Here is a 55,980-nt window from a genome sequence, read left to right as displayed (position 1 = left end):
CGCTCAAGCTCTGCTATCACTTCGGCGCGCTTTTCGAAATAGACGGATTGCTCCATCAACGCTTCTCCTCGTTCTATGTAAATACCTTCCCTCAACGCTTCAGCGTCTGTGTACCATTTGGGGATGAGCTTCCCTGTCTGCGTATCTCGCTGCACGAGTAGCAAAAATTCCTCATCATCAATCATCTCTACTATTTGTGGAGCATCAATGGGCTCAAACTTTGATCGCACACCAAAGCGTTCATAGTTCTTGCCAACCCAAACCTTATAGTCACGCTCTGCCTTCGCTGCAGCATCAGCAGCTTTGTCCCTAATAACGCCGTTAACGCCACCATTCTCCTTCAACCACTGCGCCATACCAACAGCGCCACTGACACCAACACCGTTATCCACTGCAGCAATGAGTGCTTTCGCGTACGCATACCCCTTTTTTGCCTTCGCACCAAAGACTGACTTAGTAATCAATGATGCAAGCGTAGTACTGCTGTTCCACTTGAACCCACACATTCCTTTGAACGCTGACTCAAAGCGCTCATCCTTGCGCAGGAAATAATAGAAGTCTAAGCAACCTTCCAGCAGCGTGTACAGCAGCGTATCGGCATAGCGCTGCTGCTTGTCCCACTCTGCATGCTTGCTCTGCAGCTCGTTCAGCGTCTCCTGCACCTTAGTCGTCAAAATTTCGTTACTCATCTTCATAGCTCGTACCTCTTTACGTCTGTGTTAACGCCGCTTTCCTTAAGCGACGTGTACAGATTACGAGAGAAGCGCTAGGCTGGAACCAGCCGAAAACCAATCTGAATGGTTTCTGACTGCACGGAGCGCAGACAGCGATGACGGACTTGCGGCACTTCATCTCATACGCACCTCGCTTTGGCTCTTATGCCAATCCCGTACGCAGCAAGGTTGAGCAAAGCCCCTACTACTGGTGGTGGTATGCGCTCACGCGCAACACCACATATAGTGATCTGTGTGAAGCTGGTGGTGATTTCAGTCTGTTAGCAGACTCTCAAACAGAAACTGAGCAGAAGGATGACGCTCAACGAGCGTCTACAAGCACGGATTCTCCACAAGCGCACTCAGGCATGCTGAAGGTGTACGAGGACTTTGGAGACGTGCGCTACGACGGCGACAGATACCGAGCGTTCTGCGACTGGTGGCGCAATCGTGTTAACACGAACGAGCAGCGGGGTGCGTACCTGTTCGCTGAGCCGTTGCGTGGAACGTGGACACGCGTGCTCTCAGACGAGGACGACTTGCAGAGTGCATGGGAGGACGAGGCGCAGATAGTGATTGCGCTGCCCGTCTACCAAACACGCCACCACGCTCACAAGAGCCTCACACGCATCGTTCGCAAGCACATCGCAGAACAAAAAGGACGTGCTGTCAGTGATCCACGTTCAAGCAAGGCGCGCTATCACCTCAACACTGCCGTGCAGCCGCGTGCCCTCAAGCTCGCTTTTGACATATGGGACTTGCGCAACGACTGCGCAGTGGACCCAATCCCTCAGCGTATACCTAAGACACTCCCAGACAACGTTCGCATCGCACGTGCTGTTGGCTTGAAGTACAACGCGCGCGATAAGGATGGAGCGACGAAAGGGGACGAGCATAGGAATCTCAGTACACAGGTGGCACGCTACTTACGAACAGCACGCAGTATGATTGAGAATGCTGCTGTAGGAACCTTTCCATAAAGAGGAACACAACATGGCAACGATTGAAGAGCTCGAACAGCAGAAGGCAGAGATTGAGAAGCAGATTAAGGAAGCTTCAAAGAATCAGAAGCAAGAGGACTTGAAGCTTGTTAAACGGCTCTGTAAGCGACACGGGTTCACTTACAATGCGCTGAAGAACTATCTCAGCGAAGGAAGGAAGAGGTCAACATGATGCGCCGAGCAATACTCATGAGCGCAATGTTAATCTTTTTATCGGCTTGCACTGCAAAAATGCCCGAAGATGCTGGCGTTAAAATCTACGATACATTCTATATCCCTCAATATGCGCAACCAGAACCAAATGACGCGACACTTAAGTACTATTTGCAAAAGGTGCTTTACGACACGGCGGGGTTTGGGAGGCTATCTGCCGAAGCAGCCGAAAATCCCCGTCAGCTTGTTAGAGACGTCGGGGAGAATCAGTTCCTCAATGAACAGATGAAGAACACTGGCATAATAAGCTATCTTTACTACGATAATGGCGTGATAAAGTATGATGCATTAAGCAATGAAAACCGATTTGGTTACTTGATTGATGATGACACGCCGTTATGGACTCATTCTATCGGTAAAAGCTGGACTTCCTACCTGTTAGGACACGCTATATGTAGGGGAGAAATCGACGACGTCTATTCGCGTATCGACGACTGGCCTCTTATTGACGGCACTCTATACGAAGATCAGCGTCTCATAGATTTGATAAATATGCGCGCAGGCGATCAATTCGTCGTCACCGAAGCAGATGGCCTGATTGAATCAGGGAGATGGTTCAACGTTCACCCACTAAGTTCGTTTGCTCAACTTGAACTAGCTGGCACTTCTCCTGCAAGTAGGGAGTATAACTACAACGGATTAGTGACAAACGTAGTTCTTAACTACGTCTTGTACAAAGTAGAAGACGAAGAAACGTTTCTCAACGATGTGTTTACAACAAATGCGCGGATTGAAAACCCCCTATTCTTTTTGACGCAAAGGAGCATCCCGCTTGAGCTTGGGCCCGTTCGCTACAGCGCACGTGCGTCTCGTTATGACTTTCTTCGAGTTGGGATCGCTATGTTGGACGACTGGAACAATAATGGTTGCATGAATAATTACTTCAGAACACTGTTGGATGAAAGTAAGCGGAAAGGCTTCGCCAGCCGACAACATCCCCACAAAAACGAATCTGCTCTGAGATACGGGGGTTTCTACCATACACATTACGTAGGGATGCGAAATCGAAACGTACTCGGTATGGACGGCTACGGCGGTCAATCTCAACTTATAGACTTCGACAATAACCGCATAGTAAGCGTGAACACGATTCACACTAACTACGACTGGGGTGAGCTTGTATATCGTGCGATCAAACACGGCGACATACAAAAAGAGTGACCATCCACCAACGCTGACCATACAGTAAGCGTGTTGATACAATACTGGGAGATGCAACATGACTGTTCTCAACACGCTTACCTACACCAAATACTCTGTTCCTAACAACAGTGACCCTGTCACCAAGCGTCGCAACAAGCTGCTTCAAAAGATTGACGAGCAGATTCTGTTAGCGACAGACGACACATACACACCAACCAAACGTGTCACCACGACTGACGCAGCAGGCAGCATTAGAACGATTGATAAGCCCAAGCGAGTTAAGCGTTGGTGGAGCGTGCAGACTGATGGCAAAGTGCTGCTAACGGTGCGCTATGGTGCGCGTGCGATTGAGTTTCAGAAAGGCAAGGATGCGATTGAAGTAGAGAGCGTTGAAGCGCTGCCAGCGATGCTAAGAACGGTTAGGCATGCTGTTGCTGATGGTGAGTTAGACGAGCTATTGGCGAAGTATGCGCAGTATGGACGTACAGTAAGGAAGAGGTAGTAGTGTGAAGGCGCTTGCTCAAATCTTAGCTTTTGGATTGCTTATAGCTCTTGGTATCAGTGCCGTGAACGCTGATGATGACACGAGCAACAGGTACGATATGCAAGCAATCGAACATACGAACATTATTGGCGTATGGGTTATAGATAACGACTCACAGACGATAAGACTCTGCAGAGCTGTGGCTCCTACAGAAGAGGATAAAGCAGCATTTGTGTGCAGTAAGAAACGGCTGGATGACGAGTGAGGATGAACGTTCAGCATCAACAGCGTATCGCGTCACTGAACATCGCTATCAACAAGTTCACAGAGCACGAAGCTGTTGAGCATGAGTTCCTAGTAGCGCACTGGCATGAGGTAGAGAGCGTGCTTTGGAACACACGTCTGCAGCTGAAAGATGGTGACGACGTAGAGAGAGTTACACGCGCCACTGCCAACAGCGCTGTACAGCACGGCATGCTTCATCACACGCTGGTGGAGCATGCTGTGTTGTAGACGCTGAAAGAGTTAAGCTGAAAGGAATGTGAGAGCGAGCGCGGCAGATGTGGCACACTCACGTTCGTGTTGACACGATTGGCTCCTAAATTTGTAGCACACAATTTCGCACACCATGCAGAAGGCTTTGCAAGCTGTTGATTTCGTTTTTCTTATATTGCTAACGGCTTCTGAAAATCGTCGTGTCGGGAGTTCGATTCTCTCCCTGGCCACCACTCCTCTTGAATCCCATGATGCAGTCGCTTTTCCCCATCCTTGGCATCTTTGCCGTCTTTTCACCCGCATTGATGCTGCCGGGGCCGGACTTTGTCGCGGTGGTCCGCAACACCGTGGCCCGTGGGACGCGCGCAGGCGTGCTGACCGCGGTCGGCGTAAGCCTGGGGATCACCTTCTATGCCGCATTGAGCGCGCTGGGGCTGTCGGCACTCACCAACCGCATCGAGTGGTTCGAGGTGGTGGTGCGGGCCGGCGGATCGCTGTTTCTGGGCTATCTCGGCATACGTCTGGTGCTGACACGCCTGCCGGTACGCCACATCGAGCAGGAAGCGGTGCGGGTACCCGCCGGTCCCCGCAACCCGATTCTGCTGGGGCTGCTGATCAACCTGACCAACCCCAAGGCGATCGTCTTTTTTGCAAGCATCTTCGGCAGCGCCATCAGCCCCACGACACCGACGCTGGTGATCGGGGTGCTGATCAGCGTGATTGGTGTCTGCGCGCTGGTCTGGTTTTCCACCGTCAGCCTGCTGACCGCCTCCACCGGCATGCTGGTGCGGCTCGAGGATCACCAGCACTGGATCGAGCGGCTGGCCGGCGTGGCCTTTCTGGGGTTTTCGGCCAAGATCGTCTACGACCTGTTGCTGGCCTAGAACGGATCAGGGCCCCAGCTCCTTGACCGCTTCCATGGCCACGTAGGTACTGGTGGAAGCCACATACGGGAGGCTGGAAATCGATTCGGCAAGCACCCGCCGATAGCTCGAGATCCCGGGCGTGCGCACCTTGAGCAGATAGTCGAACCCACCGGCGATGAGGTGGCATTCCTCGATCTCGGGGATATCGCGGGCGGCGGCATTGAAGTCGCGCAGCGCGGTCTCGCGGGTATCCGACAGGCGCACCTCGACGAACGCCACATGCGCCGCGCCGATGCCGATGGGGTCGAGGATGGCCCGATAGCCGCGAATCACCTGGCTTTTCTCAAGGCGCTGCAGGCGCGCCTGGGTGGGCGTCTTGGAGCGGCCGATACGGCGGGCGAGCTCGGCCACGCTGATGCGGCCGTTCACGGAGAGCACCCGGAGGATGGCGCGGTCCAGACGATCGAGGGAAAGGGTTTTGCCCGGTTCATCCGTCATTTAAAAGGCCTCCAGAACAATTCGTTTGACCTTCTGATCCGTCTTTTTCAGGCCAATCTATCATTTTTTCTCGTTTATGGTGATTGGCATGGATATTCGAATCAGTGCCCTCGATAGCAATCGTCCCGTCGAACTGCCGGCGGCCCTCACCCATGGCATGCGGCGCTCGGAGATCACCACGCTGCAGCGGCTCGTCGACCGGGCGGCGCTGTCCCCGGCCCAGCGCCGCGCCATCGTCGCGGATGCCGCCGGCCTGGTGCGCGAAATCCGCCAGAGCGCCCGTCCCGGGCTGATGGAGGTGTTTCTCGCCGAGTATGGCCTGTCCACCGACGAGGGCATCGCGCTCATGTGCCTGGCCGAGGCCCTGCTGCGGGTGCCGGATGCGCCCAGCATTGATGCCCTGATTGAGGACAAGATCCGCCCGTCCGACTGGGGCCAGCACATGGGGCATTCCAGCTCCAGCCTGGTGAACGCCTCGACCTGGGCGCTGATGCTGACCGGCCGGATCCTCGACGATCCCGGCAAGGGCGTCACCCGCAACCTGCGCAGTGCCGTCAAGCGCCTTGGCGAGCCGGTGATCCGGACCGCGGTCGGGCGCGCCATGCGCGAAATGGGCCGGCAGTTCGTGCTGGGCGAGTCCATCCAGGCGGCCCTCAAGCGAGCGCGCGGGCAGGAGAAAAAGGGCTTCACCTACTCCTACGACATGCTGGGCGAGGCCGCCCGCACCGCGACGGACGCCGAGCATTATTTCGAGGCCTACCGCGACGCCATCCTGCGCATCAGCGCCGCCGCGCGCCATGACAGTGCCCGCGACAATCCGGGCATCTCGGTCAAGCTCTCGGCGCTGCACCCGCGCTACGAGCTGGCCCAGCGCGACCGTGTACTCACCGAGTTGGTGCCGCGGGTCACCGCCCTCGCCCGGCTCGCCGCCGACAAAGGCCTCGGGTTCAACATCGACGCCGAGGAGTCGGATCGGCTCAACCTCTCGCTGGAGGTGGCCGAGGCCATCCTGCAGGACCCCGGCACCGCCGGCTGGGACGGCTTTGGCATGGTCATTCAGGCCTATGGCCAGCGCGCCGCCGACACGGTGGACTGGCTCTATGCGCTGGCCGGACGACTCGATCGACGGATGACGCTGCGTCTGGTCAAGGGCGCCTACTGGGATACCGAGATCAAGCGCGCCCAGGCGCTGGGCGTGGATGGTTTTCCGGTATTCACCCGCAAGGCCGGGAGCGACGTCAGCTATCTGGCCGTATCGCGCCAGCTGCTGGGAATGACCGACCGGCTCTACCCCCAGTTCGCGACGCACAATGCCCATTCAGTCGCGGCGATCATGGCGATGGCCGGGGAGCAGGCCGTACCCGCCGAGGCCTTCGAGTTTCAGCGCCTGCACGGCATGGGCGAGCGCCTGCACGACATCGTCATGCAGCGTCACGGCACCCGCTGCCGCATCTATGCGCCGGTGGGCGAGCACCGCGACCTGCTGGCCTACCTGGTGCGGCGGTTGCTGGAAAACGGCGCGAACTCCTCATTCGTCAATCAGATCGTTGACGAGAACGTCCCGCCGGAGACCGTGGTCGCCTGTCCGTTCGAAGCGCTCGACGATGTTGTCCACCCGGTCAACCCCAAGCTTGCCAACGGCCCGGAACTGTTCCAGCCGGTGCGCCGCAACGCCCGGGGGTTCGATCTGGGGGACATCGCCGATCTGGACTGCATCGAGGGCGCCCGGCGGCCTTACCACGCCCGCCGTTTTGAGGCCCGACCACTGCTCGCCGATAGGGCAGCCGCCGAGGGAGCTGAGGGGCACGACCACCCCAATCCCGCCGATCCCGCCGACATTGTCGGCACGGTCTACGACGCCAGCCCCGGTGACGTCGAACGCGCCATTGAAGCCGCCCGGCCGTGGCCGGCTTCACCACGTGAGCGGGGCAACATCCTCGAGCGGGCCGCCGAGCTCTATGAACGCGACTTTGGCGAAATCCTGGCCATCGTCGCCCGCGAGGCCGGCAAGAACCTGCTCGACGCCGTTGGCGAGCTGCGTGAGGCCATCGACTTTCTCTACTACTATGCCCGCCAGTCCCGGCAGCTCGAGCCCGAGCCGCGGGGGCGGTTCGCCTGCATTTCACCGTGGAACTTCCCGCTGGCCATATTCACCGGTCAGATCGCCGGCGCCCTCGCCGCCGGGAATGCGGTGCTCGCCAAGCCCGCCGAGCAGTCCCCACTGACCGCGGCCAAGGGGGTGGCGCTGCTCCATGAAGCCGGTGTGCCCGTCTCGGCCCTGCAGTTTCTGCCCGGTGACGGGGCCCGCGTGGGGGCGGCCCTCACCGCTGATTCGCGGATCGACGGCGTCGCCTTCACCGGCGGGACCGAAACGGCACAGGCCATCCATCGCAGCATGCATGGCAACCTCGACCCGGGGGCGCCCCTGATCGCCGAGACTGGCGGCCTGAATGCCATGATCATCGATTCCACGGCGCTGCACGAGCAGGCGGTGCGCGATGTGATCGCCAGTGCCTTCCAGTCGGCCGGTCAGCGCTGCTCGGCGCTGCGCTGCCTGTATGTACAGGAGGATGTCCGCGACGATTTCATGCGCATGCTGCTGGGTGCGATGGATGAACTGCGCCTGGGCAATCCCTGGCAGCTGTCCACCGACGTGGGGCCGGTGATCGACGCCGAGGCGGCCACCGCGATCAATGATTATGTCGCCGCAGCGCGTCGTCAGGGGCGGCTGATCAAGCAGGTCGAAGCCCCCGAGAGCGGCCATTTCGTTGGCCCGGCGGTCATCGAGGTTGATGGCATCGACGACCTCGAGCGCGAGGTCTTTGGCCCCGTGCTGCATGTCGCCGGCTATCACGCCGAAGACCTCGACGCGGTGATCGATGCCATCAACGCTCGTGGCTACGGACTGACCTTCGGGGTGCACACCCGCATCGAGGACCGCGTCCAGCACATCGTCGACCGCGTCCATGCCGGTAACCTGTACGTCAACCGCAACCAGATCGGCGCGATTGTCGCCAGTCAGCCCTTCGGCGGCGAGGGGCTTTCAGGGACCGGGCCCAAGGCCGGCGGCCCCGATTACGTGCCCCGCTTCGCCCGCGGGACGCCGCCACCGGCCATCGGCCAGCCCGGCGCCGAGCCGGCGGATATCGGCGCCATCCAGGAGACGCTCGAGGCCAGTGCTGATGCCCCCATGCCCGCCCAGGGCATGGACATGCCGGGCCCCACCGGCGAGTCCAACCGCCTCTATCATGTTCCCCGGGCCCCGGTGCTCTGCCTGGGGCCCGGGGTCGAGGCCGCCGCCGAGCAGCGTCGCCAGGTGGAGGCGCTGGGCGGCGTGGCCATCGAGGTGCCCGGGGCACTGCCAGCCAGTGCGCTGGCGACACTGACCGGCTTTTCGGCGGCGATCTGGTGGGGCGACACCCCCGCCGGGCAGTCGTATGCCCGCGCCCTCGCGCAGCGCGACGGCGTGATACTGCCGCTGATCACCGGCCGCCCGGACCGTGCCCACGTCAATCACGAACGCCACGTCTGCGTCGACGTCACCGCTTCCGGTGGCAATGCCCAGCTGCTCGCCAAGGTGCAGTAACCCGCGGCGACTGCACGCCGCTTTACTTCCCGCAGGCGGGCTCCCAGAATGCGGCGCTTTTTATCCATGGGGGGGAAAGCGCCAATGGCCAGAACGCCGGATCACTACGGGACAGGCACAAACAATCAACGCATCTTTGGTGACCCCTGGGTCTTCGGGATCAGCGCAGGGTTCATACTGCTGTTTGTCGGCCTGTCCATCCTTGATGTCGATCTGGTCAGTCAGCTGGTGGGCGGCGGCTTTGCCTGGACGGCCAAGTACCTGGGCTCATACTTCCAGCTGCTGCTGCTGCTGACCTTCGTCATTGCCATCGCGGTGGCCATCTCGCCGGCCGGCGGCGCGGTCATGGGCGATCTCGACACCCCCGAGATGAGCACCTTCCGCTGGGTGGCCATCATCATGTGCACCCTGCTGGCCGGTGGTGGCGTGTTCTTCGCCGCCGGTGAACCGGTCTACCACTTCATCGCCCAGACGCCGCCGGCCTTTGACACCGAGACCGGCACGGTCGAGGCCATCCGCGGCGCCCTCGCCCAGTCATTCATGCACTGGGGCTTTCTTGCCTGGGCGGTGCTGGGCGGGCTGACCAGTCTGGTGCTGGTGCACGCGCACTACGTCAAGGGGCAGCCCCTGCAGCCCCGCACCCTGCTCTATCCGGTGTTCGGCGACCGGGTCATGCGCGGCGCCTTTGGCGGCGTCGTCGATGCGGTGTGCGTGATCTCGGTGGTGGCGGGCACCGTCGGCCCCATCGGCTTTCTGGCCACCCAGGTCGCCTTTGGCGGCAGCGTGCTGTTCGGCCTGCCCGATGGCTACGGCACCCAGCTGGCGGTGCTGGTGGTGCTCGGCGGGATCTATGTGACCTCGGCGATCACCGGCATCCATCGCGGCATCCAGATGCTCAGCCGCTTCAACGTCTACCTGGCACTGGCCATTGGCGCGGTCATCCTGGTGTTCGGGCCCACGCTGTTCCTGGTCGACGCCTATACCCAGGGCATGGGGGCGTATCTGGGCAACTTCCTCGCCATGGCCACCATGACCACCCAGACCGCGCCGGACTGGTGGATGAAGTGGTGGACGGTGTTCTTCTTTGCCTGGTTCATCGGTTATGGGCCGCTGATGGCGCTGTTCGTGGCGCGGATCTCGCGCGGGCGCACCGTCCGCGAAATGATCCTCGCGGTCTGCGTGGCCGCTCCGGTCGCCACCACGGTCTGGTTCACGCTGCTGGGCGGCTCGGGCATCTTCTACCAGCTGAACGGCAGCATCGATCTTGCCGAAGCGCTGACCAACTTCCGCTTTGATGTCGCCACGCTCACCGTCGCCCAGGCCCTGCCACTGGGCTCGGTGATGGCCGCCGCGATCCTGCTGCTGACCACCATCTTCGTGGCCACGACCGGCGACTCAATGAGCTACACCATCTCCATGGTCGCCACCGGGCACGACCGTCCCGAGACAGGCGTTCGCGCTTTCTGGGGGATCGCCCTGGCGGTGATGGCCGCGATCCTGCTCTACATGGGTGCCGGGCAGATCTCGGCACTGCAGCAGTTCATCGTGGTGACCGCCATCCCGGTGTCGCTGGTGCTGCTGCCATCGCTGTGGACCGGGCCGAAGGCGGCCTATGCCATGGCGCGGGCCCAGGGCCTGGTACGCTGAGGTCCGGCCCCGGGCAGGGCCCGATCAGGGCTCGACCGGCTCGAGCAGCGCCCGGTCATCCTCACTGGGTCGATTGACCCGGGGGGAAACTGGCCACGCCTCAAGCGCCTCGGGGTCGAGGCGCTGGACGGCCCGGCGGATATCCGCCCGCGCGGTCAGCTGCGGATCAAGCCAGCTCGCCCAGCACCCGGGGTCCAGCACCAGGGGCATGCGCGGGTGAACCGAACGGGCGATGCCGCGCGCCGGCTCGGTGATGATGGCGCAGGAGCGGCCTGCCTCGGTGCGGTCCTCCGGGGCCTCGGTCCAGATGCCGGCATAGGCGATCAGCGGGGCATCCGCGGCGGTGAAATACCAGGGTTGCTTGCCGGCGTCGGTGGCCTGCCACTCAAACCAGCCGTTGGCCGGGATCAGACAGCGCCGATGGGCAAACGCATCACGAAAGTACGGCGACGTGGCCACGGTCTCGGCCCGGGCATTGATGGGGGACGGCGCATCACTGCCCGCCCAGTGCGGGTGAAAGCCCCAGTGGTCAAGCGCCAGCCGCGGTGCCGTCGAGGCCGGGTCGGAATGGGCGGTCAGGATCGGCCGGCCGGGGGTGATGTTGTAACCACCGGCCGGCGCATCGGATTCTTCGAGCCCGTCGCCGGCGCCCATGGCCCGGGCCACGGCATCGGCGCTGACGTGGCGGTCAAAGCGTCCGCACATGGCGCAGGCCGTCGCTGTAGTGGCTAGATATCGATGCAGATCTTGCCAAAGTGGGCACCGCTTTCCTCGTGCTGGAAGGCCTCGACCAGCCGATCCAGCGGAAAATGCCGATCAATGACCGGCTGGATGCCGGTGGCTTCCATGGCCTCGACCAGATCCTGCTGATCGCGCCGGCTGCCGACGAGCACGGCCTGCAGACGCTGCTGACGCAACAGCGCCTGAATCAGCGGGAAGTCGCCGTTCACGCCGGTGAGCACACCGATCAGCGAGATGTGCCCGCCCACGGCGGCGGCTTTCATCGACTGCTGCAGCGTGCCCGGGCCGCCCACTTCAACGACATGATCGACACCGCGGCCCTCGGTCAGCGCACGGACCTCGTCGCCCCACTCGGGGGTGTCGCGGTAGTTGATCACCGCCTCGGCGCCCATCGCCCGCAGCCGTTCGAGCTTGTCGTCGCTCGAGGAGGTGGCGATCACCCGGGCGCCGGCCGCCACGGCCATCTGCAGGGCATAGATCGACACCCCGCCGGTGCCCAGGGTCAGCACGGTCTGACCGGGCTTGAGGTTGCCGTTGACGAACAGCGCCCGCCAGGCGGTGACACCCGCCGTGGTCAGCGTCGCCGCCTCGGCATGGCTCCAGCCCGCCGGGATGCGGGTAAAGGCGTTGGCGGAACGGGTCACGGATTCCCGTGCGTAGCCATCAATGCCATCGCCGGGTGTCCCGCCAAAGCCCTCATCGGTGGCATCACCGTCCACCCAGTCCGGGAAGAACGTGCTGACCACCGCATCCCCCACGGCAAAATCGTCGACCCCCTCGCCCACGGCGGTTACGTCACCGGCGCCATCGGAAAGTGGGATACGCGACTCGTGCCGGGGGGCCATCGGCCCTTTAACGACCCCGTAGTCATGGTAGTTCAGGGAACTGGCGCGCAGTCGGACGGTGATTTCGCCGGCGGCGGGTGCCGGCGGGTCGGCCCGGTTGTCGAGGCTGACCTGATCGAAGCCACCGCCAGCGGCGATTGTCAGTGTCCGGTTCCCCATAGCTTTCTCCTCAGCGTGAATGTCTGACTGTTCTAGAGCGTCATGCTGAGCACGCTGGCGGATCGACGCAACCATTCACGCCCCGACAGGCCTAATCCGGGGGAACACGCAGCTGGGACTCGCATTCGCGGCGCACCTCGGCAAACGCCTCGGCGACCCGCTCCGTGGGAAACAGCCGTACCAGACGTCGGTCATCCGCCCGGCGTGATTTGATCAGCCAGCCATCCGCCACCAACTGCGACAGGTTGTAGCGAACTCCCGTCACCGAATAAGGCAGCGTCGCAAGCAGCTGCTTCACACTCAGCGGCGTTTGCGCGTTGCTGGCGCGGGTCACCGCCACCAGAATGTCGAGCGCAATGAGGGAGGCACCGTAGGGGAGCGCCGGCGAGATCGACTCCCTGAGCTTTGCGGTCAGGTCCGCGTCGGCAAGCATTGTCTGCCGTTCCATGGCAATCCCTTGTGTCTCCGTACGATGTTGAAGCTAGTCATGCCATCCCCCCGTCGCAATTAAATTCAACTACTAAATTAAACCCCTTCCTCGCACTGGCCTCGAGCCACCGACAGAATGTGGACCTGCATCAGATCAGCGGCGCTTTCACCGTCCGCGTTGGCGAGCGCCTCGATGATGCGGGCGTGCTCGTCGATGGCGTTGGCCATGACCGGGTGGTCCAGGCCATAAGTGCTGCGCGCGGAGATGGCGCCGTGCATCACCGTCTCCAGCGAGCGCTGCAGGCGGCGACTCCCAGCCGCGGCCATGATGGTCTGGTGAAACTCGAGATTAAGATCACTCAGCCAGTCATGGGGCGGCGAAGCACGCTGCAGCAGGGTGAACTCCTGCTCCACGATGGCCCGCAGGCGCGTGAGCTGGGTCGCGCGGATGCGAACCGCCGCGCGCCGGGCGGCGTACGCCTCGAGCAGGGCGCGGATTTCGAAAACCTCGTGACTGTCCTCGCGGGTCCACTCGATCACCCGCGCGCCGCGGTAGGGGATGTTCTCCACCCAGCCATCGGCGGCCAGCCGTGAAAGGGCCGCCTGCACCGGCGCCGGCGAGGTCCCCAGCTCATCGGCAATCATCTGCTGTTTGAGGAAGTCCCCGCCGCGAAAGCCGCCCTCGAGAATGCGCTGGCGGATGGCAAGGCAGATCTGATCGGTCACCGTGTCCATGAAGTCCTGATGTCAGCTCAACGATGCGACTCCATTGGATATTGCGCCGTGGGCCGGCGTGTTGCAATGCTGGCGGTTTCAGCCCGGACCTGCTCGAGGAAACCCGCCAGCCGCGGCCACTGCGCGGCCAGCTCGTCGCTGAGGTCATGCCCGCCCTCGAGCCATACCTGCCGGGTCGTTTCCGGCGGTCCTGCCCGGGCCAGTGCCTCGGCATCGGCCGGGGGGATCACCGTATCGCCCCGGCCATGGGCGATCAGCACCGGAATGTCCAGTCCGCGGATGACCGTCACCGGTGCGATGGTGTCAAAGCGATGACCGATCACCGCCTCGATATAGCGAAGCACCAGCCAGCCCAACGGCATATAGGGGATATGCCGGGCGGCCAGCCAGCGCTGCATCACGCGCGTCGGATGGACAAACCCGGACAGACTGATCACCGCATCAATGTCGTCGCACCACGAGGCCGCCAGCAGCGTCGCCGCCGCGCCCACCGAGTGCCCGGCCACCACCAACGGACCCTCGTCACCGGTGGCATGGCGTCGCAGCCAGCTCACGGCCGCGACGATATCCTCGGCAAAGCGCGGCATCGATGAAAAGGTATCGTCATCGCTGTTGCCATGATTGCGGACGTCGAAGACCAGCACCTGCCAGCCCGCCTGCTGCAGCGGTCGCGCGAGGGCCAGCATGAACACTCGGTTGACGCCCCAGCCGTGACAGATCACGACGCGGCCGACGCGCGGATCCCCCGCCAGCAACCAGCCTGACAGCCAGCGACCGCGGCGGGTGCGGAACCGCACACTGTCGGCGACGACGCCATAGTCCGCCGGCGTCCCCCTTACCGGCCGGCGGGGCGCCGCGAGACTGTGGCGCAGCCAGACCGCACCACCCGCGAGCAGCGCAGCCACCACGGCCACCGCCGTAATCAGGCCGATCATCTCGACAGGCACAGGCGACGCATGGGCCACTGACTGGGGGAGAGCGGTCGCGCGTGTTCGGACGCGGGCATATCGGGCTGTTCTGGCGGATGGGTGATTAATGTATCAATATTCGGCGAAGCGGCAGTGGCCCAAGCGGCGCGCCTGAGCGCTACGACGCCGGACGCCGCACCACTGCGGTACAATGATCGCGTTGAATGATCAGGCCGCATTGAGGGTCTGACGATCCACAAGCAATGGCGGAGCAGGCTCATGTTGATATCACGGCGTTTTCCGACTCTCGGGTTGCTCATCACTCTTGCCGCGCTGGTGGCTGGCTGCGCCTCGGTCAGCGGGAGTGGCGAATACAACCGCAGCTACGACTTCTCCGGCCTCGAGCGCACGGCGGTCGTCTCAGTGGATGGGATCGGCGGCCAGGCGGCCCGCGACCAGGTGGCCAGCATGTTCAATCAGGCCCTGCTGGGCCGCGGCTACAGCCCCATCGAGCGCAGTCAGATCAAGGAAGTGCTCAGCGAACAGGACTTCTCCCGCTCGGCCGTGACCAGCGCGTCCGGGGCCGCGCGCGCCGGTGAGATCCTCAACGTTGACAGCGTGGTGCTGGTCAATGTGCCCGAGTTCGGCGACGACATGAGCATGAGCGCCCAGATGGTCGATGTGCAGAACGGCACGATCCTGTGGTCGGCCTCCGGCAGCGCTCGCAGCGGTGCCGGTATGACGCGCCGTGCCGGCCAGATTCTGGGCGCCATCGGCGGCGGCATCATTGGCGCCGAGGTGGGTGATGACAGCGGCACCGGCGCCATCATTGGCGGTGTCGGCGGCGCCGTTGGCGGCGGCATCGCCGGTGACGCCCTGTCAAAGCAGCGTCAGGAGCAGACCGCCGTGCTCGTTGATCAGTTGACACAGAGCCTGCCCGAGCGGGGCCAGGGAGGATCCTGATGAGTGAGGAACTGCCGGCGGCGGCTGGAGCCGCGTGAATAGACCGCGCCTATCGATTGGGCCGGAGCGCTGCATTTTCCCCCGCGCGTGATCCGGCCTATTATTGATGTTTCAGCTTCAATGCAGGGTCGATCGACATGCCGATGTACAGCTCCAAACCCAACGCCCGCCACGATGATGTCCCGCGTCTGGGGATTCTGGTCACCAACCTGGGTACACCGGATGCGCCCACCACCCCGGCGCTGCGCCGGTATCTGGCCGAGTTCCTGGGCGATCCGCGGGTGGTGGAGATCAACCGGGTGCTCTGGTGGCTGCTGTTGCACGGGGTCATCCTGCGCACCCGTCCGAAAAAATCCGCGGCCGCCTACGCAGAAGTCTGGGAAGAGGGCGGCTCGCCGCTGCTGACCATTGGCAAGGATCAGGTCGCCGGCATCGACGAGCGGCTGCAGGAGCGCCTGGATGGTCCGGTGTCGGTAAAGCTCGCCATGCGCTATGGCAACCCCTCGATCCGTGAAGGCCTGCAGGCCCTGCGCGACGAGGGTGCGGAGCGCATCCTGGTGCTGCCGCTCTACCCGCATTACTCGGCCACGACGGTCGGCTCGACCTACGATGCCGTGTTTGACGAATTGAAGAAGTGGCGGCGGATCCCCGAGCTGCGGCTGATCGGCCAGTATCACGATGATCCGGCCTATATCCAGGCGCTGGTGAACACCATCCGCGAGCATCGCGAAACCAACGGCAAGCCCGAGAAGATGCTGTTCTCGTTCCACGGCATGCCGCGACGTTATCTGCTCAATGGCGACAACTATCACTGCCAGTGTCAGAAGACGGCGCGCCTGGTCGCGGAACAGCTCGGTCTGGCGGATGACGAGTGGCAGGTGACCTTCCAGTCACTGTTCGGTCGTGAGGTCTGGCTGCAGCCCTACACCGACGCGACGGTGAAGTCGCTGGCGGAGTCAGGCATGAAAACGCTCGATGTGATCTGCCCCGGGTTCTCCGCCGACTGCCTCGAGACACTCGAGGAGATCGAGGGCGAGAACGCGGAGATCTTCGAGGACAATGGCGGCGAGCACCTGCGCTACATCCGTGCACTCAACGCACGCGATGACCACCTCGACATGCTGACCGATCTGGTGGTGGACCACATTCAGGGTTGGCCCGAGGCTGATCCGGCGATCAAGCGCAGCCGTCGGGATCCGCAGAAGACCCTGGAGCGGGCGCGCGCCATGGGCAGCAGTCAGTGGATGGATGAATAGCGCTGATCACGGTCTTTGCCACCGGTCTGGCGGTGGGCCTCGGGCTCATCGTCGCGATCGGGGCGCAGAACGCGTTCGTTCTGAGGCAGGGCCTGCTCGGCCGGCACGTGTTTGCGGTATGCCTGACCTGTGCCGCCTCCGACGCCATCCTGATCACCGCCGGCGTCACCAGTTTTGGCCAGATCACAGCCTGGCTGCCCTGGCTGGAGCCGGCGATGCGGGCGGCCGGCGCGCTCTTCCTGACAGTCTACGGCGCCCGAAGCCTGCTGGCGGCGCTGCGCTCGACGGGTGGCCTGCAGCCTGAAGCCGGCGCGGTTGCCGGGCGCGGCAACGCATCGACGCTTGCGAGCACCCTGCTTGCCTGTCTGGCCATCACCTGGCTCAACCCCCACGTCTATCTGGATACCGTGGTCATGCTCGGCACGGTGGCGTCACAGTACGAAGAAGGCCGATGGGCGTTCGCCAGCGGTGCGGTCTCCGGCTCGTTCCTGTTCTTTTTCGCACTCGGCTACGGCGCGCGCCGCCTGCAGCCGCTATTCGCTCGCCCCATCGCCTGGCGACTGATGGAGGCCTCCATCGGGGTGGTGATGTGGTTGATCGCGGCACACCTGGTGTTGCGGGGGTAGGCGGTTTGGTGGCAGGCGGTTTGGGACAGGCACGAAGCCCGTCCCGAAATCAGTGTTTACTCGCCGATGACCAGCGAGCGGTCGCCGTCGAGGGTCCACTCGTGGAGTGAGCCATCATAGAGCGCCACATCGGGGCGGTCCGCGATCTCCGAGACGCCGAACCATGCCAGCGACGAGACATGCCCCGAGTTGCAGTAGTTGATGATCGGCCCGTCAGTCCCCGGCAGCATTGAGGCGACGATTTCCCGGGCAGCCTCCGGCGAGCGCCAGTAGACGATGCCGTCGCGTGGCGCCACGAATTGGGTGAACGGAAGCGGCCGCGCCCCGGGCAGATGACCGCTACCGTCCACGTAGTCCTTGCTCATCTGACCGGTGAACTGCACCAGTGGACGGTTATCGACCAGCTGAGCTGACGAGTCGCCATCGATCACGGCCGTGACGTCTTGGGTCGTCGCCAGCAGATCCTCGCGCGGGGCTCCGGCGGTGTAATTGCCGTTGGCAGCCGATCCCGGCGACTCGGCGACTTCGCCGCCGGCGGCATCCCAGGCGGCGGCACCACCGTCAAGGATCGCGACGTTGTCGTGACCGAAATATTTCAGCTGCCAGTAGAAGCGCGAGGCCACGGTGGCATCGCCATACACGGTATCGCCGGCCGGAGCGATGACAATGGTGTCGTCATTGTCCACACCCAGGCCCTGCATGACCGTTTCGAACGCTTCAGCGGAGGGCGCCAGATAGCGGATGGTGTCCTTCATCCCCGGTCGCTCCGAGAGGAACTCCGACATTCCGACGAATGGCGCACCGTCCACAAAACCGGTGGCGTCGTAGTTGGACGGACGCCGCGATACGTTGATCAGCGTAACCTCGTCCTGATGAGCCAGTGCCCAGTCGGCGCCGACCACCGGCCCGGGCAGGTCGACCGACCCCGCGTCCTGCGCCATCGCGGCACCGGGCAGGGCAACGGCGACGCCAAGGGCCGTTGCATGGAATGATTGACGGATCGTCATCATCGTCACCTCTTCAATCGTTAAAACGTGAATTCGCGAACCGAGGGATCCGCCACCAAGGCACCGATCGCCGGCGGCTGAGCAACGCCCACGCCATCGATCAGATCGGCCTCGGTGTACTCGCGGTTGGGCAGATAGATCGCGCAGACATCAACCTGGACGCCGTTATTCACCAGCCGCTGGATCATCTGCGCCGGGCTGGCGTCGGGGCCGCGCAGGGTCTCCGACTCATCCACCTCCGAGCTCACGGCCAGATCGCCCGCTTCGTCGCAGAGAAGGACCTGAGGAACAGCGCCGTTTTTCTGCGCCTGCATGGTCAGGATGAGGGCCATGGCCTGTGTCTCATCCTCGTCACTGGTGAGGATGGACAGCATGTCCGGCCCACTCTGGGCGAGCGCCGAGGCGGAAAAAACCGTCAGCACGAAGCCGGCGAGGAGTTGTCGAAAAGTATTCATGGAAGGGCTCCTGATCGGGTTCTGGTCAGTGAAAGGGGAACGATTCACGCCTTGCGGGCGCAGGTATTGAGGCCCAGCAGGCTGTAGGCCGGGCAGGTGCTGAACACGGCCGTCGCGAGCGGGACCAGGCCGATCCAGCCCCAGGCCATGCCTGAGTTGAAAACCGCCAGCGCGATCAGCGCCAGCCCGACGATGGCGCGCAGGGCGCGGTCGACTGTTCCGATGTTCTGTTTCAGCATTGCGGGTCTCCTTACAGTATTCGACTGCATCAGGTTTAATGACCCGGACAGTAGGCGCGTGATGGCGGCCTGCAATCAGTGATCAAGTCACACACCACGGGTGGGCAGCACAGTGAAAGATTTCGACGAGACCGCAATCGCCGACAATCGGCTGTTCGATGCGCTGGATGAAACCACCTGCAGGCGGGTGCTCGAGGGCGGCAGACGCATGACGATGCCCGCCGGCACGCCGGTCTTCGCCCCGGGCGACGAATGCCAGGGGCTGCCACTGGTCATCGAGGGTGAAATCCGGGTGCAGATGATCGGCGCATCGGGGAACGAAATCGTGCTCTATCGCATCGAAGGGGGTGAAATGTGTCCCCTGTCGCTGGGCTGTCTCCTTTCCCGGAACAGCCACCAGTCGGAAGCGATTGTGGAGAAGGACAGCGAGGTGCTAGTCCTGTCGCCGGCATTGACGACCGAGCTGATGGACCAAGCCGTGTGCTTCCGCCAGGCGATACTCGAGAGTTATGGCCAACGTCTGCAGTCGCTCATGCTGGTGATCGAGGAAGTGGCTTTCCGGCGTCTCGATGAGCGGCTCGCCGAAAAACTTGTCGAACGTCAATTTCAGGGGCAACTGGCCGTCACCCATCAGGATCTTGCGGTAGAATTGGGGACGGCTCGGGAAGTCGTCAGCCGGCTGCTCAAGGAGTTCGAACGTCGCGGTCTCGTTCGGCTCGAGCGCGGTTGCATCACGATCAGCGATCGCGACGCGCTTGATCGGGTCCGCGGTGATACTGCGAAGGACAGGACCGCATGAATAAGACGCGGAGGGCCGCGTTTTAAGTTGGCAAGCCAGAGGCAAGCGTCATGGAATTTGATCCCGTACTGATATCGCGACTGCAGTTCGCCTTCGTGGTGTCGTTCCACGCCATCTTCCCGGTGTTCACCATCGGACTGGCGTCCTACATCGCCCTGCTCGAGGGGCTGCATTTCAAGACCGGCAACCCGCTCTGGGCGCAGCTCTCGCGGTTCTGGACCAAGGTCTTCGCCGTGGCGTTTGGCATGGGCGTGGTCTCCGGGATCGTGATGTCGTTCCAGTTCGGGACCAACTGGAGCAACTTCGCGCAGGCATCAGCCAACTTCCTCGGGCCGATTCTCAGCTACGAGGTGGTCACCGCGTTCTTCCTCGAAGCCGCCTTCCTCGGTGTGCTGCTGTTCGGTCGCGACAAAGTGCCGCGGGGCACGCATCTGTTCGCCGCCTGCATGGTGGCGCTAGGTACCTTCGTGTCGGCGTTCTGGATCCTGGTCGCCAATAGCTGGATGCACACACCGGCGGGCGCCGAGTTCCGGGACGGTATCCTCCACGTGACGAGCTGGACGGAAGCGATCTTCAACCCGTCGTTCCCGTATCGGTTCACGCACATGGCCGTTGCCAGCTTCCTCACCGGCAGCTTCGTGGTGGCGGGTGTCAGCGCCTGGTATCTGCTCAAGGGTCACAGGGTCGAGGCCAACAAAAAGGCCCTGTCCATGTGTCTGTGGATGATCCTGTTCCTGGCGCCGGCCCAGGCCGTCATCGGCGACTTCCATGGGCTGAATACGCTCGAGTATCAGCCGACCAAGCTGGCGGCCATGGAGGGCAACTGGGAGACCCAGTCGAATGTGCCGCTGCTGCTCTTTGCGCTGCCCAGCAAGGAAGCGCAGGGCAACCTGTTCGAGGTGGGCATCCCCAGCCTTGCCAGCATCATCCTGACCCATCATGCCGATGGCGTTGTGCCGGGTATCAACGAGGCGTCACCGGCGGAGCAGCCACCGGTGTCGATCGTGTTCTGGTCGTTCCGCGCCATGGTGGGCATCGGCTTTCTGATGATCGCCATCGGCCTCTGGGGACTGGTGTTGCGGATGCGGCGTCAGCTCTACGAGCCGGGTCTGTTCCATCGCACCCTGCCGTTCATGATCGCCGCGCCCTTCATTGCCGTGGTGGCCGGCTGGGTGACCACCGAGTCGGGCCGCGCGCCGTGGCTGGTGTATGGCATGTTGAGCTTTGCCGAGGGCGTCACGCCGTCACTCAGTGGCTGGATGGCCGTGGTGAGCCTGATCGGGTACATGGCCGTCTACGCGGTCGTCTACGCGGCGGGCGGATACTACCTCTGGCAGGTGGTGAAAGGCGGAATGGATGGCTCCGAGCCGGGTAGCGATGAGGCCGGCGCCCATCCCAAGCGTCCGCTCTCCGGTGGCGGCCCCATCGGCGACGCCGCGCCCGCTGCGCCGCTGAAGGGAGACTGGACATGATCGACTTCACCATGATCTGGGCGGCGATCATCGCCTTTGGCGTGATTATGTATGTGCTCATGGACGGTTTCGACCTGGGCGTGGGGATCCTCTACCCCCTCGCCCCGGACGAGGAATCCCGCGACATTATGATGAACACCGTTGCACCATTCTGGGACGGCAACGAGACCTGGCTGGTGCTGGGTGGCGCCGGTCTGCTGGGTGCCTTCCCGCTGGTCTACTCGGTGCTGCTCCCGGCCCTGTACTTGGGGGTGTTCCTGCTGCTTGCCGGTTTGATTTTCCGCGGGGTGGCGTTCGAATTCCGGTTCAAGGCCAGTCGTGAGCGCAAGCACTTCTGGAGTGTCGCCTTTGCGGGTGGGTCGGCCGTCGCCGCACTGGCGCAGGGCATCGTCGTCGGGTCCTACATCCAAGGTTACCAGACCGAGAACATGGTCTACACCGGCGGGGCCTTCGACTGGCTGACGCCGTTCACGCTGCTGACCGGCGTCGGACTGCTGATCGGTTATGCGCTGCTCGGCAGCACATGGATCATCATGAAAACCGAAGGCCCGGTTCAGGAGTGGGCGTATCGCATCGCCCCCAAGCTGCTTGCCGGCGTGCTGGGCATCTTCCTGATCATCAGCTTCTGGACGCCACTGGTCGACGAATTCGTCCGCCAGCGCTGGATGGACACGCTGTCGCTCATCTGGCTGCTACCCGCGGGTGCGCTGGGCTGTGCCTATCTGGTGATGCGGGCGATCCGGCGACGCGACGAGGGCATCCCGTTCGTCGCCACCATGGGGCTGTTCGTATTCACCTATCTGGGTCTGCTCGCGAGTAAGTGGCCCTATGTGGTGCCGCCGGACTACACCCTCTATGACGCGGCCTCGGCACCCGAGTCGCAGGCGTTCCTGCTGGTGGGCGTGCTGTTTGTCATTCCGGTCGTGCTCGCCTACACCGCCTGGACCTACTGGGTGTTCCGCGGCAAGGTGCGTGCCGGTGAGGGCTACCACTAGCGAATGACACCCAGGGAATGGCTGGCCCGGCAGCGCCGCGAGGTGTCCGGGCCACTCCGGTTGGCCGCGGTATACGGGATCGCCGAGGGCGGACTGATCATCGCGCAGGCCGGGCTGATCGCCTGGCTGGTCCAACAGGTGGTCATTCACGAGCGCCCCCTCGGCGATTTCCTGCCTGCCGGCCTGATCCTGATTGGCGTTGTCGGTCTGCGACCGTTGTTTGCCTCACTCCGGGCCGGGGCCGGTATCTCGGCGGCCGCCCGGGTGCGGGCAGTGGTCCGTCGCCGCCTCATCCACCATGTGGAATCCCTGGGTCCCGCCGGGCTGGCGGACATCAGCAGCGGAGAGCTCAGCAGCCAGCTGACTGATCAGGTGGACGCCCTGGAGGGCTACTTCGCCCGCTATGTTCCGCAGATGACCATTGCGGTGATCGTTCCCGCGGCCATTGTGGCGGCGGCGTACACCCAGGACTGGATCGCCGCCAGTTTTCTGCTGCTGTCGGCGCCGCTGATCCCGCTTTTCATGGCACTGGTCGGCATGGGCGCCGAGCGTCTCAACCGTGACCAGTTCCTGGCGCTCGGCCGTCTATCCGGTCAGTTTCTCGACCGGGTGCGGGGACTGACGACGCTGCGGTTGTTCGGCCGCACCGAGGACGCCGCCGCCGGCATTGTCTCGGGATCGGATGAGTACCGGCAGCGGAGCATGCGCGTGCTGCGCGTCGCCTTCCTCTCCTCGGCGGTGCTCGAGTTCTTCGCCTCGGTGGCCATCGCCGTCGTCGCGATCTACATCGGCTTTGGACTGCTCGGCTACATCGAATACGGCCCGTCCACGCAGCTCACGCTTTTCAGTGGCCTGTTCATCCTCTTGCTCGCCCCGGAATTCTTCCAGCCCCTGCGAACGCTCGCGCAGCACTACCACGACCGCGCCACCGCCCTCGGCGCCGCCGAGCTCCTCAACGAGCTCGAAGCCCGGCCGGTGGGCGCGGAAAAGTTTGGGACGGAAAAGTTTGGGACAGGCACGTTGCGGGAGGGCACAAAGTTCGGGGAGGAAAAGTTTGGGACAGGCACGTTGCAGATGACCGATCTGCGCCTGGATCGGGTGGGGCGTGGGACCATTCTGCGGGTCGATTCCTTTCGCGCGGACGCCGGCGCGCGGGTCCTGATCGAAGGCCCCTCCGGTACGGGCAAGACCTCGCTGCTGCTCGCCATCGCCGGCCTCCTGCCGGTGGCTGAGGGTACAGTCGAGCGGCGGTTTTCGGACTCGCGGATCGGCTGGCTGGGTTCGCCGCCCTTCCTGGCCAACACGAGTATCCGCGCCAATATCCGTTTTGGTGACCCCGCCGCCGATGACTCAGCCATCCTCGATGCCGCCTATCAGGCCGGAGTCATGGAATTCACCGACCGCCTCGACCAGGGGTTGGATACGATTGTTGGCGAACGAGGCCTCTCGCTATCAGGGGGACAGGCACAACGTGTTGCGCTAGCCCGCGCCCTGGTCTCACCGGCACCGATGATACTGCTCGACGAACCGACCAACGCGCTGGACGCGACAACGGAAAGCTACGTGCTGAAGGCAATCAACACGCTCGCGGCCGAGGGCCGTGTGGTCGTGATCAGCAGTCATGACGCAGCGCTGCGGGGAGTCGCTGACCAGCGCTACCGCATCAACGATCAGCAGCTCGAGATGATTGGCAATGGATGAGCTAAAGCCTTATCTGCGGATGCTGAAACACTACAGGGGCCGGCTGATCCTTGGCGCGGTCCTGATGTTCGTGACGAGTGCGTCAGGGATTGGGCTGCTGGCCCTGTCCGGCTGGTTCATCACGGCGACCGCCATTACCGGGGCACTGATTGCGGCCGGTGTCGCGGCCACGCTCGAAATCTATATCCCCGGAGGCGGCATCCGGACTTTCGCGGTTTCCAGAACCGTCGCACGCTATTTTGAGCGAATCTTCAACCACGACACGGTACTCCAGCTTTTGCGTGACCTGCGTGGGCGTGTTTTCACCCAGCTGAGTCGTCTCAATCCGGCGGAAATGGCGCGCCTGCGAAGCGGCGAACTGCTCAACCGCCTGACCACGGATATTGATCGCCTCGACGGACTGTACCTGCGCGGCCTTTCACCGCCGGTTGTGGCGCTGCTTGCGATTCTGCTCGTCGGTGCTCTGCTTGCAATCGGCGCGCCCTGGCTCGGCGGGCTCGTAATTGTGGTTCTCACGACGATGGCCGGCGGGGCCCTCTGGATGGCCTGGCACACCGGCCAGCAGCTCACCCGGGATCTGGCGGCATCATCCGCCGCGCTTCGTGCAAGTGCCATGGATCACGTCACGGGACTCTCGGAGCTGACCGCCTTCGGCAGCCTGGAGCATCACCGGCAGGCCGTAATGCAAGCCGACGACCAGGCCCGCCGGCGCGATGAACGGATTGCCAAACGCATGGCCTACGGCGAATCGATCCTCAACAGCGGCATCCATCTAACCGCCGTGCTGGTGCTACTCATCGCCCTGCATCTTTTCCAGACCGGTCAGACCAGCGGACCCGTTGCCGTCATGATGCCCCTCGCCGTACTGGCGCTGCTCGAACCGCTCGGCGTCCTCCCCGCCGCCGGCCTCCAGCTCGCCCGCGCCCGCGCCTCCGCGCAACGGCTGAGTCACGGGGTGAGTAATGGGACAGGCACAAAACAGACGTCAGGCGCCGGCTCCGAAACCACGGTTCAACCGGCTGGAGCACACCCGCGCACCGAGGGCCTCAGCCACGCGCCGCCTGTGAGCATCAACGCCGTGTCGCTCGTGCGCGGGGCGGGTGCCCGCGTCCTCGATAATCTCAACCTGGATGTATCGCCCGCGGAGACCATCGGGATTATTGGCGTATCCGGCTGTGGCAAATCCAGCATCGCCGCCATGATTGCCGGTCAGATTAACATAGATAGCGGCACGGTCGAGGTTGATGGAACCTCGATCGAAACATTTGATCTTGACGCCCTGTATCCGGATATCGCCTACCTCACCCAGCAGACCGACCTTTTCAGTGGCTCATTCGCCGGCAACCTCCGCATCGCCAACCAGCATGCCGACGAGTCGATGATGTGGGCAGCCTTGCAAAGTGTTCAGCTGGATGAATTCGTGGCATCAACGGATCAGGGCTTACACACCTGGGTGGGCGAGTCCGGCATGGAGCTATCAGCGGGACAGGCACGACGTCTTGCACTGGCTCGCCTTTTCATGCGCAATCCTCAACTCGTCATCCTTGATGAGCCGTTGACCGGCCTGGACGAGCAGACGGCGGAGGCTGTCTCAGCGAGACTCTCCGACTGGCTGTCAGCGCGGTCCGCCATCGTCCTCGGACACGGTCCGGAATCTCTGCCCCGTGTCGATCGACGGCTATTGCTGCGCGCGGGCGCGCTATCTGAAGAAAACTAGACAATAGAGGCCCCCATGACCCACCGCATCGCACTGATTCCTGGCGACGGGATTGGCGCCGAGGTAATGCCAAGCGCGCTACGCTGTCTCGAGGCGCTCTCCCGCCGTCCCGGGCTGAACTTCGAATTCACCGACTTCCCCTACTCCTGCGAGTACTACGCGCGGCATGGGGTGATGATGCCCGCGGATGGGATCGAGCAGCTTCGGCCTCACGACGCGATCCTGCTGGGCGCGGTGGGCTATCCGGGTGTACCCGATCATATCTCGCTCTGGGGGCTTCTCCTGCCCATCCGGCGCGAGTTCGGGCAGTACGTCAACCTGCGTCCCGTGCGACTGCTCCGAGGTCTCACCTCAGCGCTGCGCGATCGCGGCCCCGAGGACATCAACTACCTTGTGGTCCGCGAGAATAACGAGGGTGAGTACTCGGACATCGGCGGGCGCATGTATGACGGGCTTCCTGAGGCCATGGCCATCCAGGCCAATGTCATCACCCGCAAGGGTAGCGAGCGGATCCTCAATTATGCCTTCCGGCTTGCCGAGTCGCGGGCACGCCAGACGCTTGCCTACGCCACCAAATCCAATGGCATCAAGCACAGCATGCCCTTCTGGGATGAGCAGGTCGCAGCGATGGCGCCACGCTACCCGGCGGTCAATGTCGAGCAGTATCACGTCGACATCCTGGCCGCCAATCTGGTCACGCATCCGGACTGGTTCGATGTCATCGTTGGCACCAACCTGTTCGGGGATATCCTCTCGGACCTGGGCCCGGCCACGGCCGGTGGGATCGGTGTCGCCCCCTCCGCGAACATCAACCCGGATCCCAGCGTGCCATCGATGTTCGAGCCCGTGCACGGTTCAGCGCCGGACATCGCCGGTCAGGACATCGCAAACCCGATCGCCATGATCTGGACCATTGTCATGATGCTCGAGCATCTCAACGAAAACGACGCCGCGACCGACCTGATGAGCGCCCTGGAAGCTGTCACCGGCGAAGGCAAAGTCATGACCCGCGATCTTGGAGGCACCGCTGGCACCGTCGAGTTTACGGATCGCGTGCTGGCCGAGCTTGGGTAAAAGTTTGGGACAGGCACGTTATCAGCCCGTTTTCAGCGAAGGAGCAAATCCATGCGTTACATCCTTCATTCAGTGACTGCCGCAGCGGTGATGGTGCTGATACCCGCAATCGCTCAAGCGGAAATCGTGACCGAGACTGTTCGTTACAGTCATGGCGAGCAGGCGTTCGAGGGCTATGCGGCTTACAACAGCGCCCTTGGCAGCGAGCAACCGACAGTCATCATCATCCATGACTGGGACGGCCTTGGAGATTATGAGAAAGCGCGGGCCGAGATGCTCGCCCAGGCCGGTTACGCCGCGTTTGCGGTGGACCTGTTTGGCGCAGGTGTTCGTCCGCAGAGCATTGAGCGACGCCGCGAACTGACCAATGCCCTTTACGCCGATCGCGACCGCATGCGGGCACTCATGGAGTCAGGGCTGGATGCAGCCGATAATCAATCGGCGATCGGAGCCGACACTGCAGTGGCGATCGGTTACTGCTTTGGAGGTGCTGCGGCGCTCGAGTGGGCGCGCTCCGGCGCTGATCTAGAGGGATTTGTGTCCTTCCACGGCGGTCTGGCAACGCCCGATGGACAGACCTATGAGCAAGTCCAGGCTCCCTTGCTGATCCTCCACGGCAGCAATGACCAGGTCGCTCCCATGAGCGATGTCGCTGACCTGGCTGCAAGACTGGATGAGGGCAGTGTCGCCTATGACATGGAGATTTACGGCGGCGCACGCCATGCCTTCACCGACTGGCATGCGAGCGAGCGGTACGACGCCAGCGCCGACCTCAAGTCTTGGGCGGCGATGATGGATTTTTTGGGACAGGCACTTAACGCGAATAACTGACAGCGCAGATGGCAGGCCAAAAATCCTCGTCGGCAACCGCTTTCAGCGTTGACAGCCAGGGCAGTACACAGTGGCGCGCTGGCCAAGGCGGCTTGTGCGCAGCGTCCGTCCGCAGCGCCTGCAGGGCTGTCCGCCTCGTCCGTAAGCGTCCAGAGATTGCTGAAAATAGCCCGGCTGGCCGTCGCTGCGGCTGAAGTCGCGAAGGGTCGTGCCCCCTGCCTCGATCGCCTCGGCGAGCACTTCCCGAATTGTGGCAGCGAGGCCCTCGAAGCGCTTCCGGGACACCCGACCTGCCGCACGGGCCGGGTGGATCCCCGCACGAAACAAGGCTTCGGTCGCGTAGATGTTCCCGACACCGACGACGATGCGGCTGTCCATGATGAATGCCTTGACTGCCAGCCGTCGGTTACCGGCCTGAGCATAAAGATAGGCGCCATCAAACCGGGCATCAAAAGGCTCAGGCCCCAGTGAGCGCAGCAGTGAGTGTGACTCGGCGGGCTCTTCGGTCAGGTGGATGCTTCCAAAGCGCCTCGGATCATGAAACCGCAGACAGCAGTCACTCCCCACGAGAAAGTCGACATGGTCATGCTTGAGGGGCGGGGTGTGCGGCGGGACCACTCTGATGTAGCCGGACATCCCCAGATGCAGCATCACAGCGCTACCTGAGTCGAGCCGCATGATCAGGTATTTGCCACGACGGTCCAGCTGCCAGACCCGAGCCCCGGTGATCGCCGTTGCCAACTCGGCGGGAACCGGCCAGCGCAGCCTCGACTCGCGGACAACGGCTCGTTCTATGACCCGCCCGACACAGTGTGGCTCAAGGCCCCGACGTGTCGTCTCGACTTCAGGTAGTTCGGGCATCAGCTCGCCCCCGCTCAGGGTCAATCGGGCATAAAAAAGCCCGCTTGTAGCGGGCCTTGAAGTCTGCGCCTTGCGAGACTTTTATTTGATCTTGGCTTCCTTGTAGACCACGTGCTTGCGCACCACCGGGTCGTACTTGCGGAACTCAAGCTTATGGGGCGTGTTCCGACGGTTCTTGTCGGTAGTGTAGAAATGCCCCGTGCCGGCGGTCGATACAAGTTTGATCTTGTCGCGCATGATTACCTCAGACCTTTTCGCCGCGGCTGCGCAGATCCGATACAACCTGCTCGATGCCGAGTTTATCGATGAGCCGCATCCCCTTACTGGAGATCCTCAACCTTACCCAACGGCTCTCGCTCTCGAGCCAGAACCGATGATAGCGCAGGTTGGGCAGGAAGCGCCGGCGCGTCTTGTTGTTGGCGTGTGAGACGTTGTTTCCGGTCATCGGGCGCTTGCCGGTGACCTGACAGACTTTGGCCATTTGGCCCTCCCGAAATCCGTTACCGAGCTGATGCGCAACTGCGCTCACTGAGCCGTGTTTTATACCAGCATCGATGTCACGCTGCAATGCTGCGGACGCCTTACTCCTTGAATTTGCTCCGGGAAAACACAAGATCTACGGGCATACCAGGTTTGGGACAGGCACAAAAAGGCATGGAGTATCAGGACTACTACAAAACCCTCGGCGTCAACCGGGATGCGTCGGCCGACGAGATCAAGAAGGCATACCGCCGGCTTGCGCGCCGATACCACCCGGACGTAAGCGAAGAGCCAGACGCGGAAGCCCAGTTCAAGCGCATATCCGAGGCATACGAAGCCCTGAAGGATCCGGAAAAGCGCAAGCTCTATGACCAGCTCGGCGAGAACTGGCAGGCAGGCCAGGACTACTCACCACCGCCGGGCAGCCAGCGCACTGGATCCAGGACAACCTCAGGATTTAGCAGCGGCGGTGACTTTGGTGACTTCAGCGACTTTTTCGAAAGTATCTTTGGCCGCGGCGCAGCGGGCGGTTTCAATGACCCCTTCGGCGAGTTCCGCGGTCAGCAGAGGGGGCCGGATTGGGACAGGCACCAAGGCGCGAGCACGCAAGGACGGGATGTCAGCGCCGAGCTCGAAGTCGACCTTGAAGATGCCTATAGCGGGGCCACCAGGACGGTCAGCTTCACAGCAGCGGGACAGGCACAATCCCAGCGCCGCGAACTCAAAGTCAAAATCCCGGCCGGCGTCACTGACGGGCAGAGGATACGCCTGAAGGGTCAGGGCGAAGCATCACCTTTTGGCGGGGAGAACGGGGACCTTCTGATCAGGATCCTGATCAAGCCCCATCGACACTTCCAGCTCGATGGCAAAGATGTCCATCTGGTGCTTCCTGTCGCACCGTGGGAGGCGGCGTTGGGCGCCACAGTCGCGGTACCGACGCTCGGCGGAAAAGTTGAGCTGACTATCCCTGCTGAAAGCCAGAGCCAGAAGCGGCTACGGCTGAAGGGACGGGGCATGCCCGGAAAAACCCCCGGTGATCAGTATGTCAGCCTCATGATCGTCAACCCGCCGGCCAAAACGGAGGATGCGAAGGCGGCTTTTGAGTCGTTCAGGGAGGCCTTTGATTTCGACCCGCGCGCTAGCCTGGGCTCGCATTGAGGTTATCGCTCGTCTCAAGGAAAAGACCGGCGGCGCTGCGATACCCCCTGACGTAGCGGCGCCCGAGCTGCCGCGCCAGGCCTGGTAGCCTGACGGCATCCCCCAGCACTGCCTGACGGTAGCGCGTCTGACCTGTTACGAACTCCACCAGACCTCGAGCCGCGAGACCAAGCCGTTCCGCTATCGGCGGCATCTCCGCGGCAATCACTGGGACACCTGGTTTGGTCATATGACGTCCGGTCCAGTCGAGTAACTCCAGATACTCAAATTTTTCTCCGGGAAGGTCACCAGCAGCCATTCCGAGATCGGTACCGGAGAAAGGCATGATGACTGGCCCGGAGGCCTTATCGGTCCCCGTGGCGGCCTGCTTGAATCGTTGGACGGCCGAACAGTCACGCCCTGCTTCCGGGCGATCCACCATCCCCGCACGCAGCGGGTTGAGGTCGACATAGGTCATGGCGGCAAGAAGCGCCCCTTCATCCGCCAGCGCCTGAGACCGATAGCGGCCCTGCCAGAAGTGGCCTGTAACACCATCCTCATGATTAGCGCGACGAGCGATGGGCTCGTTCAGGCAGCGCATGAACCACGAAATACTCATCAGGCGTGAGCGATATCCCTCGATCATCAGGCGCATCGCTGGATGAGGCGTCGCGGACTCACCCGCGCTGACAAACTCGTGCATCCACGCCGGTCCTCTGAAGATCCGTAACCAGCGCTGAACGACCTCCCGGGATTTGAGGGCTCGGGCGTCACTCTCATTGACGCGCACCACGAGGTGATAGTGGTTGGACAGCACCGCATAGGCGCAAAGATCAATTGCGAACACGTCAACCAGATGGGCAAGCCTTGCCTTGATCCACTCGCGCCGATGCGAATAGTCCTGGCCGCTGAGGGAATCTTTCCCGCAGAGGAACTGCCGGCGCACGCACCGGGAAACGAGGTGATAGTAAGGCGTTGCCTCAAGCGAAATCTGATTGCGTCGTGGTTGCCCCATCCCTGGTCTGCTCCTCGACGGTCTATGCAAGCGTTATGGAAAAGGTGGAAACAGCCGCCGGCCGTGGTGCTTGGCGTCCTTTCCTCGACCCCGTCACCAGCGACTGCCCACGACTGCAGTGTCGCCAACAAATGGATCGATCACCAGCCCAATCCGCGCCTGAGCGACCGAACGGCAGCAGCCGTCCGACGAGCGGCAGGTCAAGCGAATGGGGAGAAGGAGGAAGGTGACCAGCCGCCAGTCCGGGGATAAATCAGCGTCCCTGCTGCCAAGTCCATCGGCCCAGCGGCTGGTCGACTCTGAGTATCCACGCGGAAGGGAGGCATTGGTATCCCCCATATGAGGGGGGTCAGGCCGAACTTGTCGCATTCAAGCAAAGTGCTTAGGGTTTCAGTAGAATCTGGTTCGGGACAGACACGTTGGAGGAATAGTCATTACCGCCCGTCGCCACGCGTCCCTGACACCCCAGCCCCTGTCGACACTCAATAGGTTTAACTCGATGACCGACGTCAACCTCGCAACGGCGCGAGACAACATGGTGGAGCAGCAGCTGCGCACGTGGGAAATCCTCAACGAGCGTGTGCTCGAAGTGATGCACAGGATGCCGCGCGACCGCTTCACGCCGAGTGCGTTCGCCAACCTCGCATATGCCGACATGCAGGTGCCGATCGATCATGACCAGGTGATGCTCGAGCCCAAGGTGGTCGGCCGCTTGCTGCAGGCGCTTGATCCGCAGCCGAACGAGCGGGCTCTGGAGATCGGTACTGGAACCGGGTATTTGACTGCCTGCCTCGGGGAGATGGCGGCGGATGTCACGAGTGTGGATCTCTACCCGGAATTCACCGAGCTTGCCGCTTCCAACCTGAAAAAGCAGGCGATCGAAAACAACCGCCTTGAGACCGGGGATGCAGCGCTGGGATGGGATGACGGCCGTCGCTACGATGTCATTGCGGTTACCGGCTCACTGCCGGAACTCCATCAGGGATTCCATCGCAGCCTGACCCAGGGCGGGCGATTGTGTCTGATTGTGGGACAGCCCCCCATCATGGAAGCCGTTCTGATCACGCGCGTCGGCGAGGACCAATGGGCACGTGAGAGTCTGTTTGACACAAGTGCGCCGGCGCTGGTCGGAGCCCCCGTCACACGCAGTTTCGCGGTCTGACCGGGACCGCAACGGATCAATGCTTTGCTGACGATTACACCTAGGGAATTGCACGAGCAACTGACAACGAAACAGGCACGTTTCGTGCTGCTCGATGTCCGCGAGGATTGGGAAACGCGGATCAACCACCTCGAGGGCAGTATGTTCGAGCCCATGAGCGGCATTGACCCAAGCCTTGCTGAGCGAGTCCCGGCGGACCAGGACATCGTCGTGATTTGCCACCATGGCGTCAGAAGCGCTCAAGTGGCCCAGTGGCTTGAACAAAATGTGCACTCACGAGTCTTCAACCTAAGCGGCGGGATCGACGCCTGGTGCCATTCCGTTGACCCCGATTTACCGAAATACTGATCAAGCAGGTTATTACGCAATGCGTGACCCCAGACAGACGCCGGCGCGGACGGTCCTTTTTGCGGCGGCCATTTTTGTGGCTGTCCCGAACCTGGCGAACGCCGAGAGCCTGACGAGCATCTACGAGCAGGCGCGCACCAGCGACCCGCAGTTTCAGCAGGCAATCGCAGATCGCAACGCCAGAGAGGAGCTGCTGCCACAGGCACAGGCCGGACTGAAACCGGACGTCGCGCTGAGCTCGACCTACGATGCGATCGATAATCGGAAGACCGACGATCAGTTCCAACAGCTTACCTACGGGGTATCGCTGACCCAGCCGCTGTATCGCTACTCACAGAGCCAGGCTGTCGATCGAGCGGACGCTCAGGTCAGTCAGGCGCGGGCCGAGTTCGATTTTGCCCGGCAGGAACTTATCCTGCGCGTGGCTGAGCGCTACTTCGCAGTGCTCGACGCCCGCGAGGCGCTGGACGCGGCGGAAGCGAACCTCGACGCGATCCGACGTCAGCTCGATCAGGCCGAGCAGCGCTTCGAGGTGGGAGTGATCGCCCGCACTGATGTCGAAGAAGCCCGAGCGAGAGCCGATCTGGCCCAGGCGGAGCGGCTGCAGGCCGAAGACGATCTCGAGAGCCGGCGAGAGGAGCTGCGCGAACTCACCGACCGCGCCCCGGAACAGCTCGATGCCGTGCGGGCTGAAGTCTCGCTTACCGCTCCCGAACCCGAGGATCCGGCCACTTGGCGTGAGCAGGCCGAAGAGGAAAACCGCCAGCTGGCGGCTGCCCGGTTTGCCGCAGAGGCCGCCATGGAAGGGGTTGATGTCCAGCGCGGCGGGCGCCTGCCGACCGCCGATCTGGTGGCCGGATACAACCGCTCGCGCAACTACAACAACGATGGTATCGAGCGTGAAACCAACCAGCTGAGTGCGGGTGTTGAGCTCAACTTCCCGCTCTATCAGGGCGGCGAAGTATCCTCCAATGTCCGTGAAGCGCAGTTCCGGTATACCGAAGCGCGCGAGGCGCTGGAGGAAACGCGCCGGACAGTCGGCCGCAACGCGGCTGATGCATACCGGGGCGTTCAAACAGCGCTGGAGCGGGTGCGGGCACTTGATCAGGCCCGTGTTTCGACTCGGTCTGCGCTGGAGGCCACGGAAGCGGGTTTTGAGGTTGGTACTCGGACCATTGTCGATGTACTCAACGCGCAGCGCGAGCTGTTCAACGCCGAGCGCGATTACGAGCAGGCGCGCAACGCGTATCTGGTGAACACCCTGCGTTTACGGCAGGCCGCCGGGACGTTGACCGAAGCTGATCTCGAGCGGGTCAATGATCTGCTCGGGGAGTCCTGAGCGGCGGCAGAACGCACCGCTCGAGGATATCCAACGTCCGCTCACTGGCCCCGCGGTGGGCTTCGATGAGCGTCTGGGCATTGCGGCCGGTTTGCTCGAGAAAGTGCCTGTCCCGAAGCAGCATCGTCACCGACTGGGCCAGGTCGGCGGCGGTCTCGACTCTGATCCGCCCCGCGCAACGGCCTAGCAGCGCATCGATCTGCTGGCAGTTGGTCACGAAAGGCCCCATCAGGATCGGCTTACCGAGCGCGGCGGGTTCAAGCGGGTTGTGTCCCCCGACGGGCACCAGACTTCCCCCAACAAATGCCAGATCCCCCGCGGATAGATATCGGGTCATCTCACCCATGGTGTCGCCGAGCAAGACCCTCGTGGAGCGGTCCAGAGCGATGGAATCGTTGAGATCTGATGCGTTGAGAACGTGCCTGTCCCAAACTTCTCCGGACCCGTCTGCACCATCAGCCGGCCACTGGAAGCGCTCGGGATGGCGGGGCACGGCGATCAAAAGCGCATCAGGAAAGGCTTCAAGCACCATCTGATGGGCTTGTCGGATTAGCTCGGACTCTCCCTGCCGGATACTGGCGGCCACCCAGACCGGGCGCTCCTCACCTATAAAGGCCCTGAGCCGAATGCCGGCCTCCGCCTGACGGGCATCGACTGGCTGATCGAACTTGAGATTGCCGGTGATGTGGATATGCCGCTTTGGGACAGGCACGTTATCCGGCCGCACGTTATCCGGCCCATCACTCCCTAGTAATTCACTGAACCGCTGGGCGTCCTCCTCGGTCTGTGCGCACAGGCAGGTGAGCCCCCGGAGCGACTGCTTGATCAGGGCACCCAGTCGCTGATATCGCTTGAGACTTGCGGCGCTCAGGCGGGCATTGATCAGCGCCACGGAGACGCTCCGCCGGGCAAGTGTATCGAGACGATTCGGCCAGATCTCAAGTTCGATAAACACGGCAGCCGCCGGTGAAAGCGCGTCCACAAATCGCTCGACAGCCCCGGGGACATCCACCGGGGCATACCCGTACTCGACGGTCCCCCGATAGCGCCGCGCCAGGGTTTCCAACCCCGTTGGCGTATTGGTGGTGATATAGAGAGAGCGCCCGTCGAACACCAACCGATCAATCAGGCTGTGCGCCGCCCGCACTTCCCCCACCGAAGCGGCATGCACCCAGATGACTCCGGCCTTTGGCGGGTGACTGCCAAAGCGGCCCCAGCGCTGCTCCCGACCGTTTTTAAAAGCGATATTTTTCCGCCCCAGACGCCACAGATAGACGCGATAAGCCGGCGAAAGCGCTCGGGATATCAGGCGATAGGCAGCTAGGTTCATTCGCGCAACCGCTCATCGGCGGGCGTCGCCATTAATTGATCCAGACGCTCGACCACCATCGCCGGGGTGATCAGCGACATGGCATCGGGATCGCGCACACGCCGGCCCCAGCGGACTGTTTCAACCGATCGCTTGAGAAAGCGCTGAACAGCGGCCGGATAGGCGTTGACCACCCACTTTCGGCCCAGCACTGGTCCGGTGCGATCCGGGTTGGACGTCGCGTAGAGCCCGATAGCCGGCGTCCCCGCCGCCACCGCCATATGCACCGGCCCCGAGTCGGGAGCAATCACCACCGTTGCGCGCTGGATGAGGGCGAACAGGGTTTTCAGGTTGGTGCGACCGACCAGGTTCACGAGGTTTGGGACAGGCACGTTGTTGCTGCCCGCCAGCGCCCGCTCGATACGCTCTGCATAGGCGTGCTCGAGCTCGCTGTGCCCGCCGGTGAGAACGACCTGCAGGCCATGGTGTAGGGCGGCATGCCGAGCAACCTCGGCGTAATGCTCGGCCGGCCAGTTGCGGAAGTTGCGAAAGCGCTCACTGCTACAGGGGCTGATCACCAGCAGCGGCGTCCCTGCGACCAACCGATTAACCTCGTCCTTCGCCCCCTGCGGGATCGGAATGTCCCATTTCAGCGTCCGATCTCGGACCCCGAGTGCTTCACAGAAACCGAAAAACCCCTCAGTGACATGACCGGGCGGTGATGCGGGAATCCGACGATTGATGAAAAGGCCATGACCGTCCCGCGCCCGAGCGCGATCAAACCCCACGCGTAGCGGCGCACGGACAGCTCTCGAAGCCCGGCCCGCCCGCAACGCGACCTGCATCAGCAACAAGGCATCGAATCTGCGGGCGCCAAGCTGGCGCCGCAATGTGCCTGTCCCGTTGTTTTTGTCGTGCGCAATGACTTCCACGCCATCCAGATCACCCAGTAGACTGGCTTCCACTTTGCCCATCACCCAGGTGAGCTGCGTATCCGGCAGCTGGGTCTGGAGCGTGCGGACAACAGGAACGATATTGCAGCAATCGCCAATCGCTGAGAGACGAAACAGACACAACCGTTCTGGCAGCGGTTCAGCCGGGTTTGGACGGTAATGGGGCATATAAGCGTCCGACAAAAGGATGATGAGTACTTTATCAGCCCAGATCCGGCCTCGCCCGCCAGCCATTCCCCTCAACTGTTCGATGTTGACGCGCTGCGGGCCCAGGGCTTGCTCGACGGTCAGGCCACCGGTCGCGCCCAGGCCTACTTCCTGCGTGCCCACGGTAAGCACCTGGTTCTCCGTCACTACCGCCGTGGCGGCCTGCCCCGTCACTTGAGCGACGACCGATTTATCTGGACGGGACTCTCGCGGAGCCGTCCGTGGCGGGAGCTGGCGGTGATGGCGCGGTTGCGAGCACTGAATTTTTTTGTGCCTGTCCCGTTCTTAGGACGCGTTCAGCGACAGACGATGACCTACACGGCGGACATCCTTACCGAACGGATCCCAGGCGCTCGGTCGATGGCCGATCGGGTGGCTGACGACGCTTCGACGGCGATTTGGGCGAAGATCGGGCGGGTGGTGCGCGGCTTTCATGATGCGAATGCGCATCACCCGGATCTGAATGTTCGCAACATACTGATCGATGAGAGCCATGAGGTCTGGTTGATCGATTGGGACCGAGGGCACCTGCATGCCAACGCTCGCCTGAAAACCCGGAGCCTGGCGCGATTGAAACGCTCGCTCGACCAAGAGCCCGGGCTGACGGAAGCGTTTGAGCGGGGCTGGCCGCGATTGCTCGAGGCCTACGAGTCAGCCCCCTGAATGCGCTCAATGATTGAGCTGGTGGATTCGCCGTCCACAAAATCAAGCACTTCCACCTCGCCACCTGCCGCAGTGACGGCGTCGTAGCCGGCAATCGCCTCCGGTCGATAATCACCACCCTTGACCAGCACATCGGGCAGCAGCGTTTCGATCAGCTTCGCGGGGGTGTCATCCGCAAACGGGATGACCCAGTCAACCGCCGCCAACGCCGAGAGGACCGCCATGCGCTGCGCCAGAGGCATTACCGGACGGCCCGCCCCTTTGAGACGTCTCACGGATTCGTCGTCATTGACGGCGACGATCAGGCGGTCGCCCCGCGCCCGCGCCTGTCCCAGATAATGGACGTGCCCCGCGTGTAGAAGATCGAAGCAGCCGTTGGTCATGACAATGCGCTCACCGCGCTCGCGCAGCGGCTCGAGGATTTTCAGCAGCGTCTGCGGGTCGGTGACTGGATGATCCCGCGGTGACTGCCCGATCGCAGCCTCCAGCTCCGGCACGGTCACTGACGCCGTACCCACCTTGGCCACGACCAGCGAGGCCGCAAAGTTGGCGATCGCGGTCGCCTGATGAAAATCGGACCCCGCGGCCAGCGACGCCGACAGCAAGGCGATCACCGTATCGCCCGCGCCGGTCACATCAAAAACCTCCTGGGCATGAGCCGGCAGGTGGAATGGCTGCGCGTCGGAGCGCAGCAGGCTCATCCCGGCCTCGCCGCGCGTCACCAGCATTCCCGCGATTGACAGATCATCCAGCACCGGCGAGACGACCGTCTCAAGAAAGTGCCTGTCCCAAACCTCATCCCCCCGAGCCGGCCGACCGGCACCGTGCCTGTCCTGGTACTGCCGGAATTCGCCAAGGTTGGGGGTGAGCAGTGTGGCGCCGGCGTAGCGCTGCCAGTCCGTGCCTTTGGGGTCGACGAGGATTGGGACAGGCACGTTCCGCGCTTCAGCGATCAGCGCCTCGACGTGCGAGAGCGTGCCCTTGGCATAGTCGGAGACGATGACGACATCGGTATCCGCGAGCGCGGATCTGAACAGATCGGTCAGGCCGTCGGTTTCCGAGGCCGTGAATGGCCGCTCGAAATCAAGCCGCATGAGCTGTTGTCGCTGGCTGAGCACGCGTAGCTTGCAGATCGTGGGGTGAGTATCGACACGCTTGAGCATCGGCTCGACGCCGCCGGCCTGCAGCGAGGCCTCGAGAAGCCGACCGTGGTCGTCATCCCCGATGAGCCCGATGATTCGCACCTGAACGCCCAGTGCACCAAGATTCATGGCGACGTTGGCCGCGCCGCCCGGTCGCATGTCCTCGCCATCCACGCGCAACACCGGCACCGGCGCCTCAGGCGAGATACGACGGGTCGGGCCGTGCCAGTAGCGGTCAAGCATTACATCACCGACCACGAGCACCCGGGCGGCCTCAAAATCCGGCAATTCAAGCTGCATCGAAACCCTCGAGGCGGTAGATTGTGTGAACCATGACGCAGATTCTAGCAGCCACCGCGCTCAAGCACGCGCCAACAGCCGATCAGAGCTCCCCCTGACGTGACCGATGCCAGCCCGCCTGCGCCCACGATGCGCAACCGAATCAGCCAGCGACTGACCCTTGCCGTGTTCTGGAGCCTCGGCAGACTGCCGCCGCGCATTGCATTTAAATTAGGCGAAACCCTCGGTGGCCTGTTCAATCGACTGCCGACCCAGCGCCGCCACGTCGCGAACCGAAACCTTGAGCTGTGCTTTCCTGAATGGGGACAGGCACAACGCGAGCAGGTCATTCGAGCCAACCTCCGCTACACCGGTCGTGCGGTCGCCGAGACCGCACTCGCCTGGTTTGGCGGACGCGCAGTGGACCAGATCCCCTGCCAGGTCGATGGGCTGGCGCATCTGCAGGCCGCGCAGTCCGACGGGAGGCCGGTGATCCTGCTCTCGGGTCATTTCCTGTGCGTTGAACTCGCGGCACGGCTGATCGGCCCGCGTATTCGCATGGCTGTCATCTACAAGCCGATGCGCAAAAAACCGCTGATGGATCAGGCGATGCTCCGCAGCCGCTCACGCACCCTGGAGGGCGTGCTGCCGCGGACCGATCTTCGCCAGATTGTCCGGACCCTGAAAAAGGGCATCCCTGTCTGGTACGCCGGCGATCAGGACTACGGCACGCAGAACAGCGAATTCGTCCCCTTCATGGGCGTGCGCACACCCACGACCACCGGACTGATGCGCCTTTGCCGCATGACCAACGCCCGGGTCGTGCCGATGTTCTTCCACGTCAACACGACCGGCGATGGCTACACCGTCTCGCTGGGCCCGGCAATGGACGGGTTCCCCACCGGCAACGACCGCACCGACGCCCAATGGATGAACGCCGTGCTGGAGCGCGGGATTCGTGCCCACCCCGAGCAGTACCTCTGGCTCCACCGGCGCTTCAAGCACCCCCCACCGGACGAGCGCCCCGCCTATGCCGACGCCCTGCAAAAACCGCATAACCGGCGTGGGGATCGCTCATGAGCAACCAGCGGGATGACGCCGTGCTGGTGGTGGGCCCCGGCTGGGTCGGCGACATGGTCATGGCGCAGAGCCTTTTCAAAACCCTTCGGCAGCAATCCCCCGAACGCCCGATTGACGTGATCGCACCCACTTGGGGACAGGCACTACTCGAGCGCATGCCCGAAGTGCGCCACACCCTGACACTGCCGGTGGCCCACGGCGAACTGGGGCTGCTCAGGCGTTGGAGATTGGGCCAGGCACTAAAACGCCTCCGCCATCGCCAGGCCATCGTGCTGCCACGCTCGGCCAAAGCGGCCCTCGTGCCGTGGCTCGCCCGCATACCGCATCGAACCGGCTACCTGGGAGAGCACCGCTACGGGCTGCTCAACGACATCCGCCCGCTCGACCGTGAGCGCACCTACCGGACAGTGGACCGCTTCGTGTCGTTGGCCGACTTCGAGGGCGGGAAGTTTGGGACAGGCACAATCCAACCGGGCACGACCCAACCCACCCCCGCACTCACCAGCACCGCCACGCAGCAAAAGCGCACGCTCGAGGACCTGGAGATCGCGCCGCGGTTTGGGACAGGCACGATCATCACCCTCTGCCCCGGCGCCGAATACGGTCCGGCTAAGCGCTGGCCGGCCGGGTCGTTTGCCGCACTGGCGCGGTATTATCTGGCCCGTGACGCGGCGGTCTGGCTGCTCGGCGCAGCCAAAGATGCCGAGATCACCCGGTCGATTGCGCAGGATGCGCCCGGCGCCCTCGATCTTGCTGGGCAGACAACCCTCAGCCAGGCCATTGATCTGTTGGCTGCAAGCACCGCGGTGGTCACCAACGATTCGGGGCTGATGCACATCGCAGCCGCCACGCCCACCCGCGTGATCGCCCTGTACGGCTCGTCAGATCCTGAATATACTCCGCCACTTAGCGGGCACGCGCAGATTATCTACCACCACCTCGAGTGCAGCCCCTGCTTTGCCCGAGAGTGTCCGCTGGGACACCTCAATTGCCTGCGCGGCATCTCGCCCGACGAAGTCATCCGGGCCATCGATCACACCGCACCGCCAGTCACGTGATGCAACCAGCCGAGAGCTCTACTCATGCCGACTCGTAACCACTTCCGTAAAACGTACCTCGTCACCGGCGGCGCAGGGTTCATTGGCTCATACCTGTGTGACCGACTCATCGGCGCCGGTCATGCCGTGCTGTGTGTCGATAACTACCTGACCGGCAGCCGCGACAACATCGCCCATCTGCTCGATGACCCGCATTTCGAAGCGATGCGCCACGACGTGACCTTCCCGTTATTCGTCGAAGTCGATGGCATCTTCAACCTGGCCTGCCCGGCCTCGCCCGTTCACTACCAGCGCGATCCGGTCCAGACCACCAAGACCAGCGTGCACGGCGCGATCAACATGCTGGGACTCGCGAAGCGGCTGAATGTCCCGATCCTTCAGGCCTCCACCAGCGAGGTCTACGGCGACCCGGAAATCCACCCGCAGACCGAAGACTATTGGGGACACGTCAACCCAATCGGCACGCGTGCCTGCTACGACGAGGGCAAACGCTGCGCCGAGACGCTGTTCTTTGACTACCACCGCGAGCACGACCTCGAAATCAAGGTGGCGCGGATCTTCAACACTTACGGCCCGCGCATGCACCCCAATGACGGCCGCGTGGTCTCGAACTTCATCATGCAAGCGCTGCGGGGCGAGGACATCACGCTCTACGGCGACGGCGAGCAGACCCGCTCGTTCTGCTATGTGGATGACCTGGTCGAAGGGCTGATCCGGCTCATGAACACCGATGCCGCGGTGACTGGCCCGGTCAATCTCGGCAACCCCGGCGAGTTCACCATGCGCGAGCTCGCCCGTGCGGTGATCGACGAAACCGGGGCGAAAAGCCAGATGATCCACGCACCGCTGCCCGCCGACGACCCGCGCCAGCGCCAGCCCGACATCAGTCTTGCCCAGCAGACCCTCGAGTGGACGCCAACAGTACCGCTGGTCGACGGCCTGCAGCCGACCGTCGCGTACTTCCGCGATCTCGTCGAACGCGGGCTGAGCTAAGTTGAACGACGAGTCGGGAGCAAAAACTTTGGGACAGGCACTATCCTTGTCCGTCGCCATCATCACCAAGGACGAGGAAGCGAACCTGCCGAGGCTGCTCGATAGCCTCGAGCCGCTGCAGCCGGCGGAGGTGGTCGTTGTTGATTCAGGATCGACGGACTCGACAGTCGCCATCGCCCGCGACCACGGCGCCCAGGTCATCGAGACCGACTGGCCGGGGCATGTCGAGCAGAAAAACCGGGCCCTGGCCGCCTGCCATCAACCCTGGATCCTTTCACTCGACGCCGATGAGCCGATCAGCCCCGAATTGGCGGCGAACATACGCAATCTCCTGGAAAAACAGGACCAGGATCAAAAAGCCGGTTATGAGGTAAGCCGTCTCACCTGGTACCTCGGCGACTGGCTGAGGCATGTCTGGTATCCCGAGTGGCGACTTCGGCTCGTGAAAAACGGCGCCGCCCAGTGGACCGGCCACAACCCCCACGACCGGCTCGAGGTGGACGGTCCGACCGGCCGGCTCAGCGGCGACATCCATCACTATTCATACGCTGACATCGACGACCACTTCCGCCGCAGCATCGACTACGCCCGGATCGGCGCCGAGGCGCTGGCCGCCCGCGGCAAACCGTTTCGCTGGCACAAGATGATTTTCTCGCCTCTCGCCCGCTTCATCCGCCTGATGATCTTCCGGCAAGGCTGGCGCGACGGTTGGCGCGGCTGGATCATCGCCTGGTCCTCCATGTTCTCGGCGTTTTTGAAATACGCCTTCCTCTACGAAATCGAACGAGGGCGGCGCAAGTCTGGCGGCAACTTCGGGACAGGCACAAAACCCACCCCGACAAGCGACAAGAACAATGGTTAGGGACAGGCACAAATCGGAGCACCCACCCAAAGCCCTCATTGCCGCCGGCGGTGGCCATATCACCGAGGTCGAGATGATCAAGGGGCTGCGCGAGGCTGGCGTCGATGCGCACGCCGCCTTTGAATCCTCATCCCCCCACCACGAGGCGTTTGCGCGCGCGGGTGTGCCAACGCGGACACTCGACCTGAAAAACAACGCGGATTTCGCCAAGGCCCGGCAGATCCGCGGGTGGATCAAAGACGAGGGCTTTGACATTGTTCATGGACTGGCCAATCGCCAGGTCGCCAACTTCATCTGGGCCAGCTATGGCCTGCCCAACAAAGTCATCGCCTACCGCGGCGCCGTGGGTCATGTCTCACGCTGGGACCCCACCTGTTACATCAAATGGCTCAACCCCCGCATTGATCGCATCATCTGTGTCTCTCAGGCAGTCGAGCGGGACCTTGCCGACAGCGGTGTTCGTGCCGACAAGCTGGTCACCATCTACAAGGGCCACGATCTGAGCTGGTATGACGCGCTGGATGGTCGCGCCGCGCGCGCCGAGGTGAATGAGGAATTCTCGATTCCCGAGCGCGCGACTTTAATCGGGATCGCCGCGAATATGCGGCCCGTCAAAGGCGCCGATCTCCTGCTCAACGCCATGCTCGAACTGCCGGACGACGTCCACGCCCTGCTGATCGGCGAGGCGCGCGATCCCCAGCTGAAAACCCTTGCGGCGGACGAACGCCTCGAGGGGCGAGTCCACTTCACAGGTTTTCGGCCTGACGCCCCGCGACTGATCGGCGCGCTGGACATCAACACCGCTCCATCGCGGGGGCGGGAAGGCCTGACCAAGACAGTGATCGAAGGCATGGCCCAGGGTATCCCCGCCGTGGTGTCCACCGCCGGCGGATTACCGGAAATGATCCGGGATGGCGAGACCGGCTACGTGGTTCCCATCGACGACCTGACCGCTCTGCGCGAGCGCATCGCCGCGCTGGTGCAAGACCCTGCCGCGCGGGTCAGGATGGGCCGGAATGCGCGTGCCGATATCCGCCGACGCTTTGATATCAGCGCCACCATCCGCCAGACCGCCGATCTCTACCACGCGCTCCTCGACGCCTGACTTTGTGCCTGTCCCAAACCTCAACCCCGGTAATAACCCACCAACCGCTCGACGTGCTCCGCGAGGGTGAAGCGGGCGTTCACCCATTCACGGCCGGCAGCGGCGAGTCGAACGCGCAGGTCGGCGTCTGCCACGAGCTCCGCGATTGCGGCCGTCCAGGCGCCGGGATCTGCCGGGTCGGCGACCCGGCCGCGGTCTTGATCGATCAGCTCAGGGATAGCACCCGACGCCGAGCCGACCACCGCACAATCCGCCGCCATCGATTCGATCACTGACAGCCCGAAAGCCTCCCTCTCGGACGGGATGCAAGCAATGTCCACCGCCTGCAGGCATGTGGCGAGATCTCGACGAAAACCGGCAAACACCACACGATGAGTGAGACCTTCGCGCTCAACGGTGGCCCGAAGTTCGTCCGCAAATCCACCCGGCCGGGCATCCGCACCACTGGCCTCGCCCACGACAACGCCCTGCCAATGCGGCAACGTTGGCTGCTCATCCAGCCTTCTGAGCGCTTCCACCCATACCGAGTGCCCCTTGCTGCGAGTGACTCGGCCGGGCAGAGCGATAACCACCGCCTGATCATCAACCCCCAGACTGCGGCGCATCTCCCGTCGGCGCTGATCCGACATTGATGCGCCATGCGCCTGCAGATCGATGCCGTAGTACAGCTGCACCAGTCGCTCGGCGGGGACGGGCAGCGCGGCCCGATTCCATTGCTGAGTCGCCTGGCTGATCGAGAACACGCGCCGCGCCTTGGCATAGGCCCAACGGTGATAGAGGTCCTTTTTGGGCTTTTTCACCCCCATGTGATCGGTAAAGAACAGCCGTAGCCCTGGACGCCGCTGAGCGAGCAGAGCAGCGATCTGCATGTCGCTCGATTTATGCGCATGGACCACTCGGATATCGTGCCGATCCAGATAGCGCAGAATGCGCGGCAGCTGGAGCAAGGCAGCCGGCCGCGAGCCCACCGTCAACGGCTCCACCCCCACCGCTTTGAATGCGTCCGCCACCCGCGTGCCAGCCAGCGCCATTCCATGGACCGCCCAGCCCTGCCGCTGGAGCTCGGGCGTCACACGGGCGGGATACATCTCCAGGCCTCCCCAGCTTTGGGACAGGCACAAATGCAGCACCCTCAAAGGCACCGATGAATCAGTCACGACGCCCCTCCAGAAAGCACTGGCTGATTGCCGAGGCGGCGGCATCGAGGTCAATGGCGGTCATCTCCGACTCGCCAGCCGTGTCCAGGGGACTGAACGCCAGACGATGCCGCGGCTGGTTCGTCGTCTGCCAACGCAGCGCGGTGGAAGAACGCCGGCGGGGATAAAAGGCCGCCGTCGGGACGTCGATGGCGCCGGCAATATGCAGCGGCCCCGTCGAGCCGCTCAAAAAGAGATCAGCCGTCGCCAACACCCTGGCGAATTCGATCAACCCATCGCTCGAGACATGGACAGCCGCCGAATGACCGCGGATCTGGTCGCGGACTGCCCTCGCCTGCGACTCCTCCCCCGGGCCCGCTGTGACAATCACGAACACTGGGCGAGTGCTTTTCAGGCGGTTCACAAGCCGCGCGAAACCATCCGCCGGCAGAGTGCTGGCCGAGCCGCCACTGCCGGGATGGACGATCACCCGCAGGGCCTCCTCGGGAATGCCGTAGGCGTGGCCGAGACGACTGGAGATTTCCGCCAGCACCGACGGCGAAAAGCTCAGATACGGCCCAACCGGCGCATCAGGAACCGACAGCCCATGATCGTCGAGAAAACGCAGAATCAGATCGACGTTATAGGCGTGCTCGGGCTTGATCGACTGGGACCGACGCTGCACCAGGCGATTGTTGAACAACACCTGCGCCAGCTTCGTCGCCGGCGCCAGGCGATACGGCACGCCTGCCCGCCGCACCGCCAGAGCGATACGCCAGGTACTGAACAGCACGATCGCCGCGTCAAACCGCCCTTTCCGCACGACATCCGCCAGCTCGGACACGGGCTGCCCACGATCCACCAACACTTCATCCACAACGGGACAGGCACGAGCCATCGGCGCCGCACCTTCGCCCACCAGCACCGTGATATGCGCCGCCGGCAACGCCCGCCGCAGCAGATCAAGCGCCGGCCAGGTCAGCATGAAATCACCGAGCTTATCGGTGCGCGTGACAAGAATGCGGCTGGGCCCCATTACCACCGCTCCCCCGCAATCGCCCGGCGATAACACGCCATCACACCGTCCGCGGTCCGCCTGATGGAGAAATGGGCTTCGACATGGCGCCGGCAGGCCGCCCGGTCAATTTCATTAATGCGGGAAACGGCCTCGCACATGCCCTCGAAGTCCTTAACGACAAACCCGGTAACACCATGTTCAACGATCTCCGAGACCGCACCGCGATCGAAGGCAATAACCGGCGTTCCGCAGGCCATGGCCTCGATGAGCACAAGACCGAACGGTTCCTCCCATCTTATGGGGAATAAAAGCGCCGAGGCATTACCCAACGCCGTCAGTTTCTGCTCGCCCCCCAACACACCAAGCGCCTTGACCCGCCGCTGAAAAGGCAACCAGCTCTGGGGAATATTGAGCTTGCGGCCACCAATGAGCTTCAGCGTCCGTCCCGTCCGTCGGGCAACAGCCACGGCCGTATCCGCGCCCTTTTTCGAACGCCGTACCTTGCCGAGAAACACGAGGGAGTCAGGCGGATGCTCGAAAAAGGGGACTGAGTCGACATCGATCCCGTTATGGACATACACGCTGCCACCGTGAAGTGCTGCATGGCGTCGAGAGACATAAATCGCATTGACATCCCGTGGAGGCGCATCATGATTGGCACCGTGGACATGCGACACGCTTGGTATACCCAACTCACGGCCTAATCTGGACTGGATGCTTCCCGATAGCGCGTGAAAGTGAACAACATCCGGATTCTGTTTCGACAGAGTCTCGAACAGAGTCCGCGTTAAATCGGTTCCCACGTTAAGGTACACAACCTCAGAGCCTGCGCCCTCTGCGCTACTACCCACGCGTACCTCGTGGCCGAGGCGTTTTTGCTCGGTGGCCAGACCGAGCAGCAATTGGGGCGCACCACCCTCATCCGCCGCTGGTGGATAGACACGGTCCGTAACGTGGAGTATGCGCATCTTGCCGTGCCCTATGCCCCGACTACCGGGCGGTGGAATTCATCGATGGCCATCGTCCAGCCAGGCCATATAATCCTTCACCCCAGTGCGAACGTCCCTGAATTCACCGCAATACCCGGCCTCACGCAGCTTCGAGATATCGGCTTGGGTATAGCTTTGATACCGCCCTTCGAGGTGAGCGGGGAAGGGAATGTATTCGACCTCGCCCTCTCCAAAGTACTCCGTAACCCCCTGGGCCACATGATTGAACGGCTCCGATCGCCCCGTCCCGCAATTGAACACGCCACTCACCGAGGGGTTATCCAATAGCCACAGGTTCACCGCGACGGCATCGTCCACGTGGACGAAGTCCCGACGCTGCTCACCGTCGCCGTACCCGTCACAGCCTTCGAACAGTTTGACGCGCCCGGTGTCACGCAGCTGCTGGCGGTGGTGGTAGGCGACACTGGCCATGCCGCCCTTATGCTGTTCGCGGGGTCCGTACACGTTGAAATACCGCAGACCCGCGACCTGGCTCTCGGCCTCGGGCATGAGCTTGGCGACGTACTGGTCAAACAGCGCCTTCGAATAACCGTAGACGTTGAGCGGCCGCTCGCGGCCAATCTGTTCCCTGAAGTCGGTGTCGCCGCCATAAACCGCAGCGGACGAGGCATAGATGAACGGCACGTTATAGAGCAGACACAGGTTAAGCGCCTGTTTTGAGTACTCGAAGTTGTTTTCCATCATGTAACGGCCGTCCCACTCGGTGGTGTCGGAACAGGCACCTAGATGAAACACGGCGTCCACGCGGTGATCGCCACTCTCCGCAAGCCAATCCAGAAACTCATCCTGATCCAGATAGTCCGCGATGCCCGCGTCCCGGATGTTGAGAAACTTCCGCCCATCTGTCAGATCATCAACGACGACGATGTCCTCACGACCCCTCGCGTTGAGCCCATGGACAAGGTTGCTGCCGATAAATCCAGCGCCACCGGTTACAATAAGCAAGAAAACCTCACAAATTCTGTTGGTAAAGAGCTCGATGAATACGGGTTAACTCTTCTTTTTCTGAGAAAACCCTTTTCGCCACCTCGCGATTCTCCAGAGGAGGCCTTATAACGTTTTCCCAGATCTCCAATACCCGGCCAGCCACACCATCGACATTGCCCGTTTCAACCATCTTATAATCAAAACCGAGAGCCCTATACTCAGGCAAACTAGTGTTATTGTAACAGATGCAATGCATTCCAGTGCTAAGAGCCTCTGCGAAAGAGTTACCAAAGCCTTCACTATGAGATGGATATAAAAAAACGTGATGATGCCTCAGACACCGGTACGGCGCTTCTATTTGTCCTTTAAACGACACATACCGATCCAGGCCTTTCAACTTTACCTCCTCCTCAAGCGCAGAGAGGTCGCGACCAGCGCCATAAAACGTCAGATCAGCATTGACGCCCGATTTTCTAAGTCTATTCAAAACCTCTAAAGCGTCGAACTGGCCTTTTACTCGTTCGATTCTAGCAATCTGCGCAAGGCTTAAACCGCTACCCTTGTCAATTTCCCTTGGCAAGGAGAGATCTTTCAGTTTTTCTTCCTGACTCACATAGCTCACAAATATGGGACGCTCGCCAACCGGAAATATCCCAGCGACGTTGGCCCTAATAGACTCACTGATTGCCATGTGATGCGTCACTTTAGACCACAACATTTTATGAACCAGATCACGCTTTTTGTTACTCTTCGGTGTGCCATGACGCACCACAAAGCGTTCAATGTTCTTATTCATACAGAACCGCAGAGTCCTCATTTCCGAGGAGCCAGCATATATGACTAAGCGAGTCCGATGTTCAGAAAATGCCTTCCTTATTTCACGTATTCCGCGAATAGAAAAATGCTGGCGCATATCAATAGCAACATGATCGAGCGAGAGTTGTTGCGCAACTTTCTCCAGCCAGCTTCCTCGCCGGACGATGAACAGGCAGTCTTCGCTCTGTTTCGAGAACGTGCTCGCTAATGAGTATGAACTGATTTCCATACCACCATGATTGGGAGACAGGCATACAATAGCCGTTGGCGGGAATGATCTACCGTTGGGGCTCAAATCAGTCATCGATCACCCTCACTCATACGGATTCGCCCAGCCCGCCGGCCGCCGCGAAAACCGCCGATACGTCCACTGATACTGCGCGGGCCGCGCTTCCACCACCCGCTCGATCTCCCGATTCAACGCCGTCGCCGCCACTTCCGGGTCAGGATCCCCCACCGGCTCCGTCACCCGCCGCCAGTGCAGCCGATAGCCGCGTCCCCGCTCAAGGCGCTCCGCCCAGCCAATCACCACCGGCGCATTCGTGCGCTCGGCGAGCTTGCCGAACAATGTCATGGTCTTGGCCGGGCGGCCAAAAAACGGCGCGAACACCCCTTCGCCCGGTGGCGACTGGTCCGGCAGTACGCCCACCGCTTCCCCCGCTTTCAGGGCCTTGAACAATGCCCGGATACCCGAGGGACGGGCCGGCCAGAACACCGCGCCACTGCGCGAGCGGCCTCGGTTGAGCAGGGCCTCGAGTTCTTTCCAGCGCGGCGGACGGTACAGCGCGTTCAGGCGCACGCGCTGGGCAAGCCACATCTGCAGCACCTCCCAGGCGCCATGGTGGGGAGCGATCACGAGCAGTCCCCGCCCCTCGGCAAGGGCTTCGTCAACGACCTCGGCACCCTCCACCGACTCGATCAGCCCCAGCACCCGGGGGACGGGCCATTGCCATGCGGCGGCCAGCTCCACGAGTCCCCGCGCGTTCTCGCGCAGCGCCGAGCGCGCCAGCTGCCGGCGCGCGTCTTGGGACCAGTCCGGGAAACATAGATCGGCGTTGACCCGCGCGACATGCCATTCTTCGCGGCCGAGGCGCTCGGTCAGCCAGGCCGCGGCGTTGCCGAGGCGGTGCAGGGCGGGCAGGGATAGATGGGACAGGGCGCGCAGGGCGGCATCCACCACCCTGGCCCGACCCCGCAAGCGGGCGTTCGTCACGGGGGACGGGGGCGAGTCAGTCACTCCCGGCGATGATGCTCGGCCAATGCCGGGTCATCCGGGTCGAAGTCGCGGATGAAGTATTCCGCACCGCAGTAGTGACACTTGGCATGGCCGGTCTTGTGGATCGGCAGGTACACCCGCGGGTGGCTGTTCCACAGGTACATGCCGGGCATCGGGCAGGACAGCGGGAGGTCGTCCACCGTTACCTCGTAGCGGTTTTCGCTATTCGGCTCGATGAGGTCATTGCGGTCATGGGTCTGTGGATCGGGCACCTCAGCCTCCTCGGTTCAGTTCCGCGCCGGTGTTCAGACGACGCGGGTCAGCCAGTCGTTGTGCGCCTCAGAGCGTCCCTCGACGGCGGCGAAAAAGCGGCTCTGGACGTCGGTGGTGATCGGCCCGCGCCGGCCTTCGCCAATGATGCGGTTGTCGAGCTCGCGGATCGGCGTCACTTCGGCAGCGGTGCCGGTGAAAAACGCTTCGTCGCAGACATAGACCTCGTCGCGGGTGATGCGACGCTCGCGTACTTCATAGCCCGCTTCCCTGGCGATGGTCATGATCGCATCGCGGGTGACGCCGGCCAACGCCGAGTGCAGCTCGGGGGTGTGGATCACGCCGTCGCGCACCATGAACAGGTTCTCGCCCGAGCCTTCGGCGACGAACCCTTCGGGGTCGAGCAGCATGGCCTCGTCGTAGCCGCAGGCGACGGCTTCCTGCAGGGCCATCATGGAGTTGATGTACTGACCATTGGCCTTGGCCCGGCACATGGCGATGTTGACGTGATGGCGGGTGAACGAGGAGGTGCGCACGCGGATGCCGCGCTCCATGTTTTCCTCACCCATGTAAGAGCCCCAGCTCCAGGCCGCCACGATCAGATGGGTCTGCAGGTTATCGGCCCGCAGCCCCATGCTCTCGGCCCCCAGAAAGGCCATGGGCCGGATATAGCCACTCTCGAGCCCGTTCTCGCGCACGGCACTGACGCAGGCCTGGCGGACGGTCTCGGGATCCCAGGGCAGGGTCATGCCAAGGATCTTCGCCGAGTCGAACAGCCGGCGGATATGCTCCGGCAGCCGGAAAATCGCCGGGCCCTGCTGGGTGTTGTAGGCGCGGATGCCTTCGAATACGCCCATGCCGTAGTGCAGCGTATGCGTGAGGACATGCACCTGGGCGTCACGCCAGGGCACCATCTCGCCGTCCATCCAGATCCAGCCGTCCTGTTCGGCCATGCTCATCAGCCGCTCTCCTCAGCGTTTGTCCCTGATCCCGATTCCATCAGTGCATTCCACACGCCGACCACCGCCGTGCGCGATTCTTCCACCGTCTCCGCGGCAACGCGCGCCGATTGCTCCTGAAGGGTCAATCGATGCACAAGGCCACGATAGTGACGGTAGGCGTCGGCCAGAATGCGGGCCTGTTCGGTAGTCAATTCGCCCGCCCGTTCAAGCTCGTCGAGCAGGCGGATATTATCGGTATAGCGCAACACGCCGGCGTATTGCTGTACCCCGGCCAATGTGCCGTATTGAACCATGAATTCAATATCCGCGATACCGCCGCGATCCTGCTTGATATCAAACGCATCGCGGCGTCCCGAGCCCAGTTCGCGGCGCATTCGCTCGCGCATGCGGCGGACCTCCTCACGCAGTTCGTCCCGGCGACGCGGGCGGGTGAGTACCTCGCGGCGCAGCTGACTGAAGCGCTGACGCAGGGATTCGCCACCGGCCACCATGCGCGCCCGCACCAGGGCCTGATGCTCCCAGGTCCAGGCGCGTCCGCGCTGGTATTCGACGAAGGCGTCAAAGCTGGTGGTCAGCAGCCCCGACTGGCCGCTGGGGCGCAGACGGGTGTCGACCTCGTAGAGGATGCCGCCGGGTGTGAGCGTATTGAGGATGTGGATGAAGCGCTGGGCCAGGCGCGAGAAGAACACCGCCGGCTCCACCGGTTTGTCGCCAGTGGTCGCCGACCCCGCGGGCACGGGATCATGCAGGAACACGACATCCAGATCCGAGCCGTACCCCAGCTCCAGCGAACCCAGCTTGCCGTAGGCGATGACCCCGAAATCGGCGACTTCGCCGTCCTCGCGCAGGGGCTCGCCATAGCGCTGGCTCACCTGCCGCCAGGCCAGATGCAGCACGCGCTTGAGGATCACCTCGGCGATGTCGGTGAGGTAGTCGCTCACCAGCATCACGGGGATGGCGCCGGCAAGGTCGGCGGCCGCCACCCGCAGCACCTGTGTCTGCTTGAACTGCCGCAGGATCTCCATCTGCTGCTCGAGATCATCCAAATCGGCGCTCGCCATGCGGTTATCCGCCTCGGCCGCCAGGGCATCCCGGCTCAGCGGGGCGTACAGGCTGCGCGGGTCGAGCAGCTCGTCCAGCAGCATGGGATGGGCGGACAGATACCGGGCGATCCACGGGCTGCTGCCCACCAGCCGCACCAGCTGCGAGATCGCCATGGGATGCTCATTGAGCAGCGCCAGATAGGCGGTGCGCCGGACGATGCCATCGAGCAGGGTCAACAGGCGGTTGAGCGAGGCGTCGGGCGAGTCGGTGCCCTGGATCGCCGCCAGCAACATGGGCATCAGCCGGTCGAGGCGTTTCCGCCCCTGCTCGGACAGGGCGCGGACGCGGGCGCCGTCACGGAAACGCTCGAGCAGGGTCAATGCACTGGCGGGATCGCTGTATCCGGCCGCCGCCAGGATCTCGCGCGCGACGTCGGCATCCACCGCGTCATGCCAGATATCGGCAAAATCGGGGGCTTCGGTGACTTCTGCTTCGTCCTCCTGCTGCGGCGCCACGAAGACCTGATCGAAATGGCCCTGAACCCGCTGTCGCCAGCCATCGAGCTCGCGCCGCAGTCCGCTCCAGTCAGCCGCGCCCATGGCCAGCACCAGCCGCGCGCGGTCGACGTCATCGGTGGGCAGATCGTGTGCCTGGCGGTCATGCAGGGCCTGGATGCGGTTTTCGATGCGCCGCAGGTAGCGATAGGCATCGGTCAGATCCTGCTGGGCATGCTCGGGGATGAGCGCCTGCTCGCACAGATAGGCCAGCACGGGTTGCAGGCTGCGCTGGCGCAGCGAGGGCTCCTGCCCACCCCGGATCAGCTGGAACGCCTGGGCGATGAATTCCACCTCGCGGATGCCGCCGCGGCCGAGTTTGACGTTGTCCGACAGCCGCCGGCGCCGGACCTCACGGGTGATCATGGCTTTCATCGAGCGCAGCGACTCGAGCGCGCCATAGTCCAGATAACGCCGGTAGACGAATGGCGAGAGCATCTCGAGAAGTGCCTGTCCCGATGTTTGATCCCCCGCGACGACCCGCGCCTTGATCAACGCGTAGCGCTCCCATTCCCGCCCCTGCTCGAGGAAGTAGAGCTCCATGGCCGGCACGCTCATCGCCAGCGGGCCGCTGTCGCCGTAGGGGCGCAGGCGCATGTCCACGCGAAAGCACTGGCCATCCGGCGTCTGCTGATCCAGGGCGGCAATCAGCGAGCGGCCGAGGCGCAGGAAGAACTGCTCGTTGGCCCGCGGGTTGGCGGCATCGGTAAAGCCCGGCTCGGGAAAGGCGAAGATCAGATCGATATCGGATGAGAAATTGAGCTCGCGCCCGCCCAGTTTGCCCATGCCCAGCACGATCATCTGCTGGGCATTGCCGGCGCTGTCCCGGGGCGTGCCGATCTGCGCGCACAGCCGCGGGTAGAGCCACGCCAGCGCTTCGTCGATGATGACGTCGGCCAGCTCAGAGAGGTCCGCGAGCACTTCGTCCAGCTCACAGCGCCCGGCCAGATCGCGCCAGGCGATGCGCAGCATTTCGCGTTCGCGAAAGCGTCGCAGCGCTTGATGGAAAGCGGCCTCATCATCCACCACCGCCAGCCGTGCCTGCAGGCGGTCCCGGAACCCACCGGGCGGATAGGCCTGTTGCAGATCGCCGCTGTCGCACAGGTCGACCAGCACGCCGATGTCACGCACACAGACCCGGGCGGCAAAGTCGCTCATCGCCCAGATGCGCGGCAGTTCGGCAAGGATGCGATCGTCGGCGGGAAGGACGGCCTCCGCCGGGAGCCTTTCCAGCGCCGTGGAAACCGGCGCGACCAGCGGCTCGGGCAGGGTGTCCAGCGCGGCACTCAGCGCGGTTGGCAGCGTATCGGTATGCATGGGCTTACTTTAACCCACAAAAAAGCCCCGCCGAAGCGGGGCTTTGCTGGCAATCCGGCCCGCGGAGCAGGCCGGTGGGCCGTCGGGGGCTGATTACATCATGCCGCCCATTCCGCCCATGCCACCCATGCCGTCCATGCCGGCGCCACCGCCGTCATCCTTTTCCTCAGGATGGTCGGCGATCATGGCCTCGGTGGTGATCATGAGGCCGGACACCGAAGCGGCGTTCTGCAGCGCCGTGCGGGTGACCTTGGTCGGGTCGAGGATGCCCATCTCGACCATGTCACCGTAGACCTCGGTCTGGGCGTTGTAGCCGTAGTTGCCCTCACCGGACTGCACGTTGTTCACGACCACCGAGGAGTCCTCGCCGCAGTTGTAAACAATCTGGCGCAGCGGCTCCTGCAGGGCGCGACGGACGATGCCCACGCCCACGTCCTGGTCGTGGTTGTCGCCGGTCAGGCCCTCGAGGCCCTTGAGCACGCGCAGAAGCGCCACACCACCGCCGGGCACGATGCCCTCTTCGACGGCCGCACGGGTCGCGTGCAGGGCGTCTTCGACGCGGGCCTTCTTCTCTTTCATCTCGATCTCGGAACCGGCACCGACCTTGATCACGGCGACGCCGCCGGCGAGCTTGGCGACCCGCTCCTGCAGCTTCTCGCGATCGTAGTCGCTGGTGGAGTCCTCGATCTGCGCGCGGATCTGGTCGACGCGGGACTTGATCTCGTCGGCACGGCCGCCGCCGTTGACCACGGTGGTCTCTTCCTTGGAGACGTTGATCTTCTTGGCGGTGCCCAGGTCTTCCAGGGTGGCCTTCTCGAGGGTCAGGCCGACCTCTTCCGAGATCACCGTACCGCCGGTGAGGACCGCGATGTCCTGGAGCATGGCCTTGCGCCGGTCACCGAAGCCCGGGGCCTTGACCGCAGCGACCTTGACGATGCCGCGCATGCTGTTGACCACCAGCGTGGCCAGCGCTTCGCCCTCGATGTCCTCGGCGATGATCAGCAGCGGACGGCTCGACTTGGCCACACTCTCGAGCAGCGGCAGCAGATCACGGATGTTCGAGATCTTCTTGTCGCAGATGAGGATGTAGGGATCCTCGAGCTCGGCGGCCATGCTCTGCTGGTTGTTGATGAAGTAGGGGCTGAGATAACCGCGGTCGAACTGCATGCCTTCGACGACATCCAGCTCGTTGTCGAGGCCGCTGCCCTCTTCAACGGTGATGACGCCTTCCTTGCCGACCTTCTTCATGGCGTCGGCAATGATCTCGCCGACTTCCTGATCGGAGTTGGCCGAGATGGCGCCGACCTGGGCGATGGCGGTGTCGGTCTCGCAGGGCTTCGACAAGTTATGAAGCTCCTTGACCGCCGCCTCGACGCCCTTGTCGATGCCGCGCTTGAGGTCCATCGGGTTCATGCCCGCGGCGACGGCCTTCATGCCCTCGCGGACGATGCCCTGGGCCAGCACGGTGGCGGTGGTGGTGCCGTCACCGGCGGCATCGGAGGTCTGCGAGGAGACTTCCTTGACCATCTGGGCACCCATGTTCTCGAACTTGTCCTGAAGCTCGATCTCCTTGGCGACGGACACACCGTCCTTGGTCACCGTCGGGGCGCCGAAGGACTTGTCCAGCACCACGTTGCGGCCGCGCGGCCCCAGGGTTGCCTTGACCGCGCTGGCCAGCGTGTTCACACCCGCGACCATGCGATGGCGGGCATCATCACCAAAACGTACGTCTTTAGCTGCCATTCTTCTGTTTCCTCTTGATTCTGTTACTGACGGATCCGGCGTCGGTGAGGGGCGTTCAGCCCTCGATCACCGCCATGACGTCGTCCTCGCGCATGACGAGCACGTCTTCCTCACCGACCTTGACCTCGGTCCCGGAGAACTTGCCGAACAGCACCTTGTCGCCGACCTTGATGTCGAGCGGGCGGACATCGCCATTGTCGAGGCGCTTGCCGCTGCCGACGGCGACCACTTCGCCGCGGATCGGCTTTTCAGCGGCGGTATCGGGAATGACGATCCCCCCGGGGGTTGTGCGCTCTTCTTCCAGACGTTTGACGACCACGCGATCGTGTAGCGGGCGAAGATTCATTGATTGATCTCCCTGCGGTTGGTTGTTGTT

Annotated in this window: 56 protein-coding genes (1 of these 56 running past the window's edge); 28 read left to right on the top strand and 28 right to left on the bottom strand. The window is 62.9% G+C overall.

The features are described 5' to 3' along the window. On the bottom strand, window positions 1-689 hold the 5' portion of the coding sequence (locus tag BBH56_RS09480) for a hypothetical protein (protein ID WP_157809151.1). 97 nt of this gene lie to the left of the window's left edge; only the first 689 of its 786 coding nucleotides appear in the window; it begins with the start codon at window positions 687-689; its stop codon lies beyond the left edge, outside the window. Between the two features lie 140 nt (window positions 690-829). Between BBH56_RS09480 and BBH56_RS09475 the strand changes: the two genes are divergently transcribed. The 6 genes from BBH56_RS09475 to BBH56_RS09460 all read left to right on the top strand — a co-directional run bounded on the left by BBH56_RS09475 (window position 830) and on the right by BBH56_RS09460 (window position 4,933). Then, window positions 830-1,693 (top strand): hypothetical protein, encoded by an 864-nt coding sequence (locus BBH56_RS09475; RefSeq protein WP_157809150.1) that lies wholly within the window; start codon window positions 830-832, stop codon window positions 1,691-1,693. A gap of 13 nt (window positions 1,694-1,706) precedes the next feature. Continuing rightward, window positions 1,707-1,886 (top strand): H-NS family nucleoid-associated regulatory protein, encoded by a 180-nt coding sequence (locus BBH56_RS09470; protein WP_148122679.1) that lies wholly within the window; start codon window positions 1,707-1,709, stop codon window positions 1,884-1,886. After that, window positions 1,883-3,088: a hypothetical protein gene (locus tag BBH56_RS09630; protein WP_157809149.1), complete on the top strand. Its 1,206-nt coding sequence runs from the start codon at window positions 1,883-1,885 to the stop codon at window positions 3,086-3,088. Before BBH56_RS09470 ends, BBH56_RS09630 begins: the two co-directional genes overlap by 4 nt. A 58-nt stretch (window positions 3,089-3,146) precedes the next feature. Continuing rightward, the gene (locus tag BBH56_RS09625) at window positions 3,147-3,572 is read left to right on the top strand and encodes a DUF6641 family protein (RefSeq protein ID WP_157809148.1); all 426 of its coding nucleotides are present in this window, start codon (window positions 3,147-3,149) and stop codon (window positions 3,570-3,572) included. A 249-nt stretch (window positions 3,573-3,821) separates the two neighbouring features. Continuing rightward, window positions 3,822-4,067 (top strand): hypothetical protein, encoded by a 246-nt coding sequence (locus BBH56_RS09465; RefSeq protein ID WP_148122678.1) that lies wholly within the window; start codon window positions 3,822-3,824, stop codon window positions 4,065-4,067. 230 nt (window positions 4,068-4,297) lie between these two features. Next, window positions 4,298-4,933 carry a LysE family translocator gene (locus BBH56_RS09460; RefSeq protein WP_198515219.1) on the top strand — a complete coding sequence of 212 codons (636 nt, stop codon included), beginning with the start codon at window positions 4,298-4,300 and terminating at the stop codon, window positions 4,931-4,933. A 6-nt stretch (window positions 4,934-4,939) separates the two neighbouring features. Here BBH56_RS09460 and BBH56_RS09455 read toward each other — a convergent pair whose 3' ends face one another. After that, on the bottom strand, window positions 4,940-5,413 hold the full coding sequence (locus tag BBH56_RS09455) for an Lrp/AsnC family transcriptional regulator (protein WP_110882335.1): 474 nt from the start codon (window positions 5,411-5,413) through the stop codon (window positions 4,940-4,942). A gap of 88 nt (window positions 5,414-5,501) precedes the next feature. Here BBH56_RS09455 and putA point away from each other — a divergent pair, with 88 nt between their 5' ends. Both putA and BBH56_RS09445 read left to right on the top strand, forming a co-directional pair. Next, window positions 5,502-8,999: a bifunctional proline dehydrogenase/L-glutamate gamma-semialdehyde dehydrogenase PutA gene (gene putA, locus BBH56_RS09450; protein ID WP_148122795.1), complete on the top strand. Its 3,498-nt coding sequence runs from the start codon at window positions 5,502-5,504 to the stop codon at window positions 8,997-8,999. Window positions 9,000-9,083: 84 nt separating this feature from the next. Beyond that, window positions 9,084-10,646, top strand: a complete 1,563-nt coding sequence (locus BBH56_RS09445; RefSeq protein ID WP_148122677.1) for a BCCT family transporter — start codon at window positions 9,084-9,086, stop codon at window positions 10,644-10,646. A gap of 24 nt (window positions 10,647-10,670) precedes the next feature. Here the strand turns inward: BBH56_RS09445 and BBH56_RS09440 are convergent, their stop codons facing one another. The 5 genes from BBH56_RS09440 to BBH56_RS09420 form a co-directional block, all read right to left on the bottom strand. After that, window positions 10,671-11,351: an SOS response-associated peptidase gene (locus BBH56_RS09440; protein ID WP_148122676.1), complete on the bottom strand. Its 681-nt coding sequence runs from the start codon at window positions 11,349-11,351 to the stop codon at window positions 10,671-10,673. 23 nt (window positions 11,352-11,374) lie between these two features. Then, on the bottom strand, window positions 11,375-12,391 hold the full coding sequence (locus BBH56_RS09435; protein WP_148122675.1) for a zinc-dependent alcohol dehydrogenase family protein: 1,017 nt from the start codon (window positions 12,389-12,391) through the stop codon (window positions 11,375-11,377). Between the two features lie 91 nt (window positions 12,392-12,482). Next, window positions 12,483-12,839, bottom strand: a complete 357-nt coding sequence (locus tag BBH56_RS09430; protein ID WP_110882331.1) for a helix-turn-helix domain-containing protein — start codon at window positions 12,837-12,839, stop codon at window positions 12,483-12,485. 77 nt (window positions 12,840-12,916) lie between these two features. After that, window positions 12,917-13,555 (bottom strand): GntR family transcriptional regulator, encoded by a 639-nt coding sequence (locus BBH56_RS09425; RefSeq protein WP_148122674.1) that lies wholly within the window; start codon window positions 13,553-13,555, stop codon window positions 12,917-12,919. A gap of 17 nt (window positions 13,556-13,572) precedes the next feature. Next, a complete protein-coding gene (locus BBH56_RS09420; protein WP_148122673.1) occupies window positions 13,573-14,490 on the bottom strand; it encodes an alpha/beta hydrolase in 918 nt (305 codons plus the stop codon). Between the two features lie 252 nt (window positions 14,491-14,742). On the opposite strand from BBH56_RS09420, the gene BBH56_RS09415 reads away from it, so the two are divergent. The 3 genes from BBH56_RS09415 (at window position 14,743) to BBH56_RS09405 (ending at window position 17,308) form a co-directional block, all read left to right on the top strand. Continuing rightward, entirely contained in the window at window positions 14,743-15,426 is a 684-nt protein-coding gene (locus tag BBH56_RS09415; protein WP_148122672.1) for a CsgG/HfaB family protein, read from the top strand. A gap of 137 nt (window positions 15,427-15,563) precedes the next feature. After that, window positions 15,564-16,682, top strand: coding sequence for a ferrochelatase (gene hemH, locus BBH56_RS09410; protein ID WP_110882327.1), 1,119 nt, complete (start codon window positions 15,564-15,566; stop codon window positions 16,680-16,682). Window positions 16,683-16,714: 32 nt separating this feature from the next. Then, entirely contained in the window at window positions 16,715-17,308 is a 594-nt protein-coding gene (locus BBH56_RS09405) for a LysE/ArgO family amino acid transporter (protein WP_318262550.1), read from the top strand. A gap of 56 nt (window positions 17,309-17,364) precedes the next feature. Here the strand turns inward: BBH56_RS09405 and BBH56_RS09400 are convergent, their stop codons facing one another. From BBH56_RS09400 to BBH56_RS09390, 3 genes are read right to left on the bottom strand one after another with little or no spacing between them, the layout of a single operon-like run. Beyond that, window positions 17,365-18,318: a sulfurtransferase gene (locus BBH56_RS09400; RefSeq protein ID WP_318262549.1), complete on the bottom strand. Its 954-nt coding sequence runs from the start codon at window positions 18,316-18,318 to the stop codon at window positions 17,365-17,367. Window positions 18,319-18,335: 17 nt separating this feature from the next. Then, window positions 18,336-18,770, bottom strand: coding sequence for a hypothetical protein (locus BBH56_RS09395; protein WP_198515218.1), 435 nt, complete (start codon window positions 18,768-18,770; stop codon window positions 18,336-18,338). A 44-nt stretch (window positions 18,771-18,814) separates the two neighbouring features. After that, on the bottom strand, window positions 18,815-19,009 hold the full coding sequence (locus BBH56_RS09390; RefSeq protein ID WP_110882325.1) for a YgaP family membrane protein: 195 nt from the start codon (window positions 19,007-19,009) through the stop codon (window positions 18,815-18,817). A gap of 100 nt (window positions 19,010-19,109) precedes the next feature. On the opposite strand from BBH56_RS09390, the gene BBH56_RS09385 reads away from it, so the two are divergent. From BBH56_RS09385 to BBH56_RS09355, 7 genes are read left to right on the top strand one after another with little or no spacing between them, the layout of a single operon-like run. Continuing rightward, on the top strand, window positions 19,110-19,808 hold the full coding sequence (locus BBH56_RS09385) for a Crp/Fnr family transcriptional regulator (protein WP_318262548.1): 699 nt from the start codon (window positions 19,110-19,112) through the stop codon (window positions 19,806-19,808). 50 nt (window positions 19,809-19,858) lie between these two features. Further along, window positions 19,859-21,280 carry a cytochrome ubiquinol oxidase subunit I gene (locus BBH56_RS09380; RefSeq protein WP_148122670.1) on the top strand — a complete coding sequence of 474 codons (1,422 nt, stop codon included), beginning with the start codon at window positions 19,859-19,861 and terminating at the stop codon, window positions 21,278-21,280. Continuing rightward, entirely contained in the window at window positions 21,277-22,275 is a 999-nt protein-coding gene (gene cydB / locus BBH56_RS09375) for a cytochrome d ubiquinol oxidase subunit II (RefSeq protein ID WP_198515217.1), read from the top strand. Before BBH56_RS09380 ends, cydB begins: the two co-directional genes overlap by 4 nt. Before the next feature lie 3 nt (window positions 22,276-22,278). Beyond that, on the top strand, window positions 22,279-23,976 hold the full coding sequence (gene cydD, locus BBH56_RS09370; RefSeq protein ID WP_148122669.1) for a thiol reductant ABC exporter subunit CydD: 1,698 nt from the start codon (window positions 22,279-22,281) through the stop codon (window positions 23,974-23,976). Further along, window positions 23,969-25,693, top strand: a complete 1,725-nt coding sequence (cydC, locus tag BBH56_RS09365; protein WP_148122668.1) for a thiol reductant ABC exporter subunit CydC — start codon at window positions 23,969-23,971, stop codon at window positions 25,691-25,693. The genes cydD and cydC overlap by 8 nt, the downstream gene beginning before the upstream one ends. A 15-nt stretch (window positions 25,694-25,708) precedes the next feature. Further along, complete coding sequence (locus BBH56_RS09360) at window positions 25,709-26,767, top strand: tartrate dehydrogenase (RefSeq protein ID WP_148122667.1); 1,059 nt, start codon at window positions 25,709-25,711, stop codon at window positions 26,765-26,767. A 51-nt stretch (window positions 26,768-26,818) separates the two neighbouring features. Beyond that, window positions 26,819-27,598 (top strand): dienelactone hydrolase family protein, encoded by a 780-nt coding sequence (locus BBH56_RS09355; RefSeq protein ID WP_148122666.1) that lies wholly within the window; start codon window positions 26,819-26,821, stop codon window positions 27,596-27,598. A gap of 42 nt (window positions 27,599-27,640) precedes the next feature. On the opposite strand, the gene mutM is transcribed toward BBH56_RS09355, so the two are convergent. The 3 genes from mutM to rpmB all read right to left on the bottom strand — a co-directional run bounded on the left by mutM (window position 27,641) and on the right by rpmB (window position 28,940). Then, window positions 27,641-28,459: a bifunctional DNA-formamidopyrimidine glycosylase/DNA-(apurinic or apyrimidinic site) lyase gene (mutM, locus tag BBH56_RS09350; RefSeq protein ID WP_148122665.1), complete on the bottom strand. Its 819-nt coding sequence runs from the start codon at window positions 28,457-28,459 to the stop codon at window positions 27,641-27,643. An 81-nt stretch (window positions 28,460-28,540) separates the two neighbouring features. Further along, window positions 28,541-28,696, bottom strand: a complete 156-nt coding sequence (gene rpmG / locus BBH56_RS09345; RefSeq protein ID WP_110882318.1) for a 50S ribosomal protein L33 — start codon at window positions 28,694-28,696, stop codon at window positions 28,541-28,543. Window positions 28,697-28,703: 7 nt separating this feature from the next. Then, window positions 28,704-28,940 (bottom strand): 50S ribosomal protein L28, encoded by a 237-nt coding sequence (rpmB, locus tag BBH56_RS09340; RefSeq protein WP_110882317.1) that lies wholly within the window; start codon window positions 28,938-28,940, stop codon window positions 28,704-28,706. Between the two features lie 173 nt (window positions 28,941-29,113). Between rpmB and BBH56_RS09335 the strand changes: the two genes are divergently transcribed. Then, window positions 29,114-30,097 (top strand): DnaJ C-terminal domain-containing protein, encoded by a 984-nt coding sequence (locus BBH56_RS09335; protein WP_148122664.1) that lies wholly within the window; start codon window positions 29,114-29,116, stop codon window positions 30,095-30,097. Here the strand turns inward: BBH56_RS09335 and BBH56_RS09330 are convergent. Then, window positions 30,078-31,091, bottom strand: a complete 1,014-nt coding sequence (locus BBH56_RS09330; RefSeq protein WP_157809146.1) for a transposase — start codon at window positions 31,089-31,091, stop codon at window positions 30,078-30,080. The two genes, BBH56_RS09335 and BBH56_RS09330, sit on opposite strands and share 20 nt — an antisense overlap. Before the next feature lie 499 nt (window positions 31,092-31,590). Here BBH56_RS09330 and BBH56_RS09325 point away from each other — a divergent pair, with 499 nt between their 5' ends. Genes BBH56_RS09325 through BBH56_RS09315 form a run of 3 tightly spaced genes read left to right on the top strand, consistent with a single transcriptional unit; the run spans window position 31,591 to window position 33,940 of the window. Continuing rightward, the gene (locus BBH56_RS09325; RefSeq protein ID WP_148122662.1) at window positions 31,591-32,253 is read left to right on the top strand and encodes a protein-L-isoaspartate O-methyltransferase family protein; all 663 of its coding nucleotides are present in this window, start codon (window positions 31,591-31,593) and stop codon (window positions 32,251-32,253) included. Between the two features lie 24 nt (window positions 32,254-32,277). After that, a complete protein-coding gene (locus BBH56_RS09320; protein ID WP_148122661.1) occupies window positions 32,278-32,601 on the top strand; it encodes a rhodanese-like domain-containing protein in 324 nt (107 codons plus the stop codon). Window positions 32,602-32,620: 19 nt separating this feature from the next. Further along, window positions 32,621-33,940: a TolC family outer membrane protein gene (locus tag BBH56_RS09315; RefSeq protein ID WP_148122660.1), complete on the top strand. Its 1,320-nt coding sequence runs from the start codon at window positions 32,621-32,623 to the stop codon at window positions 33,938-33,940. Here the strand turns inward: BBH56_RS09315 and BBH56_RS09310 are convergent. Both BBH56_RS09310 and BBH56_RS09305 read right to left on the bottom strand, forming a co-directional pair. Further along, window positions 33,915-35,270: a 3-deoxy-D-manno-octulosonic acid transferase gene (locus tag BBH56_RS09310; RefSeq protein ID WP_148122659.1), complete on the bottom strand. Its 1,356-nt coding sequence runs from the start codon at window positions 35,268-35,270 to the stop codon at window positions 33,915-33,917. The genes BBH56_RS09315 and BBH56_RS09310 overlap by 26 nt on opposite strands. Beyond that, on the bottom strand, window positions 35,267-36,370 hold the full coding sequence (locus tag BBH56_RS09305) for a glycosyltransferase family 9 protein (RefSeq protein ID WP_148122658.1): 1,104 nt from the start codon (window positions 36,368-36,370) through the stop codon (window positions 35,267-35,269). Before BBH56_RS09305 ends, BBH56_RS09310 begins: the two co-directional genes overlap by 4 nt. Here BBH56_RS09305 and BBH56_RS09300 point away from each other — a divergent pair. Beyond that, window positions 36,362-37,072, top strand: coding sequence for a 3-deoxy-D-manno-octulosonic acid kinase (locus BBH56_RS09300; protein WP_148122657.1), 711 nt, complete (start codon window positions 36,362-36,364; stop codon window positions 37,070-37,072). The genes BBH56_RS09305 and BBH56_RS09300 overlap by 9 nt on opposite strands. Here the strand turns inward: BBH56_RS09300 and hldE are convergent. Then, window positions 37,054-38,514, bottom strand: coding sequence for a bifunctional D-glycero-beta-D-manno-heptose-7-phosphate kinase/D-glycero-beta-D-manno-heptose 1-phosphate adenylyltransferase HldE (gene hldE, locus BBH56_RS09295; protein WP_148122656.1), 1,461 nt, complete (start codon window positions 38,512-38,514; stop codon window positions 37,054-37,056). The genes BBH56_RS09300 and hldE overlap by 19 nt on opposite strands. 129 nt (window positions 38,515-38,643) lie before the next feature. Between hldE and BBH56_RS09290 the strand changes: the two genes are divergently transcribed. From BBH56_RS09290 to BBH56_RS09270, 5 genes are read left to right on the top strand one after another with little or no spacing between them, the layout of a single operon-like run. Next, a complete protein-coding gene (locus tag BBH56_RS09290; protein ID WP_148122655.1) occupies window positions 38,644-39,573 on the top strand; it encodes a lysophospholipid acyltransferase family protein in 930 nt (309 codons plus the stop codon). Beyond that, complete coding sequence (waaF, locus tag BBH56_RS09285; RefSeq protein WP_148122654.1) at window positions 39,570-40,631, top strand: lipopolysaccharide heptosyltransferase II; 1,062 nt, start codon at window positions 39,570-39,572, stop codon at window positions 40,629-40,631. Before BBH56_RS09290 ends, waaF begins: the two co-directional genes overlap by 4 nt. Before the next feature lie 24 nt (window positions 40,632-40,655). Then, window positions 40,656-41,624 (top strand): UDP-glucuronic acid decarboxylase family protein, encoded by a 969-nt coding sequence (locus BBH56_RS09280; RefSeq protein WP_148122653.1) that lies wholly within the window; start codon window positions 40,656-40,658, stop codon window positions 41,622-41,624. Between the two features lies 1 nt (window position 41,625). Further along, window positions 41,626-42,486 carry a glycosyltransferase family 2 protein gene (locus BBH56_RS09275; RefSeq protein WP_198515216.1) on the top strand — a complete coding sequence of 287 codons (861 nt, stop codon included), beginning with the start codon at window positions 41,626-41,628 and terminating at the stop codon, window positions 42,484-42,486. After that, entirely contained in the window at window positions 42,479-43,591 is a 1,113-nt protein-coding gene (locus tag BBH56_RS09270; RefSeq protein ID WP_148122651.1) for a glycosyltransferase family 4 protein, read from the top strand. The genes BBH56_RS09275 and BBH56_RS09270 overlap by 8 nt, the downstream gene beginning before the upstream one ends. Before the next feature lie 20 nt (window positions 43,592-43,611). Here BBH56_RS09270 and BBH56_RS09265 read toward each other — a convergent pair whose 3' ends face one another. The 11 genes from BBH56_RS09265 to BBH56_RS09215 all read right to left on the bottom strand — a co-directional run bounded on the left by BBH56_RS09265 (window position 43,612) and on the right by BBH56_RS09215 (window position 55,950). Next, on the bottom strand, window positions 43,612-44,721 hold the full coding sequence (locus BBH56_RS09265; protein ID WP_404828068.1) for a glycosyltransferase family 4 protein: 1,110 nt from the start codon (window positions 44,719-44,721) through the stop codon (window positions 43,612-43,614). Between the two features lie 19 nt (window positions 44,722-44,740). Continuing rightward, the gene (locus BBH56_RS09260; RefSeq protein WP_148122649.1) at window positions 44,741-45,763 is read right to left on the bottom strand and encodes a glycosyltransferase family 9 protein; all 1,023 of its coding nucleotides are present in this window, start codon (window positions 45,761-45,763) and stop codon (window positions 44,741-44,743) included. After that, on the bottom strand, window positions 45,763-46,713 hold the full coding sequence (locus BBH56_RS09255; protein WP_148122648.1) for a glycosyltransferase: 951 nt from the start codon (window positions 46,711-46,713) through the stop codon (window positions 45,763-45,765). The genes BBH56_RS09260 and BBH56_RS09255 overlap by 1 nt, the downstream gene beginning before the upstream one ends. Window positions 46,714-46,752: 39 nt before the next feature. Then, window positions 46,753-47,700: an ADP-glyceromanno-heptose 6-epimerase gene (gene rfaD / locus BBH56_RS09250; protein ID WP_148122647.1), complete on the bottom strand. Its 948-nt coding sequence runs from the start codon at window positions 47,698-47,700 to the stop codon at window positions 46,753-46,755. Window positions 47,701-47,707: 7 nt separating this feature from the next. Beyond that, the gene (locus tag BBH56_RS09245; RefSeq protein ID WP_148122646.1) at window positions 47,708-48,802 is read right to left on the bottom strand and encodes a glycosyltransferase; all 1,095 of its coding nucleotides are present in this window, start codon (window positions 48,800-48,802) and stop codon (window positions 47,708-47,710) included. Window positions 48,803-48,811: 9 nt separating this feature from the next. Further along, complete coding sequence (locus BBH56_RS09240) at window positions 48,812-49,711, bottom strand: lysophospholipid acyltransferase family protein (protein ID WP_235012739.1); 900 nt, start codon at window positions 49,709-49,711, stop codon at window positions 48,812-48,814. A gap of 20 nt (window positions 49,712-49,731) precedes the next feature. Continuing rightward, complete coding sequence (locus tag BBH56_RS09235) at window positions 49,732-49,986, bottom strand: zinc-finger domain-containing protein (RefSeq protein ID WP_144346947.1); 255 nt, start codon at window positions 49,984-49,986, stop codon at window positions 49,732-49,734. Between the two features lie 33 nt (window positions 49,987-50,019). Continuing rightward, window positions 50,020-50,943, bottom strand: a complete 924-nt coding sequence (locus BBH56_RS09230) for a branched-chain amino acid transaminase (RefSeq protein WP_148122645.1) — start codon at window positions 50,941-50,943, stop codon at window positions 50,020-50,022. After that, a complete protein-coding gene (glnE, locus tag BBH56_RS09225; protein WP_148122644.1) occupies window positions 50,943-53,861 on the bottom strand; it encodes a bifunctional [glutamate--ammonia ligase]-adenylyl-L-tyrosine phosphorylase/[glutamate--ammonia-ligase] adenylyltransferase in 2,919 nt (972 codons plus the stop codon). The genes BBH56_RS09230 and glnE overlap by 1 nt, the downstream gene beginning before the upstream one ends. Before the next feature lie 93 nt (window positions 53,862-53,954). Continuing rightward, window positions 53,955-55,604, bottom strand: a complete 1,650-nt coding sequence (gene groL, locus BBH56_RS09220) for a chaperonin GroEL (protein WP_144346945.1) — start codon at window positions 55,602-55,604, stop codon at window positions 53,955-53,957. A 55-nt stretch (window positions 55,605-55,659) separates the two neighbouring features. Beyond that, entirely contained in the window at window positions 55,660-55,950 is a 291-nt protein-coding gene (locus BBH56_RS09215; RefSeq protein ID WP_110882295.1) for a co-chaperone GroES, read from the bottom strand. Window positions 55,951-55,980: the final 30 nt, after the last annotated feature.

Source organism: Spiribacter roseus, assembly GCF_002813635.1.
Taxonomy (GTDB): Bacteria; Pseudomonadota; Gammaproteobacteria; order Nitrococcales; family Nitrococcaceae; genus Spiribacter; species Spiribacter roseus.
Note: the sequence above shows the minus strand (reverse complement) of the source record. Positions and strands in the feature narration are given on the sequence as shown.

What these genes read in the sequence shown, in the direction of transcription:
- BBH56_RS09475 (WP_157809150.1), top strand. Translation starts at nt 830, where the DNA reads ATGACGGACTTGCGGCACTTCATCTCATACGCACCTCGCTTTGGCTCT.
- BBH56_RS09470 (WP_148122679.1), top strand. Translation starts at nt 1,707, where the DNA reads ATGGCAACGATTGAAGAGCTCGAACAGCAGAAGGCAGAGATTGAGAAG.
- BBH56_RS09630 (WP_157809149.1), top strand. Translation starts at nt 1,883, where the DNA reads ATGATGCGCCGAGCAATACTCATGAGCGCAATGTTAATCTTTTTATCG.
- BBH56_RS09625 (WP_157809148.1), top strand. Translation starts at nt 3,147, where the DNA reads ATGACTGTTCTCAACACGCTTACCTACACCAAATACTCTGTTCCTAAC.
- BBH56_RS09465 (WP_148122678.1), top strand. Translation starts at nt 3,822, where the DNA reads ATGAACGTTCAGCATCAACAGCGTATCGCGTCACTGAACATCGCTATC.
- BBH56_RS09460 (WP_198515219.1), top strand. Translation starts at nt 4,298, where the DNA reads ATGATGCAGTCGCTTTTCCCCATCCTTGGCATCTTTGCCGTCTTTTCA.
- BBH56_RS09455 (WP_110882335.1), bottom strand. Translation starts at nt 5,413, where the DNA reads ATGACGGATGAACCGGGCAAAACCCTTTCCCTCGATCGTCTGGACCGC.
- putA (WP_148122795.1), top strand. Translation starts at nt 5,502, where the DNA reads ATGGATATTCGAATCAGTGCCCTCGATAGCAATCGTCCCGTCGAACTG.
- BBH56_RS09445 (WP_148122677.1), top strand. Translation starts at nt 9,084, where the DNA reads ATGGCCAGAACGCCGGATCACTACGGGACAGGCACAAACAATCAACGC.
- BBH56_RS09440 (WP_148122676.1), bottom strand. Translation starts at nt 11,351, where the DNA reads ATGTGCGGACGCTTTGACCGCCACGTCAGCGCCGATGCCGTGGCCCGG.
- BBH56_RS09435 (WP_148122675.1), bottom strand. Translation starts at nt 12,391, where the DNA reads ATGGGGAACCGGACACTGACAATCGCCGCTGGCGGTGGCTTCGATCAG.
- BBH56_RS09430 (WP_110882331.1), bottom strand. Translation starts at nt 12,839, where the DNA reads ATGGAACGGCAGACAATGCTTGCCGACGCGGACCTGACCGCAAAGCTC.
- BBH56_RS09425 (WP_148122674.1), bottom strand. Translation starts at nt 13,555, where the DNA reads ATGGACACGGTGACCGATCAGATCTGCCTTGCCATCCGCCAGCGCATT.
- BBH56_RS09420 (WP_148122673.1), bottom strand. Translation starts at nt 14,490, where the DNA reads ATGATCGGCCTGATTACGGCGGTGGCCGTGGTGGCTGCGCTGCTCGCG.
- BBH56_RS09415 (WP_148122672.1), top strand. Translation starts at nt 14,743, where the DNA reads ATGTTGATATCACGGCGTTTTCCGACTCTCGGGTTGCTCATCACTCTT.
- hemH (WP_110882327.1), top strand. Translation starts at nt 15,564, where the DNA reads ATGCCGATGTACAGCTCCAAACCCAACGCCCGCCACGATGATGTCCCG.
- BBH56_RS09400 (WP_318262549.1), bottom strand. Translation starts at nt 18,318, where the DNA reads ATGATGACGATCCGTCAATCATTCCATGCAACGGCCCTTGGCGTCGCC.
- BBH56_RS09395 (WP_198515218.1), bottom strand. Translation starts at nt 18,770, where the DNA reads ATGAATACTTTTCGACAACTCCTCGCCGGCTTCGTGCTGACGGTTTTT.
- BBH56_RS09390 (WP_110882325.1), bottom strand. Translation starts at nt 19,009, where the DNA reads ATGCTGAAACAGAACATCGGAACAGTCGACCGCGCCCTGCGCGCCATC.
- BBH56_RS09380 (WP_148122670.1), top strand. Translation starts at nt 19,859, where the DNA reads ATGGAATTTGATCCCGTACTGATATCGCGACTGCAGTTCGCCTTCGTG.
- cydB (WP_198515217.1), top strand. Translation starts at nt 21,277, where the DNA reads ATGATCGACTTCACCATGATCTGGGCGGCGATCATCGCCTTTGGCGTG.
- cydD (WP_148122669.1), top strand. Translation starts at nt 22,279, where the DNA reads ATGACACCCAGGGAATGGCTGGCCCGGCAGCGCCGCGAGGTGTCCGGG.
- cydC (WP_148122668.1), top strand. Translation starts at nt 23,969, where the DNA reads ATGGATGAGCTAAAGCCTTATCTGCGGATGCTGAAACACTACAGGGGC.
- BBH56_RS09360 (WP_148122667.1), top strand. Translation starts at nt 25,709, where the DNA reads ATGACCCACCGCATCGCACTGATTCCTGGCGACGGGATTGGCGCCGAG.
- BBH56_RS09355 (WP_148122666.1), top strand. Translation starts at nt 26,819, where the DNA reads ATGCGTTACATCCTTCATTCAGTGACTGCCGCAGCGGTGATGGTGCTG.
- mutM (WP_148122665.1), bottom strand. Translation starts at nt 28,459, where the DNA reads ATGCCCGAACTACCTGAAGTCGAGACGACACGTCGGGGCCTTGAGCCA.
- rpmG (WP_110882318.1), bottom strand. Translation starts at nt 28,696, where the DNA reads ATGCGCGACAAGATCAAACTTGTATCGACCGCCGGCACGGGGCATTTC.
- rpmB (WP_110882317.1), bottom strand. Translation starts at nt 28,940, where the DNA reads ATGGCCAAAGTCTGTCAGGTCACCGGCAAGCGCCCGATGACCGGAAAC.
- BBH56_RS09335 (WP_148122664.1), top strand. Translation starts at nt 29,114, where the DNA reads ATGGAGTATCAGGACTACTACAAAACCCTCGGCGTCAACCGGGATGCG.
- BBH56_RS09330 (WP_157809146.1), bottom strand. Translation starts at nt 31,091, where the DNA reads ATGGGGCAACCACGACGCAATCAGATTTCGCTTGAGGCAACGCCTTAC.
- BBH56_RS09325 (WP_148122662.1), top strand. Translation starts at nt 31,591, where the DNA reads ATGACCGACGTCAACCTCGCAACGGCGCGAGACAACATGGTGGAGCAG.
- BBH56_RS09315 (WP_148122660.1), top strand. Translation starts at nt 32,621, where the DNA reads ATGCGTGACCCCAGACAGACGCCGGCGCGGACGGTCCTTTTTGCGGCG.
- BBH56_RS09310 (WP_148122659.1), bottom strand. Translation starts at nt 35,270, where the DNA reads ATGAACCTAGCTGCCTATCGCCTGATATCCCGAGCGCTTTCGCCGGCT.
- BBH56_RS09300 (WP_148122657.1), top strand. Translation starts at nt 36,362, where the DNA reads ATGGGGCATATAAGCGTCCGACAAAAGGATGATGAGTACTTTATCAGC.
- BBH56_RS09305 (WP_148122658.1), bottom strand. Translation starts at nt 36,370, where the DNA reads ATGCCCCATTACCGTCCAAACCCGGCTGAACCGCTGCCAGAACGGTTG.
- hldE (WP_148122656.1), bottom strand. Translation starts at nt 38,514, where the DNA reads ATGCAGCTTGAATTGCCGGATTTTGAGGCCGCCCGGGTGCTCGTGGTC.
- BBH56_RS09290 (WP_148122655.1), top strand. Translation starts at nt 38,644, where the DNA reads ATGCGCAACCGAATCAGCCAGCGACTGACCCTTGCCGTGTTCTGGAGC.
- waaF (WP_148122654.1), top strand. Translation starts at nt 39,570, where the DNA reads ATGAGCAACCAGCGGGATGACGCCGTGCTGGTGGTGGGCCCCGGCTGG.
- BBH56_RS09280 (WP_148122653.1), top strand. Translation starts at nt 40,656, where the DNA reads ATGCCGACTCGTAACCACTTCCGTAAAACGTACCTCGTCACCGGCGGC.
- BBH56_RS09270 (WP_148122651.1), top strand. Translation starts at nt 42,479, where the DNA reads ATGGTTAGGGACAGGCACAAATCGGAGCACCCACCCAAAGCCCTCATT.
- BBH56_RS09260 (WP_148122649.1), bottom strand. Translation starts at nt 45,763, where the DNA reads ATGGGGCCCAGCCGCATTCTTGTCACGCGCACCGATAAGCTCGGTGAT.
- BBH56_RS09255 (WP_148122648.1), bottom strand. Translation starts at nt 46,713, where the DNA reads ATGCGCATACTCCACGTTACGGACCGTGTCTATCCACCAGCGGCGGAT.
- BBH56_RS09245 (WP_148122646.1), bottom strand. Translation starts at nt 48,802, where the DNA reads ATGACTGATTTGAGCCCCAACGGTAGATCATTCCCGCCAACGGCTATT.
- BBH56_RS09230 (WP_148122645.1), bottom strand. Translation starts at nt 50,943, where the DNA reads ATGAGCATGGCCGAACAGGACGGCTGGATCTGGATGGACGGCGAGATG.
- glnE (WP_148122644.1), bottom strand. Translation starts at nt 53,861, where the DNA reads ATGCATACCGATACGCTGCCAACCGCGCTGAGTGCCGCGCTGGACACC.
- groL (WP_144346945.1), bottom strand. Translation starts at nt 55,604, where the DNA reads ATGGCAGCTAAAGACGTACGTTTTGGTGATGATGCCCGCCATCGCATG.
- BBH56_RS09215 (WP_110882295.1), bottom strand. Translation starts at nt 55,950, where the DNA reads ATGAATCTTCGCCCGCTACACGATCGCGTGGTCGTCAAACGTCTGGAA.